This is a genomic window from Ewingella americana, assembly GCF_006438725.1.
In the GTDB taxonomy this organism is placed as follows: Bacteria; Pseudomonadota; Gammaproteobacteria; order Enterobacterales; family Enterobacteriaceae; genus Ewingella; species Ewingella americana_A.
The window spans coordinates 57,672-114,424 of sequence record NZ_RCZD01000005.1 but is presented as its reverse complement, the minus strand read 5'-3'; the positions used below and the strand labels follow the sequence as shown (position 1 = coordinate 114,424).

The following is a 56,753-nucleotide window of genomic DNA, read 5'->3' as shown; positions in this document are numbered from 1 at the left end:
GACCTTCAACAATTAACACCATTTCACCACGTTTGCGGGTTTCATCCTCCAGCACCCAGGCCAGTAATGCGCCCACGGCGTCACCCCGAATATTTTCCCAGGTTTTGGTCAGTTCACGCGCCAGCACAACGTAACGATTTGGCCCCCAAACTTCGACCATATCCTGCAAACTGTCGAGCAGGCGATGGGTCGATTCGTAGAAAATCAGCGTACGCGGCTCTTCGATCAGCGCCTGCAGGGTGTCTTTTCGCGATTTAGTTTTGGCGGGCAGAAAACCTTCGTAGCAGAAGCGATCCGACGGCAAACCGGCGGCAGACAAGGCCGTGATGGCCGCGCAAGCACCTGGCAGCGGTACCACACGAATACCGGCTTCACGACAGCGACGGACCAGATGGTAGCCGGGGTCATTGATCAGCGGCGTTCCTGCATCCGATACCAGCGCAATGCTTTGACCTTCCTGGAGTTTCGACAGTAAATGCTCTGCTTTTTGCTGTTCGTTATGGTCATGTAACGGGTACATTTTGGCGCTGATGCCAAAGTGGTGCAGCAGTAATCCGGTATGGCGGGTATCCTCCGCCGCAATCAAATCGACGCTGTTCAGCACGGCCAACGCACGTTGGGTAATGTCCCCTAAATTGCCGATCGGAGTCGGTACGATGTAGAGCGTTGATGCAGAAATATCTGCTTGATCGTGTTGATTCATTGTTTCATCCGGATTGCCGATTTAATATTGAGCATCTTGAAAAAAACATCACTGGAAACTGAATGCCTTCCTCAACTACTTTTCGTACCCGCACGGGACGTTTAATCCCTGCCGTTATCGTGGCGATGCTTCTCGCCAGTTGTTCGAGCCAGGCTCCGCAGACGCCGACTGAAACCGTTCAGGCCAAGGCGACTGGCAGCTCAGACTATTATCTGCAACAGGCACAGCAAAACGGTGATGATACCAAGGCTGACTGGCAATTACTTGCAGTTCGTGCCTTGTTGCGCGAAGGCAAAGCGCCACAGGCTGCTGATCAATTAGCACAATTGCCACAAAAACTGAGCGCAGCACAGGCTCAGGAACAGCAACTGGTCAGCGCTGAAGTTCAGGTTGCCCAGCAGAATTATCCGGCGGCGGCAACAACGCTCAGCAAGCTTGATCCGGCCAATTTAAATGATGCACAGAAAGCCCGTTTCTATCAGGCGCAAATCGACGCCAGCCAAGGCCACACCAGCCTGGGCCTGCTGCGCGCTTATATTGCTCAGGAACCTCTGCTGCAAGGCAAACCGCATCAGGACAATATCGACGCGACCTGGAGTGCGCTGACGCAAATGACGCCGCAGGATGTCAGCAGTATCACCATCAATGCCAATGAAAATACGTTGCAAGGCTGGTTGGATCTGCTCAGCGTCTGGCTGAGTAATAAGCAAGATCCCGATCTGCTGAAAGCCGGTATCAAAGACTGGCAGCGCCGTTATCCGGTTAACCCGGCAGCAACAACCTTGCCGACCCAGTTGAACAGCGTGCTCAGCTTCCAGCCCTCTTCTACCGAAAAAATCGCCCTGTTCCTGCCGATGAGCGGCGCAGCGCAGGTTTACGGGAATGCGATTCAGCAAGGCTTCAATGCCGCCATAAACGGCTTACCAAGCCAGCCAGCGCCACAGCAGGCCCCGGCGGATCCTAACGCCGCCGTGCCACAAACCGATCCAAATGCGGCCGTCAGCCCGTCGGCGGCCGAGACCACGGCAGCCAACCCGCAACCCGCAACGTCTGCGGCGCCGGCCATCAGTGCAGCCCCGGTAAATCCGCGTGCGCAGGTGAAAGTTTATGACACCAGCACTCAGCCACTGGCCGTACTGCTGGCTCAGGCACAGCAAGATGGTGCAAGCATCGTGGTGGGCCCGCTGTTAAAAGATAAAGTGACAGAACTGGGCTCTACTCAGACGTCATTGAACGTTCTGGCGCTAAATCAGCCAGAAACTGAGAAAAACAGTCCGAATATCTGTTACTTTGCGCTCTCGCCGGAAGACGAAGCGCAGGATGCGGCACGCCATATGTGGGCGCAGCATCGTCAGATGCCACTGCTGTTGGTACCTCGTGGCAGCTTCGGTGACCGTATCGCGCAGGCCTTTGCCACTGAATGGCAAAAACAGGGCGGCCAGACTGTACTGAAGCAGGATCTGGGCTCCTATTCTGAACTGAAATCGACGATTCGCAGCGGTATTCGCCTGACCGGTACACCGGTGTTGAGCACATCTAAAGCGGCAGCTCCGGCCCAGCAGGGTGTGACCATCGGCGGGATCACCATCCCGGCTCCACCAAGCGATGATCAAATCACTCAGGCCACCAGCGGCGGCATTTCCGGGAATGTGGATTCGGTGTATATCGTCGCGACACAAGATGAGCTGACCCTCATCAAGCCGATGATCGACCTGGCCGTCAGTGGCCGTAATAAGCCGGCGGTTTATGCCAGCTCACGCAGCTATCAGGCCGGTGCAGGCCCGGATTATCGTCTGGAAATGGAAGGCGTGCAGTTCAGCGATATCCCTCTGCTGGCGGGTAACAATCCGGCGTTAATGCAGCAGGCAGCCAGCCAGTTCAAAAACGACTATTCGCTGGTGCGTCTCTACGCCATGGGTATCGATGCATGGGATCTGGCCAATCATTTCTCCCAGATGCGTCAAATCCCTGGCTTCCAGGTTTCCGGTACCACCGGTCAACTGAGCGCCAACGAGAACTGCGTGATCCACCGCAAACTGCCATGGCTGCAATACCGCCAGGGCGCGCTGGTGCCGGTTTCTTCGTAAAACGGTTTTAGCTTACCCAAGGCATTTCATACTGCAGGGTAGTGGTACAAGGATGTACTGATGTTTAAAAAATTGCAGACCACCCGCGAGCGTGGCGCAGACTATGAAGTCTTCGCCCGTCGCTATCTCGAAAATGCGGGGTTAATTTTCGTCGCCGCCAACGTGGCGTGCCGGCTGGGTGAAATTGACCTGATCATGCGCGATCAACATACCTGGGTGTTTGTTGAAGTTCGCTACCGTCGTAACGCCTTGTTTGGGGGTGCGGCGGCCAGCGTAACGCATCAAAAACAGAAGCGGTTATTACAGGCCGCCTCTTTCTGGCTTGCAGGAAGAAATGCAAGCTTTGACACATCATCTTGCCGTTTTGATGTTTTAGCCATCACAGGCAGCCAGATAGAATGGCTGACGGATGCTTTCAATGCGGATTGAGATTGTTTTGAGACTGACGGCCTGCCCGACCGCGCAGCCGACATTTTACTGACTGGACTAAATCACGTGCTGGATAGAATCAAAGCCTGCTTTACTGAAAGTATTCAAACCCAGATTGCTGCGGCAGAAGCGCTGCCTGATGCGATTTCCCGCGCCGCGATGACACTGGTGCAATCGCTGCTGAACGGCAACAAAATCCTGTGCTGCGGTAACGGTACCTCAGCAGCCAATGCCCAGCATTTTTCAGCCAGTCTGATTAACCGTTTTGAGACCGAACGCCCAAGCCTGCCTGCTATCTCCCTGTGTGCGGATAACATTGTGCTGACGGCCATTGCTAATGACCGCCTGCACGAAGAGATTTATGCCAAGCAGGTGCGCGCACTGGGCCAGGCCGGTGACGTTTTACTGGCTATTTCCACCCGGGGTAACAGCCGTGATATCGTCAAAGCGGTGGAAGCCGCCGTGACCCGCGATATGACTATCGTTGCTCTTACGGGGTATGACGGCGGTGAACTGGCTGGTTTGCTGGGCCCTCACGATGTTGAGATCCGAATTCCGTCCCACCGCAGCGCACGTATTCAGGAAATGCACATGCTCACCGTCAACTGTCTCTGTGACCTGATTGATAACACGCTGTTCCCTCACCAGGACGATTAAGGAGTTCCAATGAAGGCAAGTCCTCTTTTTGCACTATTGTTAAGCGCCCTGCTGTTACAGGGGTGCGTGGCCGCCGCTGTTGTTGGCGTCGCCGGTGTCGCGACCAAAACCACCACCGATCCGCGTTCCGTGGGCACGCAGGTGGATGACGGTACGCTGGAAGCGCGGGTAAGCAACGCGATCAGCAAAGACAAACAACTTAAGGACGAAGCCCGTATTGTGGCCACCGCTTATCAGGGCAAAGTTCTGTTAACCGGCCAGGCCCCAACACCAGATATGGCCGCCCGCGCTAAACAGATCACCATGGGGGTCGAGGGAGCGAACGAAGTGTATAACGAGATCCGCACCGGTAAACCGGTCAGCATGGGTACCGCTTCTATGGATACCTGGATCACCACCAAAGTGCGTTCGCAGATCCTGACCAGCGACTCAGTGAAATCTTCCAACGTGAAAGTCACCACCGAAAACGGTGAAGTGTTCCTGCTCGGTCTGGTCACTCAGGAAGAAGGCAAGTCAGCGGCGAGCATTGCCGCCGGCGTCAGCGGCGTGAAACATGTCACCACGGCGTTTACTTACGTGAAGTGACAGGTATTGCAGAAAGTGAGTAAAAAGGGCTCAGCATCGCATGCTGGGCCCTTTTTTATACTCACAGGCAGGAAGAACTAACGCAGTTTGTGCTCGCTGAGGAAACTGTCACCGCCAAGCTGGCTCATCTGGCGCAGGATCCACTGCTGGCGACGCAGCACATAAGCCGAAGGGGCATTCACTTTAAACAGGTGCGGGTTGGGAAGTACCGCCGCCAGCAGTGCGGCCTGAGAGGCTGTCAGCTTGCTCGCCGGTTTATGAAAGAAGTGCTGCGCGGCTTCTTCCACACCGAAAATACCGTCCCCAAATTCCACAATGTTCAGGTACACCGTCAGAATACGGCGCTTACTCCACACCGTTTCAATGCCGACGGTTAGCCCCGCTTCCAGCCCTTTGCGCAGCCAACTGCGGCCATCCCACAGGAACAGATTTTTGGCGGTTTGCTGAGAAAGTGTCGAAGCGCCGCGAATTCGACCCTCATCTTTGTCACTTTTTTCCAGCACAGACTGAATGGCGTCAACATCAAAACCCCAATGTTCGGGGAATTTTTGATCTTCCGCGGCCATGACTGCTAGCGCCATCGGCGAGGATATTTCACTCATTGGTACCCAGTCAGAATGGGAAACATAGCCGAAATCGCCGGTCAACCAGGCTGAAATTTGCCGCTCAACCATCACGGCGGAGAAAGGCACCGGCAAAAAGGAAAACAGGAAAATTCCCGCGACCCATAAGCCAACGAACAGTATTAGAAGGCGCTTGAGCCACCTTATTGGTGCCGTGAAGAGGGCTATACCTGACGATTTACTCATTCAATCCATTCCGTAACACATCTGACCAGCTTATCAATCCCCAGAGCCGCTTCACCTTCGGATTGTTCCGACAGCAGGCCCGGAGTGCTAACAATCTTCATTTCCAGATTGATGACAATATCATCAGCCGGACACAGAACCGGTTCGGCCCCAATCGCATCAAGGAGTTCCGCGCGATCAATATCAGTGCCTAGCGTGACCCGCACTTCGGCTCCCGCCAGTTTTGGTGCCAATATTGCGGCCTGACTGATGAACCCCAATGATTTACTCTGCTTATGTATTTCCTGCATTAATGTGAACAGTTCCTCATCGATTGTGTAATCGCTTCCATCTGTCTCAAGGGTAGTTAAACGACGAATTAGACCAAAGCCACCAGGGAAAATGAGCCCACTCAGGTTCTCAGGAATCGATTCCTTAAGTGAAATAATTTCACTTAAGGATAAAAGTGAGGATTCTGTTGCCGTAACAAAATCTTCTTTTTCTTTTTTATAAAAAAATTCCTTTATTACATCAAGTTGTATATCACAAGCAGTGATGCACAGGCTTTTTACACCCTGTTTTTTAAGGGCAGAAAGGACTAAAAAGGCCTCCTGAAACCCTGTTCTACCGGAAAAATCATCACAGCAGAGCACAACGCCAACAGGCTTCATTTGTATTCTCCAAAATTTCCTGCGATAAAGGCTTGAAGTTTTGTATAGACAAAGACTAATCTACATCACAGTTTTTAATGAATCTTGTAACAGTTAAGCTTATATTTGTTATGTTGATTCCTACAGAATGTATTAGACTTTACGGCAGAATTACCAAAACTTGCGAAACCAAAACCCTTAAAACTATCGCGGGTTAACGATTTCCCTGGTGTTGGCGCAGTATTCGCGCACCCCGGCTTCGGCTGGGGTTATTTTTTTCCAGCGTTTGCCGTCCATTCACGTAACGTTTTAATATCGTTACGCCACTCCAGCTTCAACTCATCAATCCATTCCTGAACATTGTCCCACCACGCAGGTAGCGTTGGTGTCTGAATTTGTTGCGCCAGTTGTTGCAAATGCTTCAATCCTACCGAACCCGCCGCCCCTTTGATCTTATGACCCTCTTCAGCAATACCCACCTGATCGCGGGCGATCAGGTTTGAATCAAGCACGGCAAGGTAGTCTGGCATCATTTTTTCAAACATATCGGCGCTCTGGTAAATCAGGCCCGGCCCGACCAGTTCGATGTATTGCTCCAGCATGGCGGTATCCAGCAATGATTCTTGCGTCTGGGTGGTCACAGAAGGCTCCTCAGTAGAAACAGAGTCTGGCTGATGATCCCAAAATTGCTGGATCATGGCGGTCAGCGCAGAGACGGACAGCGGTTTGCTGAGCACATCATCCATGCCAGCGTCGAGATACTCTTTCTTATCTTTCAGCACGTTGGCGGTGAGTGCCACCAGCGGCGGCAGGTGGCGCCCGGCGTAGTCCTGACGTAATTTGCGGGCAATATCCAGACCGGTCATGTCCGGCAACTGAATATCGAGCAGCACCAGGTCAAACTCATCCGGGTCAAACATCGCTAGCGCGTCATGGCCATTCATGGCCACTTCCACGCTGTTACCCAGCTTTTCCAACACTGAGCGCGCGACGATCACGTTAAGTTCGATATCTTCCACCAGCAGCACATTCAGCGCCGGTAGTGGCAGGTCGTCCTCTTCTTCCGTCCCGCTGACGGGTTCATCCAGCGTCGGTGCGCTGACCGTCAGGGTGAAGCACGATCCTTTGCCCTGTTCGCTGCACACGGTGATGTCACCCCCCATACTCTGCGCCAGCCGTTTGGACACAGCCAGACCGATACCGGTACCGGTCGCCGGTTTGCCACCGTTCTGATCTTTCACCTGGTAATACATGGCGAAGATTTTGTCCTGCTCATCCTGCGGGATACCCATGCCCGAATCCTGTACCTCAAAGCGCAGCAGCTCGCCGCCGTCATGATGCACACGCACTACGATTTCACCGTCGTGGGTGAATTTCACCGCGTTACCGATCAAATTCCATAAAATCTGCCGCAGGCGGGTACCGTCAGTAATGATGTTATGCGGCAGCGGTAAATCCGGCTGCATGACAAACTTCAGCCCTTTTGGTTGCACCAGTAAGCCGGAGAGATTTTCCAGATCGGAGAGAAAACCGGTGAAATCAACCGACTGGTTGTCGAGCTGCACTTTGCGGCGCTCAAGTTTATCCATCTCAATAATGTCGTTAAAAATATTGCCCAGTGTGATCGCGCTGACGTGAATGGTTTTCAGGTAATTATGCTGCTCAGCGTTCAGGTGGGTGTCGAGCAAAATGCGGCTGAGGCCGACGATGCCGTTAAGCGGTGTACGCAGCTCATGGCTGATCGTTGAGATAAAGGTAGTCTTCTCTCTGCTGGCGTTTTCCAGTGCGTCCTGGTAGCGCTTACGTTCCGTAATATCGCGTCCGAAGCCCATCAACCCGTGCCGTTTACCAATGCGGTCATAAAACGGCACTTTGCGCAGTTCAAAACAGGCTTTGCGCCCATCGGGATACACCAGCCACTGCTCATACGTCAGCGAAACATTGTGGCGGAATACTTTCTCATCGGTCTCCACCACTTTTTCGGCGATATCCGGGCTATAGACGTCATTGGGCGTCAATCCAACCAGTTGCTTCTCGCTCTTGCCGGTCAGCAGTTCCATCGCGCGGTTACAGCCAGAAAATTCTTTGTCTTCATTGCGGTAGTAAACCAAATCCGGCGAGGCATCAAGGAAAGAGCGCAACAGGGCTGATTGTTGACTCAATTCAATCTGTGCCTGTTCGCGGTGATGCATTTCCAGTTTAAGCTTATCCACCACGGCCAGGCGCGCTTCTTCGGCTTTCACACGGTCGGCTATTTCCTGGTTCAACTGGGTAATATTGTCTTGCATCTGCTGGTTCAGCTCGAGGTCGCGATGGCGCATCTCTTCAAGCTTATCGACCAGCCGTGACAAACGCTGGCGCGACTCTTCAAGCTGCTCCACCACCACCGACAGGAAATAGACTGCCCAGGGGGTTATCAGCAAACCGAAGAAAATCGAGCGCACCACGTCGATGCTGTCGACCTGACCGCGCAGCAACATGGTGACGGCCATCTGGACAATCATCGCCAGCACCACCAGCGCAGAGGCCAGCAGCAGAGAAAAACGCACCAATCCTAACTTGACCATCAGATCAACGTAATACTGGGCTAATACCCGGATTTGCTTCATAACGATTCCCTAAAGACGAAGACGTTCAAATGATACCGCATTTACCCGCGCATATAAGCCCGAGATCAGTCTGCGGGTCGCGTGGCGTCTCAAGACGGTTATAGACTACTGGCCTGCACCGTTGAGGGGCTTACCGTGGTGCATCAGGACATCATGGCGCGCAGATATTGACTAACCACCAACGTGATATTATCAATATAGCCCGGCTATAATTAGCCAGGTCCCCACTCATTTCAGGCTTTACGCCCATCCCCGAAAAAAGAGCCTTTAATCTCCAGCCTCCTTTAAAGAATAACTATTCACTATTACTGCAAATAAAGTCATTCGCCGTGGTATGAATAATTCTTATTATCGCGGCCCTTTTAGTACATTATTACCGGCTGGTTAAAAATAGTCACAAAGCACACCTGCTGACGATTTTGCAGTATAAAACACTGCTATTGTCACCACTTCCAGCAGGGTGCACAGTTGACGGCCCTTAAGGACAGTGAGACAGCTCACACTTCGGGGTACAAACCTTAATGAAGTCAGGGGTTAAAAAATGGCAATAAATCATTAAAAATCATGCTACTACCATCAATTATAGGCTTTTTGTTATCACTTAAATCCGTATTTGACCTGCCTGTGCTTTCTCGCTAAGTTGGAAGTCCGCTGGAAGCAATCTCGACGGGTGTACCACTCGTCATATTTATGCAGTAATTGAAGACTCCCTCATAAAAACAAGTCAACCACCACTTGTGAGAACCGTCACGAGGGGCCTTTGACCGGGAAACTCAGGCATTCAACGCACCGCAAGAGTGCGCGAAAATGTGAGCCTTCCCCGTCTAAAAGCCCCCTCGCAACAGGTGTGAGAGTCTCGCAGAGCCTGGGGAGGTTCACGAATATGTTGTACGATAAATCCCTTGAGAGGGACAACTGTGGTTTCGGCCTGATCGCCCACATAGAAGGCGAACCTAGCCATAAGGTCGTGCGTACAGCCATTCACGCACTGGCCCGTATGCAACACCGTGGTGCTATTCTTGCTGATGGCAAGACTGGTGACGGTTGTGGCCTGCTGTTACAAAAACCCGATCGCTTCTTCCGCATGGTTGCCGAAGAGCGTGGCTGGCGTCTGGCTAAAAATTACGCCGTTGGCATGATATTCCTCAGCAAAGATGAAGAAGAAGCTGCCGCGAGCCGCCGCATTGTTGAGGAAGAGCTGCAAAACGAAACGCTGTCCGTGGTCGGCTGGCGCGATGTGCCGACGAACCCTGATGTTCTCGGTGAAATTGCCCTCTCCTCCCTGCCCCGCATCGAGCAAATTTTTGTTAACGCGCCTGCCGGTTGGCGTCCGCGTGATATGGAACGCCGCCTCTATATGGCGCGTCGCCGTATTGAAAAACGCATTGCCGATAAAGATTTTTACGTCTGTAGCTTCTCCAACGTGGTCACGATCTATAAAGGCTTGTGTATGCCAGCCGATCTGCCGCGTTTCTATTTAGACCTGGCAGACCTGCGTCTTGAATCGGCCATTTGCCTGTTCCACCAGCGCTTCTCAACCAACACCGTACCGCGCTGGCCGCTGGCTCAACCGTTCCGCTATCTGGCACATAACGGTGAAATCAATACCATTGCCGGTAACCGTCAGTGGGCGCGCGCGCGTGGTTATAAATTCAAAACGCCATTGATCCCCGATCTGCAAGACGCAGCACCTTTTGTCAATGAAACCGGTTCAGACTCCAGCTCGCTGGATAACATGCTGGAACTGTTCCTGAGCGGCGGTATGGACCTGCTGCGCGCCATGCGTTTACTGGTGCCGCCAGCCTGGCAACAGAACCCGGACATGGACGACGATCTGCGCGCCTTCTTCGACTTTAACTCCATGCACATGGAACCCTGGGATGGCCCGGCCGGTATCGTGATGTCAGATGGCCGCTACGCCGCCTGTAACCTCGATCGTAACGGCCTGCGCCCGGCGCGCTATGTCATCACGAAAGACAAGCTGATCACCTGCGCGTCAGAAGTCGGTATCTGGGATTACCAGCCGGATGAAGTGGTCGAGAAAGGCCGCGTCGGCCCCGGCGAATTGATGGTTATCGACACCCGCAGCGGTAAAATTCACCACTCGGCAGAGACCGATAACGACCTGAAAGGCCGTCATCCTTATAAAGAGTGGATGGAGAAGAACGTTCAGCGTCTGGTGCCGTTCGAAGATCTCCCTGACGATCAGGTCGGCAGCCGTGAGCTCGATGACACTCAGCTCGAAACCTTCCAGAAGCAGTTTGGTTACAGCAGCGAAGAGCTGGACCAGATCCTGCGAGTTCTGGGTGAAAACGGTCAGGAAGCGGTCGGTTCTATGGGCGACGATACCCCATTCGCCGTGCTCTCCAGCCGCCCGCGCATTATCTATGACTATTTCCGTCAGCAGTTTGCGCAGGTTACCAACCCGCCTATCGACCCGTTGCGTGAAGCACACGTGATGTCTCTGGCGACCAGCATTGGTCGCGAGATGAACGTGTTCTGCGAAGCCGAAGGTCAGGCACACCGCCTGAGCTTTAAATCGCCAATCCTGCTGTGGTCTGACTTTAAACAGCTGACCCAGCTTGACAGCAAATACTATCGTGCTGACACCCTGGATCTGACTTACGATCCGGCCGAACAGGACATGGAAGCGTTCGTTGCCAAACTGTGCGACGAAGGCGAACAAAAAGTCCGCGATGGTGCTGTATTGCTGGTGCTTTCTGACCGCAACATCGCGCCAAACCGTTTGCCGCTGCCTGCGCCAATGGCGGTCGGTGCGCTGCAACGCCGTCTGGTTGAAAAGAACCTGCGCTGCGACGCCAATATTATTGTCGAAACCGCCAGCGCCCGTGACCCACACCACTTCGCCGTGCTGCTCGGGTTCGGTGCAACTGCCGTTTACCCGTATCTGGCTTACGAAACGCTGGCCAAGCTGGTCGACACGCAGGTTATCGACAAAAAATACCGTGAAGTGATGCTGAATTACCGTAACGGCATCAACAAAGGTCTGTACAAAATCATGTCCAAAATGGGCATTTCGACCGTGGCCTCTTACCGTTGTTCACAGCTGTTTGAAGCGGTGGGTCTGCATAAAGAACTGTGCAATACCTGCTTCCAGGGTGTGGTCAGCCGGATCGGGGGCGCAAGCTACAATGATTTCGAACAGGATCTGCAAAACCTCTCCAAACGTGCCTGGCTCAAACGCAAGACATTGGATCAGGGCGGCCTGCTGAAATACGTCTACGGGGGCGAGTATCACGCTTATAACCCGGACGTGGTGAACACGCTGCAAGCTGCGGTCAAAAGCGGCGAATACAGTGATTACCAGCAATATGCCAAGTTGGTGAACGAACGTCCGGTTGCGGCATTGCGCGATCTGCTGCAGATCACCCCGAAAGGTCAGCCGATCCCGGTTGATCAAGTTGAACCTGCCGAAGGCCTGTTCACCCGCTTCGATACGGCGGCGATGTCTATCGGTGCACTCAGCCCTGAAGCCCATGAATCACTGGCTGAAGCGATGAACAGCATCGGCGGGCGCTCCAACTCCGGCGAAGGCGGCGAAGATCCGGCGCGTTATGGCACCAATAAAGTGTCGCGCATTAAGCAGGTAGCCTCCGGCCGTTTCGGCGTAACCCCGGCTTATCTGGTCAATGCTGACGTTATACAGATCAAAGTGGCACAAGGGGCAAAACCAGGCGAAGGCGGTCAGTTGCCGGGCGATAAAGTGACGCCATACATCGCGAAACTGCGTTACTCCGTGCCTGGCGTGACATTGATTTCCCCACCACCGCATCATGATATTTATTCCATCGAAGATCTGGCGCAGCTGATTTTTGACCTGAAACAGGTCAATCCGAAAGCCATGATCTCGGTGAAACTGGTTTCTGAGCCTGGCGTTGGCACCATTGCCACTGGCGTGGCAAAAGCTTATGCCGATTTGATCACTATCGCCGGTTACGACGGCGGCACCGGCGCCAGCCCGCTCTCTTCCGTCAAATATGCCGGTTGTCCGTGGGAACTGGGTCTGGTCGAAACACAACAAGCGTTGGTCGCTAACGGCCTGCGTCATAAAATTCGTCTGCAAGTCGATGGCGGCCTGAAAACCGGTACTGATATCATCAAGGCGGCGATTTTAGGGGCGGAAAGTTTCGGTTTTGGTACCGGCCCAATGGTCGCGCTGGGATGTAAATACCTGCGTATTTGCCACCTGAACAACTGCGCTACCGGCGTAGCAACTCAAGATGAAAAACTTCGCCGCAACCATTATCACGGCCTGCCTGAACGTGTGACCAACTACTTCAAGTTCATCGCACAGGAAACCCGTGAAATCATGGCCGAGCTGGGTGTGAGCCAACTGGTTGATCTGATTGGCCGTACTGACCTGTTGCTGGAACTCGATGGCTTCACCGCCAAGCAAAACAAACTGGATCTGTCTGCGCTGCTGGCTACCGCCACGCCGCATCCGGGTAAAGCAGTGTATTGCACCGAGAACAACCCACCGTTCGACAAAGGTCAGTTGAATAAAGAGATTCTGGATCAGGCCGCACCACATATTGAATCGAAACAGAGCAAATCGTTCTTCTTCGATATCCGTAACACAGACCGCTCTGTAGGCGCCCTGTTGTCTGGTGCTATTGCTGAAAAGCATGGCGATCAGGGCATGGCCGCTGATCCGGTCCGCATCAACTTCAACGGGACTGCAGGCCAGAGTTTCGGGGTCTGGAACGCCGGTGGTGTAGACCTGATGCTGACCGGCGACGCCAACGACTACGTAGGTAAAGGCATGGCCGGTGGCCGCATTGCGATTCGCCCGCCAATCGGTTCAGCGTTCCGCAGTCATGAAGCCAGCATCATCGGCAACACCTGTCTGTATGGTGCCACCGGCGGCAAGCTGTTCGCAGCAGGTCGCGCTGGCGAGCGTTTCGCGGTGCGTAACTCCGGTGCTATCACCGTGGTAGAAGGCATCGGCGACAACGGTTGTGAATACATGACCGGGGGTATCGTCTGCGTGCTGGGTCGGACCGGCGTTAACTTCGGTGCAGGTATGACCGGGGGCTTCGCCTACGTTCTCGACGAAGACGGCGAATTCCGCAAACGTGTTAACCCGGAACTGGTTGAAGTGCTTGGCGTTGAAGAGCTGGCCATTCATGAGGAACATCTGCGTGGTTTGATCACCGAACACGTACAGTTGACCGCCTCGACCCGTGGTGAAGAAATTTTGGCGAACTGGCCGGAATGGGCACCGAAGTTTGCCCTGGTAAAACCGAAGTCCAGTGATGTCAAAGCATTGTTGGGTCACCGTAGTCGTTCCGCAGCTGAGCTGCGGGTACAAGCGCAGTAAGAGGTCAAGATGAGTCAAAACGTTTATCAATTTATCGACTTACAGCGCGTTGATCCGCCGAAGAAGCCGCTTAAGATCCGTAAAATTGAGTTTATTGAAATTTACGAGCCGTTCTCAGCCACGCAGGCGGCATCACAGGCAGATCGCTGTATCTCCTGCGGTAATCCGTATTGCGAATGGAAATGTCCGGTCCATAACTACATCCCGAATTGGCTGAAACTGGCTAACGAAGGCCGGATTATGGAAGCGGCCGATCTTGCGCATCAGACCAACAGTTTGCCGGAAGTCTGCGGCCGCGTTTGCCCACAAGATCGCCTGTGTGAAGGCTCGTGCACGCTGAATGATGAGTTCGGCGCGGTGACTATCGGTAACATTGAACGCTACATTAACGATAAAGCCATCGAGATGGGCTGGCGTCCTGATATGTCCCACGTACAGCCTACAGGCAAGCGTGTGGCGATCATTGGCGCAGGCCCGGCAGGTCTGGCCTGTGCCGACGTGCTGACCCGTAACGGTGTCAAAGCGGTGGTTTATGACCGTCATCCAGAGATCGGTGGTTTACTGACCTTTGGTATTCCGGCCTTCAAGCTGGAAAAATCGGTCATGACCAAGCGTCGCGAGATCTTCAGCGACATGGGGATCGAATTCCAGCTCAATACTGAAGTGGGTAAAGACATCACCATCGACGCATTGCTGGCGGAATACGACGCGGTGTTCCTCGGCGTGGGCACTTATCAGTCCATGCGTGGCGGCCTGGAGAATGAAGATGCGCCGGGCGTTTACGATGCTCTGCCGTTCCTGATTGCCAATACTAAACAGCTGATGGGCTACCAAGACAGCCCGGAAGAGCCTTACACCACGATGGAGAAAAAACGCGTCGTGGTGCTCGGTGGTGGTGATACTGCGATGGACTGTGTTCGTACCTCGATCCGTCAGGGGGCAACGCACGTCACTTGTGCCTATCGTCGCGATGAAGAAAACATGCCGGGTTCACGCCGTGAAGTGAAGAATGCCCGTGAAGAAGGGGTGGAATTCAAATTCAATCTGCAGCCGCTGAGCATCGAGCTGAACAGCTCTGGCCGTGTGAGTGGCATCCGAATGGCCCGTACCGAACTGGGCGCGCCGGATGCACAGGGACGCCGTCGGGCTGAAATCGTTGCCGGTTCCGAGCACGTGATGGAAGCCGATGCCGTGGTGATGGCGTTTGGTTTCCGCCCGCACAAGATGGAGTGGCTGGCTGCCCACGACGTGGAGCTGGATACTCAGGGCCGCATCGTGGCACCGGAAGGCAGCGATAACGCTTTCCAGACCAGCAACCCGAAAATCTTCGCCGGTGGCGATGCAGTGCGCGGTTCAGATCTGGTGGTTACTGCTATCGCCGAGGGCCGCAAAGCCGCAGAAGGCATCATGGGCTACCTTGAAGTCTAATCGGCACGTGATATGAAAAAGGCCGCGCAAGCGGCCTTTTTCATTACTCATTTATATATAATTTAAATAATAAATAATAATACATACAAAAAAACTTGGGTTATATTTTTGCATGTATAAATATAAAATCACATCTATATCTTTAATATCAAATACTCCATAATTCCATCCAATTTTTAAACAGGGATGAATAAAATGGCGCGAAGTGTATTTATACTTAACTTTATTTTAGGTGGTGGTGGTGATCATGCACTTGGAAATAAAATAAAAGATCTGGTTATTAACATGGGTGCCAATGGCATGCTCATGACTTGCCAGGGCAACGTGAGGTGTTTGAAGGTTATAGGGAAAGTTAAATTCGGCCAAAAACCCATAGACTATGCGAACCCAATTTTAATTGTAGCACCTTATAGCCTTATCTCCTCTGAAGACTTGCCATCTATCATTCGTCAGTTTAATAACGTATATGAATTCACATCAGACACGATCATTATGATTGATGAAATGGATAGTTCTCGTGATATAAATGACTATGATATAAATTATAAAACAGCAATTTTACCTTTAAAATTTAAGTCGATTGTCATGCATTCCCTTGGATTTTTACAAAAATCTATCGGATACTTTCCCATGCCTGATAGTGAAGTGATCAGAATAACCCAGAACTCAAAGACAGAAATAATAAAGTGTCTGGATAGCTATAACTTATCCCTGCCCTATAGTTGCGATTTGTACCTCGCTTATCTGAGTTCCTCGAGCGTGATAACCAGTGCTTATACTTTTATTATCAATACATTGATTGAAGATCGTGACAGGAAGAATAATTCCGTCTATCTATTGGTGGTACGAGAGGATAATCAAATCCCCGCTTTCATTAATAGATTAAAATATTTACTTCCTGATAAAAAGTACATCAATTTATTTTCCAGGTGCGATTTTTCCACACTTCATGATAGTGAGCATCTTAATATCCGTGGCTCAACCTCTGGAAAAGGGGAAAAAACAATTCATATCTGCATGACAAAAAGCATGCCTATCAATATGTTTAAAAACTTTACCCACCGTTGCCACAAAGGGATGATGTCTGGTGATCAAAGCTTGTCAGATTATATATCATTAAAACACCACCTTCCCTACTACGATAAACAACCGTGGAAAGACCCACTGGCTAAAGGTTTATTTGAGCAAGCAAAAAAACAAGGAGGACCTACATTATTAGAGAAAATAGAATCATTAATCGTAGGCCGGAATGGACAGGATACGGAGGTTATGGCCAGAATATTAGACCCAGGATATGTGCAAACTCAGAGCCAAAAAAATGACCTTAAAGAGTTTAATCATACAGTCTATTCAAAGCAGGCCGATCAAAAAATCAAAGAAATACTGCTTAAATATCTATAATGAGACAATAAAAAACCCCGCACCGGAGTGCAGGGTTTATATCGTTTTAGCCGTGAAAGAACATTACTTCACGACGCGCAACGATGGTCGTCCACCACGAGGCGGAGTGGGAGGTTCATCATTCGGGCCTTCTTCAGCGACATCAGGCAGATCACCATCAATGACCGACATCGTCGGTGCTGATATGGGATCTTTGTTGTCGTCGTCGTTATGCCCTTCAAATGCCCCTTCTGACTCATAGGCAGCTTCAGGTTCGAACATCGTTCCGGCACCATTCTCACGGGCATAAATGGCCAGTACCGCAGCGATAGGCACAAAAACGTTACGCGGAACGCCACCAAAACGGGCGTTAAAGCGAACGTCGTCGTTGCCCAGTTCGAGATTACCGACTGCACGCGGCGCAACGTTCAGAACTATCTGACCATCACGGGCGAATTCCATCGGCACCATTACGCCAGGCATTGTCACATCAACGACCAGATGCGGCGTTAACTGGTTATCGAGCAACCATTCATAAAACGCACGCAGCAGGTACGGACGGCGCGGAGACATGTCGGTCATCTCCATGCCTTAACCTCGGGTGTGCAAACGCATTTCGCGCTCGGGTTCGGTCAGAGAAGCCAGGAAAGCATCACGTTCGAACACGCGGGTCATGTAGCCTTTCAGCTCTTTAGAACCGGTACCCGACAACTCAATGCCCAACTCAGGCAAACGCCACAACAGCGGCGCCAGGTAGCAGTCAACCAAACTGAACTCTTCACTTTTGAAGTAAGGCATGTAGGAGAAGATTGGCGCAATCGCCAGCAGCTCTTCACGAAGTTGCTTACGCGCAGCGTCAGCTTCCTGAGCAGAACCCTGCTCAATTTGACGCAGCAGTGAGTACCAGTCGTTTTCGATGCGGTGCATCATCAGACGGCTTTCACCACGGGCAACCGGATAAACCGGCATGAGTGGAGGATGCGGGAAACGCTCATCAAGGTATTCCATGATGATACGTGACTCAAACAGCGTCAGCTCGCGATCGACCAGCGTTGGAACGGTGCGATACGGGTTGAGGTCAATAAGATCCTGTGGCAGGTGATCCATCTCAACCTGCTCAATCTCAACACTGACACCTTTTTCCGCCAGTACGATACGTACTTGATGGCTAAATATGTCGGTCGAGCCAGAAAACAGCGTCATTACCGAACGTTTGTTGGCAGCGACAGCCATGAAAACCTCCAAGTTTATCTAGAATAAAACAGCGAATAATCGCCAGCCTGCAGTTATGTTCCGTGGTTTCATAGACAAGCATCGGCAAGGCGAACCTAGCCAGGAAGCGCGGCAACGTCAACTGCTCGGCGAATAGGCACAAAAGTGTGTGATAGTGTACCAGATTTTACGCGTGCTGTGGTGGGTGGTAAGACGATTTGATGGTGAATTGTGTATCAGGCGATCATTTAGCCCTGGGATAGCTTAAGAGCAGGCATAAAAAAACCCGGTGTAGCACCGGGTTTTTGACGTTGATTTTCGTGCCGAAGCACTGCGCTGCATAAGCAGCAGCAAATTAACGCTTGGAGAACTGAGGACGACGACGTGCTTTACGCAGGCCGACTTTCTTACGTTCAACTTTACGAGCATCACGAGTAACGAAACCTGCTTTACGCAGTTCGCCACGCAGACTTTCGTCATATTCCATCAGTGCACGAGTAATCCCGTGACGGATAGCACCAGCTTGACCGGAGATACCACCACCTTTAACAGTGATGTACAGGTCAAATTTAGAAACCATGTCGACCAGTTCCAGAGGTTGACGAACTACCATGCGGGCAGTTTCACGACCAAAGTACTGTTCCAGGCTACGCTGGTTAATTACGATGTTACCACTGCCCGGCTTGATAAAAACGCGAGCGGCGGAGCTTTTGCGGCGACCAGTGCCGTAGTATTGATTTTCAGCCATTGCCTATAATCCCGATTAAATGTCAAGAACTTGCGGTTGCTGTGCCGCATGAGTGTGCTCGTTACCCGCGTAAACTTTAAGTTTACGGTACATTGCACGACCCAGCGGGCCCTTCGGCAGCATGCCTTTAACCGCGAGCTCGATGACACGCTCTGGACGGCGAGCAATCATCTCTTCAAAGGTCGCTTGTTTGATACCACCGATGTGGCCAGTGTGATGGTAATAAATCTTGTCATTACGCTTGTTGCCGGTTACAGCAACTTTTTCTGCGTTCAGAACGATGATGTAATCACCAGTATCAACGTGCGGAGTGTATTCCGCTTTATGCTTGCCACGCAGACGGCTAGCCAGTTCAGTGGCCAGGCGACCTAAGGTCTTACCCGTTGCGTCAACTACGAACCAGTCACGTTGTACGGTTTCCGGCTTAGCTGTAAAAGTTTTCATTAAAAGCTTACCCAATTAAAGTTACACGTTGGCGAACTCCCAAACGCTTACTTGTTTATAAAATAAGTATTGGAGGTTCACACGACCATCAGTCCAGCAAACCTACCCCTTCGAATAGCCATTGCCGGCACTATGAAGTTTCGGGAAAAAAACTTCGTTGTAACGTGGGGTCGCAGGATTATAGAGAAGTCATCCGCAAAGATCGAACCCTTTTTGACTAAAATGCAGATTTCGCTTCATTCAGTTTCATCTTCAGATGATAAATCGCCTGGCGGCTTTCACCGCAGCGCAGATCGAGGGTCACGGCAGATGCGGCAGCCTGAGATACTCCTCACTTTGCATCTCCTGCAGGCGCGACAAACAGCGCTGATACTCAAACTTCAGTCGCTCACCCTGATAAATTTCATACATCGACTTTTCGGCGGAAATCACCAGTTTCACGTGGCGTTCGTAAAATTCATCCACCAGCGCCAGGAAACGGCGTGCGGCGTTTTCATCCTTCAGCCCCATCACCGGCACATTATGTAGTATGACGCTGTGGTAAATCTTCGACAGCGCAATGTAGTCCAGCTGGCTGCGGGCCTCTTCACATAAAGTATGGAATTCGACCGCCAAAACGCCATCACCGGAAGCAATAGCCTGCAAAGGGCGATGGTTCACCTGCAGTAGCGGTCTGGCCTCGCCTTCGTGCCCGGCCAGTTTGTCGAACATGTGTTGCATGCCGGCGGCCGTTTCATGCCGCAAAGGCGTCAACCACAGATTAGCCTGCGTGAGCGTACGCAAGCGGTAATCGATGCCCGCATCAACGTTCATCACGTCGCAATACGCTTTGATCAAATCGATAGCGGGTAGGAAGCGCGCACGTTGCAACCCGTTACGGTAGAGATTGTCAGGTGGAATATTCGAAGTGGCAATCAGTGTAATACCGCGCGCAAACAGCGCCTGCAACAGCGTTGCCAGTAGCATGGCATCTGTGATGTCAGAGACAAAAAACTCGTCGAAACAGAGCACATCCGTTTCTGCTTTGAAACTGTCCGCGATAATTTCCAGCGGATCTTCCTGCCCCTGCAACTCAGTAAGTTGCTGATGTACGCGCAACATGAACCGATGGAAATGCAGCCGCAGTTTGCGCTCGCCAGGCAGCGTCTGGAAAAAAAGGTCCATCAGCCATGTTTTGCCCCGACCCACGCCGCCCCACATATACAATCCCTGCACGGGACGCTGTGGGGTTTTGGCGTTACTTTTACCGAACAGGCGGCCTAAGAGACCGGCTGGAGGGGCGATTTTCACGGCAGGTATGGTATTTAGTGCATGGTAGATGGCCTCAAGCCGGGTTACGGCCTGCAGCTGAATCTCATCTGCCTGGAACTCTCCGGCTTCTAATGCACTCTTATATAACGTCAGTGGTGTTGTTTCTTGCATGTTAATCAACGTCCCTGAGAAAATATTTTTCAGTCTTTCGCGGCGGTTATCTGCAAATTTACGCACTGTTCGCCGCTTTTAACGCCTGTCTGTGTAGGAATAAACCGCATTGCTGTGGTGAATGTCAGCTCAGGATTCCACTCAGACGAGGTTAGCGGTTATAGTGGACCTATAAAGGTCGAAAACGTATGTGGCATTAACGTTAAAACCATTACGTGAAAAAGTTAAGTCATAAAAGTTACGTGAAAAAGCCCTGCGGAACAACGAAGTCAAAATAGGAGTCATTATGACCTGGGAGTATGCACTCATTGGATTAGTGGTCGGTATCGCCGTTGGTGCGGTAGGGATGCGCTTTGGAAATCGTAAATTACGCGATCAGCAAGTGATGCAAAACGAGCTGGCCAGAAGCAAAGCAGAACTGGACGAGTATCGTCAGGAGCTGACGGGGCACTTTGCCCGTAGTGCTGAGCTACTGGACAATATGGCGACCGACTACCGCCAGCTCTATCAACATATGGCAAAAAGCTCCAACAATCTGCTGCCTGATATGCCAGCACAGGATAACCCGTTCAATTACCGTTTGACCGGTTCTGAGGCTGACAACGATCAGGCACCGGTAGAAATGCCACGCGACTATTCAGATGGCGCGTCGGGCCTGCTGCGTGGCGAACGCAGGAGTCGTAAATAAACGATGGGAATTGCCCGTGATGATGCTCATTGTCACGGGTCAGCTTACGGCGCACCGGTTCAGGTGACGCCGCTCCTCCTAAGCAACGACGCTTCCCAAATTCCCAACATAGACTATTGTTCATAGTCCATAACAGACAGCGAGAGTGTTATCCTGATGAATAAAAAGTCTTTTTTGCTCAGCGTATTAGCTATTAGTCTTGGATTAACCTTCGCTTCTGTTCCTGCGGCGAATGCAGGTATTCCTCTCGCCGTTGAAGGGCAGCCGCTGCCGAGCCTGGCACCTATGCTGGAGAAGGTGCTACCCGCCGTGGTCAGTGTGCAAGTTTCCGGTACACAACCCGCAAGCAACGATGTGCCACCTGAATTCAAATTCTTCTTCGGTCCTCAGGCCCCTTCTGAAGATCAGGGCGGCCAGGCCTTTGAGGGGCTGGGTTCCGGCGTGATCATCGATGCCGCCAAAGGCTATGTGCTGACTAACAATCACGTGGTCAATAATGCCGATAAAATTACAGTACAGATTAACGATGGCCGCGAGTACAGCGCCAAACTGATTGGTAAAGATGACCAGTCGGATATCGCCTTAATCCAAATCATTGATGGCAAAAACCTAAAACAAATTGCGATGGCAGATTCCGATACCCTGCGGGTGGGAGACTTCGCCGTTGCGGTGGGTAACCCGTTCGGCCTCGGCCAAACGGCAACCTCTGGCATCATCTCGGCACTGGGTCGCAGCGGCCTAAACCTTGAAGGGCTGGAAAACTTTATCCAGACTGACGCTTCGATTAACCGCGGTAATTCTGGCGGTGCGCTGTTGAACCTGAAAGGTGAACTGATTGGCATCAACACTGCGATCCTCTCGTCTCAGGGCGGCAGCATCGGGATTGGCTTCGCCATTCCGGTGAATATGGCGAAAAACCTCAGTGAACAGTTAATCAAGTTTGGCGAAGTTAAGCGCGGCCTGCTCGGTATTCGCGGCACAGAAATGACGCCAGAGTTGGCCAAAGCCTTCAAACTCGACAACCAGCGCGGGGCGTTTGTTAACGAAGTTCTGCCCGATTCAGCAGCCTCGAAAGCTGGCATCAAGTCAGGTGATATTCTGACCACGCTGCAAGACAAGCCGTTGAGCAGTTTCGCTGAGCTACGGGCTAAGGTGGGCACTGCCGGTCCCGGTGTAACCATGAAGATTGGTTTATTACGCGAAGGCAAACCGATGATTGTAAATGTCACGCTGGATAAAAGCCCGACGGTTGAGACCACTATCGACAAGCTTAATCCGGCACTGTTGGGTATCACCCTGAGCGATCTTGACCCGAAAACCGCCAAAGGTGTCCGTGTTGATGATGTGAAAAAAGACTCCCCTGCCGATCAGATTGGCTTGCAGAAAGATGATGTGATCGTCGGCGTCAACCGCGAGCCGGTCGATAATCTGGCGGCATTCCGTAAAATCCTTGAAACCAAACCTGACCTGATCGCCCTGAGCGTTCAGCGTAAAGGTCAAAATATCTATCTGTTAATGCCGTAAACCTCTGAAAATCGGACGTAGCCCGTGCTGCGTCCGATCAACTCATGCTATCCTTCTGGCATATTCCAACCACCATTTCAGACACCCATGCTTGTAAAGTTATTGCGATCCGCCGTTATTGGACTGATTGTCGCCGGTATTTTACTGGCCGCAATACCTATGCTGCGCAAAAATATTGCCCAACCATTGTTCGAACATAACTTCAGCGAAAACAGTGAACAGCCCGTCAGCTTTAACGAAGGCGTGCGTCATGCCGCCCCGGCAGTAGTGAACGTCTACAACCGGAATATGGGCGCCAATTCGCAGAGTGAATTACAAATACGCACGCTAGGTTCCGGCGTGATCATGAACGACAAAGGCTACATCCTTACCAACAAGCACGTGATCAACAATGCCGACCAGGTGATTGTCGCGCTGCAGGACGGAAGGGTATTTGAAGCGCTTTTAGTCGGTTCAGACACCCTGACCGATCTGGCCGTGTTGAAAATCGACTCCGGCAACTTGCCCGTCATCCCAATTAACGCCAAACGCGTCCCCCGCGTCGGCGATCTGGTGATGGCGATTGGTAATCCATATAACCTCGGCCAGACGGTGACCCAGGGCATTATCAGCGCCACCGGCCGCATCGGCCTGAGCCCCTCGGGTCGTCAGAACTTCCTGCAAACCGACGCCTCAATCAATCAGGGCAACTCCGGTGGTGCGCTGGTAAACAGCCTCGGCGAACTGGTGGGCATCAACACCCTCTCCTTTGACCAAAGTAACGATGGCGCTACGCCGGAAGGCATCGGCTTTGCGATACCCACCGCCCTCGCCACGAAAGTGATGGGAAAATTAATCCGTGACGGGCGGGTGATCCGCGGTTATATCGGCATTGGTGGACGCGAAGTCTCACCGCTGCACGGCCCGAATACTGGCCTGGACAGAATGCAGGGCATAATTGTTAATGAAGTGACACCCAATGGCCCGGCCGCCAATGCAGGTATCGTCGTCACCGATGTGATTGTCAGCGTCAATGGCAAACCGGCGGTGTCTGCCATTGAGACAATGGATCAGGTGGCAGAAATCCGACCAGGTACCGTGATTCCAGTTGAGATCATGCGTAACGGAAAAAAACTCGCGCTACAGGTCACCATTCAGGAATACCCATCGCACTGACCGTTTAGGTGGGGTACAAACGTAAAAAAGCCGGAAAGGTTACCCCTTCCGGCTTTTTGCATTCTGATACCCTGCTTAAAGGGCGATCACTCGCCTTTGAAGCGCTCGATTTTAGCACCCAGCTGACGCAGTTTATCTTCGATGCGCTCATAGCCACGATCGATGTGATAAATGCGGTCTACGATGGTCACACCTTCAGCGATACAACCGGCCAGAACCAGGCTGGCAGAGGCGCGTAAATCGGTCGCCATGACTTGCGCGCCGGAAAGCTTCTCAACACCATGGCAAATCAGAGTACTGCCTTCAATCTCGGCGTGAGCGCCCATACGGATAAGTTCAGGGATGTGCATGAAGCGGTTTTCGAAGATGGTCTCGGTGATAACACCTGTGCCTTCTGCCACCAGATTCAGCAAGCTGAACTGTGCCTGCATGTCGGTCGGGAAACCAGGATGCGGCGCGGTACGGAAGGTGACGGCTTTCGCACGTTTTCCATGCATATCGAGGCTGATCCAGTCTTCGCCAACTTCAATATCCGCACCCGCTTCGCGCAGTTTTGCCAGCACGGCATCCAGCGTATCCGGGCGGGTGTCACGGCAGATAACTTTACCACCGGAGATGGCCGCGGCTACCAGGAAAGTCCCGGTTTCGATGCGGTCAGGCACCACACGATAGACACCACCACCAAGACGTTTTACACCTTCGATGGTGATTCTATCGGTGCCTGCGCCGGTGATTTTCGCACCCAGCGTATTGAGGAAACCGGCGGTATCGGTGATTTCCGGCTCACGCGCGGCATTCTCAATGATCGTGGTACCTTCAGCCAGGGTAGCGGCACACATGATGGTAACCGTCGCGCCAACGCTGACCTTATCCATCACAATATGTGCGCCCTGCAAACGTCCATCGACGGAAGCTTTCACGTAACCTTCTTCCAGCACGATTTTCGCGCCCAACTGCTCAAGGCCAGAAATGTGCAGGTCAACCGGACGTGCGCCGATAGCACAACCGCCCGGCAGTGAAACTTGTCCCTGACCAAAGCGTGCAACTAACGGACCCAGCGCCCAAATGGAAGCACGCATGGTTTTCACTAAATCGTAAGGTGCGCAAAATTCATTAACGTCGCTGGCATCGACAAAGACGGAACCATTACGTTCAACTTTAGTTCCCAACTGGCCCAGTAATTTAAGGGTGGTATCAATATCTTTCAGATGCGGAACGTTCTGAAGCTCAACCGGCTCTTCAGCGAGCAGCGCAGCAAACAAAATTGGAAGTGCGGCGTTCTTTGCACCCGAGATAGACACTTCGCCACTCAGACGAGTGCCACCCTGTACACGAAATTTATCCATTATGACGGCTCTCTTAATTTCAAATACTTAATTCAAAAACGTGTTGCTGACGGAGGGGACCGACAGCCTTAAAAACCATTCAGTTTGCGGTCACGCTGCCACTCTTCAGGGGTATAAGCCTTGATTGAGAGTGCATGAATGCGATTATCTGCGATGTATTCCATCAAAGGGGCATACACGGTTTGTTGTTTTTTCACCCGGCTCATGCCGTCGAATAATGCGCCCACTACGATAGCCTGAAAGTGACTGCCGTCACCTGTGACGTGAGCTTCATCCAATGCCAATGTATTCATCAGCACGTCTTTAATTTCGTTAGTGTCCATAGGAATCGATTCTTCTGAAGAGATCATAACAGCCGAACATCTTATAGGGATCCGGGCAACTCTTAAACCACGAAAAAGCCCCTGTGCGTGAGTTTTGCACAGGGGCTTGTGTGTCTTGCATCGGCTATCGCAGAAACGCTCGCTAACTTACGGTTACTGCTGCCTTATTTAGTGAACCACTTTTTGTGCTCTCAATTAACCGGAATAATTTCCTGCAAATTGTAGAGTGCGATAAGAGTGCTCAGACGATCGGTAATGCCGGAGAGGGCCAGTGTCACGCCTTCCTGCTCAGCCTGCGCGCGCAGGTGCACCAACATCGCCAGACCGGCGGAGTCAACGCGCTGCAGACCGGCGACGTCAAGCGTCTTCACCTGATTCATCAGCGTGCGGCGCTGATTCCACAGCGGCAGCAACGTTTCGCGATCCAGATCACCGCGCAAAATCAGGCGCGGCGGCTGATGCTCCCAGCTCAATGCGCCTTTCATCATTTTTTATCCAGAGTGATGGGCTGTGCTGCAGCTTGTTTCAGACGCTCAGTCAGACCATCGATGCCTTTCTGACGCAGAATGTCTGCCCATTCATTTTGCTTGGTGGAGATCATGCTGACGCCTTCGGCGATCATGTCATAAGCCTGCCATTCACCGGTTTTGGTGTTTTTACGCCATTGGAAATCAAGGCGAACTGGCGGGCGGCCGTTCGGATCAACGATGGTGACACGGATAGCAATGATGTCCTGACCAGCATATGGCTGCTCGGGTTGCACGTTATAAGTCTGGTTGTTATACAACGCCAGTGCCTGACCATAAGCCTGTTGCAGGTAGTCACCGAAAGCACTGAAGTACGCTTCGCGCTGCGCAGGTGTCGCATCTTTGTAGTAACGGCCCAGCACCAGCGCGCCAGCGTATTTGATCTGCACAAACGGCAGCAGCTCTTCACGCACGATCACACGCAAGTAGTTGGGATCCTGCTTGATTTTCGGCTGCTCGGTTTTCAGACGGGTAAAAGTGTTCTTCGCCGCTTCATTCATCAGGCTGTATGGATTGGTCTTGTCTACCGCGGCATGCGCCAGCGGGGCCATGACCACCAGCAGGGTGGCTAAAATGATACGTTTAAACATGCATTATTCCTCTCGTAAACGGTACTCGTAAAAAGTGCTTAATGACTGGCTGCGGCAGGCTGTGGAGCGGCCACTGCATCGGGTGCCGCTTGAGCATCACCCGCATTAGCGTCGGTTTTATCTTTATCACCGCCACTCTTGTACAGGAACTGACCGATCAGATCTTCCAGCACCAGCGCTGATTTGGTGTCCTGAATCGAGCCGCCATCTTTAAGGATAGTCGTTCCCATATCCGGGTCTTCAAAACCGATATTCAGTGCCAGGAATTGCTCACCCAACAAGCCGGACGTGCGGATAGCCAGCGTACTGGTGCTTGGGATCTGGTTATATTTCTTCTCAATATCCATTTCCACTTTCGGCGAGTAATTCTTGTCCAATGTAATGGCACTCACGCGCCCTACCACCACACCACCGACTTTAACCGGGGAACCGGCTTTCAGGCCGCCGATGTTGTCGAAGGTGGCAGAAATACGGTAAGTCGGTTCAGAACCGATCGAACGGATATCCGCCACTTTAAGGCAGAGAAATAACACGGCACACAAGGCGATGATTAAAAATGCACCAACCCAGATCTCACTTTTCTTCGTTTGCATTGATTAATTCCCAAACATCAGTGCTGTAAGCACAAAATCTAATCCCAGCACCGCCAGAGACGAATGCACCACAGTACGGGTCGTTGCCCGGCTGATCCCTTCAGAAGTCGGGATAGCGTCATAACCGTTGAACAGAGCAATCCAGGTCACGGTGATGGCAAAAACTATGCTTTTTATCAGACAGTTAAGTAAATCATGACGCCACTCTACCGCATTTTGCATGGCTGACCAGAAGAATCCGCTGTCGATTCCTTTCCAGTCCACCCCCACCAGCGATCCGCCCCAGATACCCACAGCGACAAAGATCGCAGTCAGCAACGGCATGGAAATCAGCCCGGCCCAGAAACGGGGAGCGACGACGCGACGCAGTGGGTCAATGGCCATCATCTCCAGACTGGAGATCTGCTCAGTGGCTTTCATCAACCCAATTTCAGCGGTCAATGCAGAACCGGCGCGCCCCGCGAACAGTAATGCGGTCACCACCGGCCCCAGTTCACGCAGCAAGGAGAGAGCCACCATCATGCCGAGGCTGGCTTCTGCACTGTACGTCGTCAAAACGATGTACCCCTGCAAGCCAAGCACCATGCCGATGAACAAACCTGAAACCAGAATGATCAACAGCGACAGCACACCGACACTGTAAAGTTGCTTGAGCAACAACGGCCACTGTTTGGCAAACTGCGGCTTGCCGACCAGTGCCCGGAATAACATCAGTCCGGCGCGGCCAAACGAGGTACATGTTTGAATACCGCGGCGGCCTGTAGAGGCTAATGCCTTAATTAACATTGATATACAACTCCATCATCCAAGCAGCTCGGTTTTGTAATCGCCGGCCGGGAAACGGAAAGGTACCGGCCCATCGGCGATACCGTCGAGAAACTGGCGAACGCGGGGATCAGGATTATTTTGCAGCGCCTCAGGCGTTCCTTCAGCAATAACATGCTGGGCCGCCACGATATAAGCATAATCAGCGATGCTCAGAACTTCAGGCACATCATGCGACACCACAATACAGGTGACGCCCAGAGCATGATTAAGCTCATCAATCAGCTTCACCAGAACACCCATCGTGATCGGGTCCTGACCCACGAAAGGCTCATCAAACATAATCAGTTCAGGATCGAGTGCAATAGCACGGGCCAGCGCCACACGACGGGCCATGCCGCCTGACAGTTCTGCGGGCATCAACTCACCGGCACCACGCAGGCCAACCGCTTCGAGTTTCATCGTCACGGTGCTGCGCAGCAGCTCTTCTGGCAACTTGCTGTGTTCACGCAGCGGAAAGGCGACATTCTCGAACACATTCAGATCGGTAAACAATGCACCAGACTGAAACAACATGCTCATTTTCTTGCGCGACTCGTACAGCTTGCTCCGTGACAGCGCGGGAATATTTTCCCCGTCAAACCAGATTTCACCGCTGTCCGGCGCGAGCTGACCACCGATAAGACGCAACAAGGTCGTTTTGCCGATCCCTGACGGCCCCATGATAGCGGTGACTTTGCCGCGAGGCACCGTCATATTTATCTCTTCGAAAATGGGACGATCGCCGCGCGTGAAGCTCATGCCTTTGATCTCAACCAAATTCGATTGGTTCTGACTCATTCAGTTTATCCCTTCGGATTGTTTCAGCTTACGTTACCCCTGATTTTAGGGGCACCAGCGAGTAACTCTGGTATTTTTACAAAAACTTACCGCGATTACGTCACCAAAATTGCCATTGATTTACTTTTCTGCCCCAGGCGGTCAAAATCAGTGAACTACAGTATTAAAAGAAACGCAGGATTCGTCTAACATACAGCAGATTTGACTGGCTGTTTTAAGACACAATGCAGCCCTTGATCTTTTTTGATTACGCTTTGGTCGGCTGTTCAGGCAACGAACCTCGCATTATACCTAATTAAAGGATTTTTCATGCTTCTCGCTATCGTACTCATGGTTGTCGGCTTATTGCTCTTAGTTTATGCCGCCGATCGATTAGTGTACGGAGCAGCCGTTCTTGCCCGCTCAATGGGCATTCCCCCGCTTATTATCGGCATGACCGTCGTGGGGGTCGGTATTTCTCTCCCGGAGCTGGTGGTATCGACCACTGCCGCCATCAATGATCAGATGGATTTGGCTGTCGGCAACGCCATTGGTTCAAATATCATTAATATTCTTCTGATTTTGGGCGGCGCGGCCCTGATTCATCCACTTTCCGTGGGTTCTGATATCCTGCGGCGAGAACTCCCTTTATTGTTATTGGTCACCGTATTATGTGGTTTTCTGCTCAGAGACGGTGAACTCAGTCGCCTTGACGGCGTTTTATTGCTGACCAGCGCCGCGATTTTCGTCATATGGATGATTAAGATTGCCAGGGCAGCAGAAAAACAGGGGCTGGATACGCTGACCTACGAACAGATGGCGGAGCTTCCGCAGGACAGCAGTAGTACCGTCGCTTTTCTGTGGCTGGCGCTGGCATTCATTATTATGCCGCTGGCGTCGAGTATGATCGTCGATAACACCACGGTCATCGCCCGCTACTTTGGCGTCAGTGAATTGATTATCGGTTTAACCGTTGTGGCCATCGGTACCAGCTTGCCGGAACTGGCGACCTTTATTGCGGGTTCAGCCAAAGGTGAAGATGATATTGCACTGGGCAATATTATCGGTGCCAACATTTTTAATACCTGCCTGGTACTGGGGTTACCCGCACTGGTCGCCCCTGGGTCGTTCAGCCCGGAAGCGTTTCACCGCGACTACTGGGTCATGCTTGCCGTGAGCGTCGTGCTGACCGGACTGTGCCTGATGCGTAAACACCGTATAGGCCACCTTGCCGGTGCCTTATTATTATGTGGATTTATCGCTTATCTGGCGCTGCTGTACTTTGTACCCGGCAGCGTCGAATTTTAAAACCCATCAGGAAGATGATCATGGGAAATTTCGAGCCAGAAGGAAGATTTGATTTCCAGTCCGCCGGAAAAGCCGTACTAAAAACCGAACGTGAAGGGCTGGACCAACTCGACCAGTACATTAACGACGACTTTACCCGCGCATGTGAAAAGATGTTCGCTTGCGTCGGTAAAATAGTGGTGATGGGCATGGGGAAATCGGGTCATGTCGGTCGCAAAATGGCGGCTACCTTTGCCAGCACCGGCACTCCGGCGTTCTTCGTTCATCCGGGCGAAGCCAGTCATGGCGATTTGGGTATGGTCTCCAAACAGGACATCGTGATCCTCATCTCCAACTCCGGTGAATCGCATGAGATATTGGCACTGATCCCGGTGCTGAAAAGGCTGGCGATCACCATGATTTGCCTGACCGCCAATCCGGAAAGCTCGATGGGGAAAGCGGCCGACGTGCATGTTTGCGTCCGCGTTCCTCAGGAAGCCTGCCCGCTCGGGCTGGCCCCCACCACCAGTACGACCGCCGCGATGGTCATGGGTGACGCGATGGCCGTGGCACTTTTGCAGGCACGTGGTTTTACTGCCGAAGATTTTGCCATGTCGCACCCTGGCGGAGCACTGGGTCGCAAGCTTCTGCTGCGGGTCAGCGATATCATGCACAGCGGTGCCGAAATCCCACACGTCAGCCGCGACGCGTCACTGCGCGATGCATTGCTGGAGATCACCCGCAAAAACATGGGGATGACGGTTATCTGCAATGATCTGATGAAGATCGAAGGCATCTTTACCGACGGTGATTTGCGCCGCATCTTCGACATGGGTGTCAATATCAACGAAGCGTCCATTGCTGATGTTATGACCACTGGCGGAATTCGCGTCCGTCCGACACTGCTGGCCGTTGATGCCCTGAATCTGATGCAGGATCGCCACATCACCTGCGTCATGGTTGCCGATGGCGACCAATTATTGGGCGTGGTACATATGCACGACATGCTGCGCGCTGGCGTAGTTTAATTGAGGAATGTCCTGAATGAGTAATAGCGCAGCCACGGTGGATACCTGCTATGGTCCGGTCAGTGCAGAAGTACTGGAACGGGCAAAGGCCATCCGCCTGCTGATTTGTGACGTTGACGGCGTCATGTCTGATGGCCTGATTTACATGGGAAATCAGGGCGAAGAGCTGAAAAGCTTCAACGTCCGCGATGGTTACGGCATTCGCTGTTTGCTGACCTCTGATATCGAAGTGGCCATCATTACCGGCAGAAACGCAAAATTGCTGGAAGACCGTGCGAATACGCTGGGCATCCGCCATCTGTATCAGGGGCAATCGGATAAGCTTTTGGCCTTCCGCGAACTGTTAGATACACTGTCTTTAAACGCCAGTCAGGTCGCCTACATCGGTGATGACCTGATTGACTGGCCAGTCATGGCCGAAGTTGGCCTGTCAGTTGCTGTGCAGGATGCGCATCCGATACTGCTACCCAAAGCGCATTATGTGACGCACATCCCCGGCGGACGCGGCGCAGTACGCGAACTATGTGACCTGATTCTGCTGGCGCAGGGCAAGCTGGAGGACGCCAAGGGGCTGTCGATATGAACAAAACAAAGCTTTGGGTAACGCTCGCACTGGCCCTGGTGGCGCTGGCACTGATTGGCTGGTCTCTCTCTGACTCCGACAACACGGCACCGTCAGCGACCAACAACCAGGACCCAACCTATCAGAGCCAGCACACGGTCACAGTAGTGTATAACCCTCTTGGCGGCCTGAATTACAAGCTAGTTTCCGAGGAAGTCAAATATTACACTACCGACCAACTGACCTGGTTTACCAAGCCCGTGATGACCATGTACGACAAAGACAAAATTCCTGTCTGGACCGTACGCTCGGATCGCGCCAAGATGACCAATGACAAAATGCTCTATTTGTACGGGCACGTTCAGGTGGACAGCCTGACGCCGGATACGTCGCAGTTACAACGCATCATAACGGACAATGCTTCAGTTAACCTGGTCACACAGGACGTGGCTTCGGATGACGAAGTGACGCTTTACGGCACAGGCTTTACATCTAACGGCATGAAAATGCGTGGAAATCTGCGTAACAAAACCGCAGAGCTGATCGAAAAGGTAAATACCACTTATGAAATCCCAAGCAAAAAATAGAATCCGTAATTTCCTGATCACCAGCTCTCTGCTTGCCGTCAGCATTCCGGCGTTTGCTCTGAAAGATGACACCACCAAGCCGATCACCATCACCTCGGTCAATCAGGCGCTGGACGTCAACACCAATACCGCGACCTTCACCGGTAACGTGATTGTGAACCAGGGTACGATTCAGGTAAAAGCCGATAAAGTCGTGGTTATCCGACCAAAAGGCGAGTCAGGTAAAGAAGTGGTCGAGGGTTACGGTAATCCGGTAACGTTCTACCAAATGCAGGACAACGGCAAACCTATCAACGGCCACGCCTTGAAAGTGCGTTATGAAGTGGCAACTGACTTAGTCACCCTGACCGGCAACGCTTACCTTCAACAGCAAGACAGTAATGTGAAAGGCGACCGAATTACCTATCTGGTGCAAAAACAGCAGATGGAAGCCTTCAGCGACAATAAAGGCGGCCGTGTGACCACCGTTCTGGTCCCTGCCCAATTGCAGGACAAAAACGCGCCGGCCGCTGTCCCCGCGCCCCAGACGAAAAAGAGTAAGTGATAATTTATGGCAACGTTAATCGCAGAAAATCTGGCTAAGGCTTACAAAGGCCGTAAAGTGGTTGAAGATGTCAGCCTGGCCGTCAACTCTGGCGAAATTGTCGGGTTGTTGGGTCCCAACGGTGCGGGTAAAACCACCACCTTTTATATGGTCGTGGGTATCGTTCAGCGCGATGCAGGCCGCATTATCGTTGACGACGAAGACATCAGTCTGTTGCCGCTGCACACACGTGCGCGTCGTGGCATTGGCTATCTGCCGCAGGAAGCCTCGATCTTCCGCCGCCTCAGCGTGTTCAATAACCTGATGGCCGTGCTTGAGATCCGCGAAGATCTGAATAAAGAGCAACGTAACGACCGCGCTAACGAACTGATGGAAGAGTTCCATATCTCCCATCTGCGCGACAGCCTCGGGCAATCGCTGTCCGGTGGTGAACGCCGCCGCGTGGAGATCGCTCGTGCGCTGGCCGCCAACCCGAAATTCATTCTTCTGGATGAACCTTTTGCCGGTGTTGACCCGATTTCAGTTATCGATATCAAAAAGATCATTGAGCATCTGCGAGACAGCGGCCTCGGCGTACTGATCACCGACCACAACGTGCGTGAAACGCTCGATGTGTGTGAACGCGCTTATATCGTCAGTCAGGGAAAACTCATCGCCCACGGCACACCGACTGAGATTCTGGCAGATGAACAAGTGAAACGTGTTTATCTCGGTGAAGAGTTCCGTCTGTAAATCACGCACTATACCCAAAATCATTCGAGTTGCAGGAAGGCGGCAAACGAACGCATCCCGATGAGCGGACATTAGTCAGTGATTCGGGTAAGAGAGAGCAGCCAACGCATCTGCAGCTTGAAGGATGACGGGTACATCAGTTCAGGACGTAAAGCCAAGTATGAAGCAAGGTTTGCAGCTCAGATTCAGCCAGCAATTGGCCATGACCCCTCAGTTACAGCAGGCTATCCGTCTGTTGCAACTGTCGACGCTTGAACTCCAGCAGGAGATCCAACTGGCGCTGGAAAGCAATCCGCTGTTAGAGCAAACCGACCTGCATGAAGAGATCGACGCCGTAGAAACCCCGGACAGCGAAGCTCTCGATACGCGCGAAGCCCTCGAGCAAAAAGATATGCCCGAAGAGCTACCGCTGGACGCCACCTGGGACGAAATTTACACCGCCGGAACGCCGTCCGGTACCGGCAACGATTACAGCGACGACGAGCTACCTATCTACCAGGGTGAAACCACCCAGACCCTTCAGGATTACCTGATGTGGCAGGTAGAATTAACGCCCTTTACTGATACCGATGCCGCGATAGCCACCTCGATTGTCGATGCCGTTGATGACACCGGTTACCTCACCGTGTCGCTGGAAGATATTTTGGAAAGCATGGGCGACGATGACGTCACCATGGAAGAAGTGGAAGCCGTACTCAAACGCGTTCAGCGCTTTGACCCGGTGGGCGTGGCGGCAAAAGACCTGCGCGATTGCCTGCTGATCCAACTCTCTCAATATGTGCCTGAAACGGCTTTCCTGGTCGAAGCCAAGCTGATTGTCAGCCAACATCTGGATCTGCTGGCTAACCATGATTTCCGCGCACTGATGCGATCAACCCGGCTAAAAGAAGATACACTCAAAGGAGCGATGCAGTTGATCCAATCCTTGGATCCGCGCCCTGGGCAGTCGATCAACACTGGTGAATCTGAATATGTGATCCCGGACGTGCTGGTGCGTAAAGTGTCAGGTCTCTGGACGGTGGAGCTCAACTCCGACAGCATCCCGCGTTTGAAGATTAACCAGCAATATGCCGCGATGGGCAGTTCGGCACGTAGCGACAGCGACGGCCAGTTTATTCGCAGCAATTTGCAGGAAGCAAAATGGCTGATCAAGAGTCTGGAAAGCCGTAATGAAACCCTGCTCAAAGTGACCCGTTGCATCGTCGAACAGCAGCAGGCTTTCTTTGATTCAGGCGAAGAATTTATGAAACCGATGGTGCTGGCTGATATCGCCAGCGCGGTCGAAATGCACGAATCGACCATTTCACGCGTGACCACGCAGAAGTTCCTGCACAGTCCGCGTGGCATTTTCGAGCTGAAATATTTCTTTTCCAGCCATGTTAGTACTGACAGCGGCGGCGAGGCATCGTCGACCGCTATCCGGGCGCTGGTGAGGAAATTGATCGCGGCGGAAAACCCCGTCAAACCGTTAAGCGACAGCAAGTTAGCTACCCTGCTTTCCGATCAGGGGATCATGGTGGCCCGTCGTACAGTCGCCAAATACCGAGAGTCTTTGTCCATCCCGCCCTCAAACCAACGTAAACAGTTAGTTTGACCTCAACTGAGAAGGAAGACATTATGCAGCTCAACATTACCGGACATCACGTCGAAATCACGGACGCCATGAGAGAATTTGTTTCGTCGAAGTTTGCTAAACTTGAGCAATACTTCGATCGAATTAATCAGGTATACGTGGTGCTAAGCGTTGAAAAAGTGCAGAGAGTGGCTGAAGCCACACTGCATGTGAATGGAGGCGAGTTGCACGCCACCTCGGAACATCAGGATATGTATGCGGCCATCGACGGCCTGGTTGATAAACTGGCCCGCCAGCTCAATAAGCATAAAGATAAACTGAAACAGCACTGACACTCACGTAGCCTCGCGCTACGGACCTTGAGAGCATCGGCTCGTGGCCTTCGGGAAACGAGCCGAACTGTCATTAGGGTGAAAGAGCGCTAAAGTGAAGAAGACATGATCAACGATACAGCTATGCAGTTAACGTCAGTCCTTAATGCCGAATGCACCAAAAGCGGCGTTCACTGCGCCAGTAAAAAACGCGCGCTGGAAATCATCAGCGAACTTGCCGCCAAGCAGCTTAATCTGCCGCCACAGGTCGTTTTTGACGCGATCCTCACCCGCGAAAGAATGGGCAGCACCGGCATTGGTGCGGGGATTGCCATTCCACACGGAAAACTGGAAGAAGACACGCTGCGCGCTGTCGGGGTATTCATTCAACTGGACCAACCCATCGCCTTCGATGCCATCGACAATCAGCCAGTCGACCTGCTGTTTGCCTTACTGGTGCCTGCCGATCAATGCAAAACCCACTTACACACCCTGTCTTTAGTTGCTAAAAAACTGGCTGACAAAACGGTGTGCCGTCGTTTGCGCAGTGCGCAAAGCGACGAAGAATTGTTCCATATCATGACTGAAAGCGAAGAATAACGAGAGACCGACCAATACTGTTCAGCCGGTGGTTTTCACCGGCACGATTTTGCCAATGATGGTTCCCGGATAGTTTCTTACCGGGCAAGTGAATTCTGAACATGAATGCAGGGGAGTGACAACATGGTGCTGATGATTGTCAGCGGCCGTTCCGGTTCCGGGAAGTCGGTTGCCTTGCGGGCACTGGAAGACATGGGTTTTTACTGTGTGGACAACTTGCCGGTGGTCTTACTGCCTCAGCTTGCCCAAACCCTTGCCGAACGCAACATATCTGCAGCGGTCAGTATCGACGTGCGCAATATGCCGGAAAACCCGGAAATTTTCGAACACGCTATGGCCCAGCTACCGGCGAGCTTTTCGCCTCAATTGCTGTTTCTTGATGCCGATCGCAATACGCTGATCCGTCGTTACAGCGACACCCGTCGCCTGCATCCTCTTTCCAGTAAAAATCTCTCGCTCGAAAGCGCTATCGATGAAGAAGCTGACTTGCTGGAACCTTTGCGTTCAGCGGCGGATCTGATCATCGACACCTCAGAAATGTCAGTGCATGAACTGGCTGAAATGCTGCGTACCCGCCTGCTGGGTAAACGTGAGCGCGAGCTGACTATCGTATTCGAGTCGTTCGGCTATAAACACGGTATCCCGATTGATGCCGATTACGTCTTTGATGTACGTTTCCTGCCGAACCCGCACTGGGATCCCAAACTGCGTCCGATGACCGGCCTGGACAAACCCGTCGCGGCGTTCCTTGACCGCCACACCGAAGTGCACAATTTCATTTACCAGACCCGCAGCTATCTCGAACAGTGGCTGCCGATGCTGGAAACCAATAACCGCAGTTATCTGACCGTCGCCATCGGTTGTACCGGCGGTAAACACCGCTCGGTGTACATTGCTGAACAATTGGCCGACTACTTCCGTTCCCGCGGGAAGAACGTGCAATCCCGCCATCGCACGCTGGAAAAACGCAAATCATGACGGTAAAGCAAACGGTAGAAATCAAAAATCGGCTGGGCATGCATGCGCGCCCGGCCATGAAATTGTTTGAGCTGGTACAGAGCTTTGAGTCAGAAGTGATGCTGCGCAACGACGCAGGCATTGAAGCAGAAGCCAGCAGCGTGATCGCGCTGCTGATGCTCGATTCCCCGAAAGGTCAGAAAATCGAAATCGAAGCCAGCGGCCCAGATGAAGCCGAGGCGCTAACTGCGGTAGTGAATTTGATCAATTCCGGTTTCGACGAAGACTGATCTTAATGCACTCACTGAAAATATCCCCTAAATCATTCAAGTTGCATCAAGGCGGCAACTGAGTGAATCCCCGTGAGCTTACACCAGTAAGTGACCGGGGTGAGTGAAGGCAGCCAACGCAGAGGCAGCTTGAAGGATGACGGGGATGGTTAGATTCTGCTGAGGCAATCGATCGCAATGGCCTTGAAACTCGCGAAGTTCTCACTGCTCAGCAAACGGCTCATTGACCGCTCTCGCACAAACGTCACGAACAAATCGTAAATCGCCATCGCCTCTTCGTAATCCACTTTACTGATCGCCAGCAGGAAAATCACGTGCGCCGTTTCACCTTCGCCCCACGCGATACCCTGTGGGGAAAGCAGCGTGATCACCACCGTTTTCTTCGCCAGCAACCCGAGCGAATGCGGCAGTGCGATGCCCTCACCCAGCATGGTGGAGACAATCTCCTCGCGCTCTACCACCGACGGATAAAACTCGGCATCAACGTAGCCCTCCTCCTCCAGTTGGGTACAGACTTTGTGAAATAACTGCGCCTGCGTCATCGGTTCCCTGATGATCATGAAGTGTTTTTCGTCGAAGAATTTCTCCAGCATGTAGGGGCGCGTGCGATCGACTAACACCAGTTTTCCCAACTGCTCCATTTGGTATTCCGTCGGGAAAGGCGACAGCACAACCACCTGCTTATTTTTTTCACTGAGGCGCGCATTAGAGATAATGAAATCTTCGTCGATGTGTTCGAGTTTTTCGTAATCACGCAACGACACTACCTGCGTCACTACCAACTGCGGATATTTACGGCTAATTTGTGCCTGAATCATACGAATCGTCGAGTTGCCGGTATCGCACACCAACATGACCTGCGGATGGCGCTGGTAACCGATATTATAATGACGTTCCAGCCCCACACCGATGTGCAACACCAGAAAACCTATTTCGTTTTCGCTGAGCGAGTACGGGGTATATTTCCCCCAGCTGGAGACGGCCGCCAGTGTCACGTCATAGGCCATCGGGTAGTGCTGTTTGATATTACTCAGCAGCGGATTGGGAATGTTGATCTGGTATTTCACCCGGGTGATCATGGTTTTGATATGCGTCAGCAGATCGGCACGCAGCTGCTTATCACCCTGTAAATCATAGTTATAGTGCGCATTAATGTACGAGAGAATGTAATCCACCAGGGATTCATCGTCGTCGGCATTAATGTCGGTCGGCAAAATATTCTGTACCCGCCGCGCCGCAATATTGACCCGTAAATAGGCCTCTTCCGCCGCCGGGATCTCTTTACCCACCAGAGACTTCAGCTCAGCCGCCAGGCGAACTGATACCTGCCGCACCGCCGGATCCCCCTCTTCTGCATCAAAATCCGTCAGCGGATAACCACCGGCAATGCGCTTGATCGCCACCGCGCAGTAAAGGATCAGGTACTGTTCGCCTTCGTCCGTCAACTGGATCGATGACTGGGCCAGCAACTGATGCATAAAATCAGTCAGTGGCGCCAGCGCTTCACGCTCCAGACTTTCAGTTTTCAACAGTGGATTGGTCTGCTCTTCGCCATCGAGCTGGAACAATAAATCCGTCAGGCAGGCGCGAATGGCCAGCTCAGCGCCGAACAGCTTCATGCCGTAACGCGGCTTGGTTTCAATGCTCAGGTGATAGCGTGCCAGATGCTCTCTGACCTCAGCCATATCATTTTGCAGGGTTCCCCGGCTGACAAACCATTCATCGGCCAGGTCTTCCAGCTTGAGTGAAAAAGCTGAGGTCAAAAAACGGATTAGCAGATAACTGACCCGCTCTGGGGCGGTACGCGGCGTCGGGCTGATACGACGGTTAGCCCCCTGTTGCAGGACGGAAAACAGCGTTGCATCGTCAATTTTTAGCTGATACCCGCTGCCACGGTTGTGCACGAACGACGCGCCGTACTGCTCCATGATTTCGTTCAGCGCCGTGATATCAGCCCGCACCGTGCGCGTCGAGACGTCCAGGCGCTTTGCCAGCTCGTCCTGCGGCAATGTCTCAGCCTGAAGCGCATCAAATAAATGGGCCAGTCGTTGATAGGGAAATCTCACCATTGCTCTCTCATTTTATTTCCACTTTTCCCCTCCCCTGAAACCGGGTGTGGTTTAAGGAGAAGGGAATGGGGTACTCATACTTTATCGATCAGGGAACAATGACCATCTGCGACGGGCTGCCAACAGCCGTGTAATCATCCACGAAGGTCAATTTACCGCTCCCCGCGGAAATCTTGAATCTGGTGATGTTATCGCTTCGTTGATTCATCGCGTAAATGTATTTTCCATCCGGCGAGAAGTTGATCGTCCGTGGGTAGTCGCCACGGGTCCAGGTCTCTTCGCCAAAGGTCATCGCGCCCTCGCCGGTCACGTTGATCTGCGCAATGCTGTTGTGCAGACGGTTAGCGACATACAGATGTTTGCCGTCTTTGCTCAGCACGATGCCTGCGGCAAAGTTGGTGCCTTTAAAGTTAGCCGGTAACGACGACAGCACATGCAGTTGGGTCAGCGTGCCCCTGGCGCTGTCAAAGCGATAGCTGGTCAGCGTCGAGGCCTCTTCGTTGATCAGGAACACCACTTTACCGTTCGGATGGAACACGAAATGACGTGGACCGGCACCCGGTGAAGATGCGCTAATGAACGGCGGCTGGTTGGCGGTCAGCTTGCCGTCATCCAGCGTCCACTGGTAAATACGGTCCAGACCAAGATCGGTGGAGAAGGCAAATTTGCCACTCGGATCGGTGGCAATCATGTGGGCGTGCGGGCCGTTGTGATCACTGACAGCAAAACTGCCTTCGGCGGCGGCCTCAGGTTTAGCGGCTCCGGCCGGACCGGAATCCTGCTGATGATCGCTGGCTTCGCCCAACATCCCACTGGCATCCACCGGGAAAGTCGCCACCACGCCGCTGATGTAATTCGCCACCAGCAGGTGGTCGCCCTTCGGCGTCAGCGACAGATAAACCGGGCCTGCGCCCTGCGAATCTACCTGATTAATCAACGTCAGGCTGCCGTCCTGCGGATTGATTTTATAGGCCGCAATCGCGCCATTTTTGCCGCCGTTGTAGTGATCGATTTCACTGCCGATAAACAGCGTTTTGCCGTCGTGGCTGGCGACCATCTGGGCCTGGTTTGGCAACTGGCTGGCCAGCACGCGATCGGTCAGCGCACCGGTTTTACTGTCAACTTTAAAACGGTAAACACCTTCACCATTCGGATTATAAGTGCCGACATACGCGTAATGAGAAGTTTGCGTCATGGTTTTTTCTGCTGCGTAAAGCGGTGCGGCGGACATCGCCAGCATCGCGGATGTTAAACCTGAAATCAGTAACCAGTTTCTCATACATTTCCTCAATTTAAAGGGATTGCCAGACAAACGCGGGAGTCCTGCGCCGCCCGTAACAGGGACGGACGCAGGGTGTTTAACAGCGCAGACAGCTCACAGCGCGGAAGGGAATGTTGCTTCTCTCAGCCAATCAGCTTTTTAACGCTGGCCAGCAGGGTTCTGACATCGTCAGGGCGGGTGTTGCCGCTGGCGCTGTCAATAATAGAGCTATAGATATGGGGGATGATTTTACTGACGCCCGCTTCCAGCGCGATTTCCATAATCGGCTCGAAGTTTTCCAGATCGATTCCGCCGGTCGGTTCCAGCCAGAAATCATGCTCCGCACAGGCGCGGGCCACGGCGGCGAATTCATCGCGGGTTTTGAGGCCGCCCATCGGGAAATATTTGACCGAGCTGCCGCCCATATCTTTGAGCAACGCAATAGCGGTTTCCACCGGCACAATGGCGTCAGCGGCGGTGGAACTCAGCGGCCCGGTATTGATTTTCACCCAGCCGATTTTGCCAGTGGGTGAAATCAGGCCGTTGACCACGCTGTCGTTCTGGCCAAGCAACGCACGGCTGGTGCCCACGCCGGTAAAGACCTGATTCACATGCTGCGGTTGAACCTGCTGAGAAATCTGGCTGACCATCAGCGACTGGCGCGGGTCACCGGCCCCCAGGCCGACGGACAACGCGTTTTCAATCAGCGCGGCGTACTCTTTCATGTCCGCCACGGCGCTCGGCACATCGGCGTAATTTTTTGACAATACGCCGACCAGTACGTGGCCTTCAGCGGCCTCGTAAATATCGCGGGCATTGTCTTTGGAACCGGCCAGCACATTCAGGCACACGCGGTCACGGTAGAAATTCGGGGTCAGCTTCATGCTTTTTCTCCGCTGAAAAGTTGTTTAAAACGCGCGGCGACAATGGCGAGCTGCGGCGGCGTCACGCTGCGCACGTCGACTTCAATCTTGCCTTCGTTGGCACGATAGCCGCGGAAGTAGATGGCGATATCGCCATTTTTCATCGCATCAACAATGGCTTTGGTTTTCCAGCCCAAAACGGCTTCGTCGAAAGTGATTTCTGTGCGCGCAATATCGCGCCCGGCGCTGTCCCACACCACGCGGCCAGTGACGCCGTTGATTTGATTCAGGCTCTCAATGAATGGTGTCATTTTGTCGACCATCTCCTGACCGGTGGTTTTCGGCAAAGTCATGTAGCTTTCAATCGCCTGCGTCAGGCCGAGAATCCCCTCTTTACCGACTTTCATGGCACGGCCAATGCCGCCTGACTGCAATTTCACCCATTCGACATACTGCTGTTTACCGACCACCAGGCCGCTGGTCGGCCCTTCGATGGCTTTCGCGCCGCTGTAGATCACCAGATCTGCGCCCATGTGGTAATAACAAGTCAGGTCCTCCTCGGCGGCGGCATCGACAATCAGCGGCACGTTGTGTTCACGCGCCACGGCGGCAGCCTCTTCGACAGACAGAATGCTTTTCTGCACCGAGTGGTGCGATTTGATGTACAGAATGGCGGCCGTGCGTGGCGTAATGCAGGCGGCAAGCTGTGCTGGCGAACATTCGTTGGCATACCCGGCTTCAACCACTTTTCCGCCGCCCAGCATCACCATGGTGCCTACCGGCGCGCCAAAGTTAACGTTGTGGCCTTTTGGCAGCACGATGTCGTGAGGCACTTCCAGCGGCGCGGCGTGCAGGTTTTCCAGCAACCAGGCGTTATCTTTGACAATCACGGCGGCGATCGACTGCGCCATGCCAGAGGACGCGCAGGAGACCACCACCGCATTCTCCACGCCCAGCAATTTCGCAATATAAGCACCGGTTTTGTTGACCACCTCTTTCATCTCGAAGAAGTGATTCAGGCCGGTATTAACGACATCGGCTACTTCAGGGCGCGGGGTTGAAACCCCCAAAATGGTCATGCGGCCGGAGGCGTTAATCACCTGCTTAAGACCGTATTTTTCGTAGAGAGACTGCTCAGCGTTCGAAGACATGATTTGATTTTCCTTCATCAGTGAATAAGGTAACGCCCGCTACCACGGCGGCCAGTGGCACCAGGAGCTGCTCACCGGTGACTGACTGACCTTCAGAGTCGAGGAACACCTTCGGCGCATGTTGGATTTCAAACAGCGTCAGATCGGCGTCAGCACCAACCTCAAGGCGTCCTTTAGACGGCAGGCGGAGCGCGTCGGCGACGTTACAGGTGACGCATTCGATCACCTGTTCAAGCGAAAGGCCGACGGTAAAGAATTTGGACATCACGGTCGCCAGACTATGGACCGGCCCGGTGGCGCGGTTGCGGCAATAGATGTCAGAACTGATGGTGTGCGGCACGATGCCCTGTGCGATTGCCAGTCTGGCCACTTCAAAGCTGAAGCTGGCGCTGCCGTGGCCGACGTCGAGTAAAACGCCACGGCTGAGCGCGCGTTTGACTGAGTCACGCAGTACGCCTTCCGGCGACAAAATGCGGTTCGGTTTACCGTTGTAGCAGTGGGTGATGATGTCGCCCGAAGTCAGTAAATCGGTAATTTCATCCAGATCCGGCGGATTATTGCCAATGTGTACCATCAGCGGCAGATCGTTATTTTCCTGCTGGATCTCTTTGGCACGCACCAGCGGTTTAATGCCGTTTTTACCCACCACACTGCTGCTCATCCGCGCTTTGATGCCGATGATGAAATCAGGGTTACGGGCGATGGCGTCGCGCACGCTGGCTTTGTCGATCTGCTCCATATCGGCCAGTTCGTTTTGCGTAACGATGCCGGTGCGGGCGATATTCAAAAAGGCCAGGACGTTGGTTTTGGCCTCGCGGGTCAATTGGTAGAAATCATCGACATCGTTGGCACCGGTGCTGCCCGCATCCACCACGGTGGTGACGCCGCTCGCGACGCCGATAAGATCGGGCTCGTCGTGATAAATCGGCGATTTGATGTAGCAGTGAACGTGGGAGTCAATCCACCCGGCGCTGGCGTAAACCTTACCGTGCAGGTCGAGAATTTGTGTGGCGGTTGTACCGCTGTCGAGCTGGCCGGTGGCGGCAATTTTACCGTCGCGGATGGCAATATCGGTCAGGCTGCCGTCGGGGCATTTCGCCTGGCGGATGATCAGATCATACATACGTTTTTCTCCGTACTCTTTTCTCAGTGGCACCAGACGCCAGAAAGCGTTCCTGACGTCTGATTTAACTGCTTATTGACTGCTGTTCTTACAGGGCTACCGGGTAAATCGCACCGAGGATCATGGCACCCAGAATGGCACCGCCGGTGATCGGTTTCTGCCAGAGATAGAACCCCAGCGCACCGAGCAGCGAACCCAAACCGATTGGAATGGAGGCCGCCATTGCAGACAGGATAATCAATGGACCGAGGAAGCGGCCTGAGGCGTTACCGGCCCCCATCATCACGTCTGCACCATAGGTGGAATTACTCTGGTTGATGGTAAATTTACGCGCCAGAATAATGATGTAACCCACTGCCAGTCCCAGAATCAGACCGGTCACCAGTGATGCCGCAAAGTTCGCCACCGGGAAGATGATCCCGGCACCCAGCAGCATAGCGGGAACGCCAAGGCCAATGCCGGTCTGGATTGCGCCACCGATGTCGAGAATACCGACCAGTGAACCTTCGATAATACGGGCAAACAGGAAGCTGGCACCGAAGGCGGCGACCGCGCCGTAGACGCCGGTATCCATGCCTGCACGCAGCATCGCGACAAACGCCACTTCGTTAAAAGCACCGATGCCATACAGGTAATACATGTGTGTCCCGGCAAACACCCCGGAGGAGAGTAATCCAACAAAAATCGGGAACGACCACTCGGCGTACCAGAAATTACTTTTGGCTTGTTCTTCCATTGTCATAAGCTCCAGTTCTATTTATTCGCGAAGTTACTTGCCGCTGAGAGAGTTGTGAATGCCGTTCAGCCATGTTGGGACGTCCAGCATGAAAGATTGCAGCAGTTTCACATCGAAGCCGCGGAAGAACCCGCTGAGCACGAACAGCGCGATAATGGCCGCCATCATCACTTTAGTGACGTGGTTCCAGCCGCCCTCTTCGACGCCCTTACCGATCAGGATACCCAGTACCAGACCCGGTACAGCGTTACCCATGATCATCTGCGCCAGACCGCCAAAAATAGTGGCCCAGAAACCGGAGCGACGTCCTGCGTCAATCGCCGCCAGCCAGAAAATCACGGGCATGACAGTGTTAACCAACAGGTTGGCAGCCGGTACCAACACTTTCACCGCAGTCACTTGCAGCGATGCGGGGACAGCGGAGGCGGTGGTATTGAGGAAAGCGACGACAATCATGCCGATAACAGCACCGGCAATGGCCATCTTGCGTGGGTCATGCAGGGTTTGTGCAACGTTACGGTTTTTAAACATTAACGCAGCGGCGGCCCAGTGAGGAATGATGCGGTGGTCTACGTCTTGTGTGAACGAGCCTGCTGCGACGGAAGACGCCCAGGCGTTGAAGAAGAAGCCCAGACCAAACGAGAAATGCGAAGCCGGATCGCCTTCACAGGAATTTAATTCCCCAAGAGTACGAAAAGCCCCCATCCCTTGCACGTTCGGTGCGTGGAACATACGTGCAGCACCTGCACCAACGCCCACACCCACCAATCCGCCGATAATAAGCGACTTAAATAAAATAATTAAAAACATCAGTTATCCTTGTCATTATATAGCTAACATTTTTATACCCTTCATACTTCAAGCTGCAGATGCGTTGGCTGCTCTCACTCACCCGAATCACTTACCTGAGTAAGCTCATCGGGGTTCGCTCGTTTGCCGCCTTCCTACAGCTCGAATTATTTTGGGTATAGAGCCATTAATCAGGAAAATATACTTGAGACTGTTGTCTCTTATTTTGTGACAAAAACGACCTGGTCAGTATTTATTGCCGTCAAATTGACGGTAATGTCTAACGCCACGTAATAACTTTTTCTTTCCCTGGCCAGAAAAAAGAACAGGAATTTTTCCCTTTTTACCGTTTCTTCCGCCGTAATTACCTTGACGTCCTGCGGTTCGATGCGCAGCAAGATATTTTGCGTCGACTTAAGAACAGTTCGCTGAACCTGACTGAGTGCAGAAGAAAAGGCAGCAGCTTTACTTTCGCCTTTCCCTTCAACCCGCACCGTGGTGGTTAATTGTTGTTTCATTACGGTTGGCCGAATTTCTTGATATAGGCTTCAACCAATCTTTGACCTAGCTCTTCTTTATCCATAAATCCGAAACCTAATACATTGCAGCCTTCATTAATGGCGGTGACGCCTTCATCCACAGAGCGCATACCGTATTTGGCTTTATATCCATATTTTGTTTGCGCGGTAATTGCGCCCGCGCCGCCACTGCCACAGAAGGAGATGCCAAAGGTGGCATTTTCTGCTTTCATCACGTCGCCTAGTTTCATGTCAGCTGCAACGCCCGGTACCACAACGGCACGGCCGCCTGCAGCTTCAACACCGGCTGCAACTTTCTGGCCTTTACCTAAACGGTCGCCGATAACAACAGTAATTTGTCCCATGATTTAATCTCCTGATAAATAATTATGAATTGTTGTCTTTCGCGACTTCGAAATGCACCGAGAGTAAATAGGCCTCCTCAATCGGTAAATTTCCGAACAGGTCAACCACCTGTTCTGCCATTCGCATAGAATCAGCCGATATTTCGTCAAACAGCTCTTTTTCCACGTCAGGTAATGCCTCGCCGGTAATTGAACGTAATACCATCGCCTTAACATGAGAGGTCAACATCTGCTGCTGGACATCATTGGTATAGATATTTTCAGCATTTAACATCGTCTGAATATCTTTCAACACTTTCTCGGTGGTTGCTGGTGCATCTTCCAGACTAATTTGTCTCGTCGTATTCACAGATGCGATTGCATTATTCACTCGCGATTACCTCTCTCCTTGTCGTGCAATACCTAATTTCGTCTGTCTTTACCCTAACCGTAAGAGGATTTCCTGTGTAGCCGGTTTTTTTCCAGTTCGAACTGGAAATGTCATGACCTAAGCAGATCACATTCTCAAAACTGAGATTAATCTGGGGATACCGCTGCCGCGATAGCATCCGCTCAGGGTATTTGACTGGTAATAGGAATTTTCACAGCATTGAATGAATAGAGTGAGGCTTCCCTTTTCGGCTATCTCCGCCTAGTATCAATGTATAGAAGACAAAACACTGACACCCCTGCGCAAATGCGCGGGGGTGTTGCTTTTTGAAAACCGGCAACACTGCCAATCCCTACGCCATCCATGCGGCTGACGAGACAAAAGGAAATAGGAAAAATGCTATGAGCAAACCGACCCTGACCATCAATGAGCTTGATGCAGAACGTTTAGATAATCTCCTGGCGCAGGCGGCTTACGCCAACAACCCAGTTGCAGAGGCATTGAACGAGGAACTGGATCGCGCTGAAATCCTGCCGCCGCAGGACATGCCTGCCGACGTCGTGACGATGAACAGTAAGGTGCGCTTCACGCAGGGCAAAGAAGGCGAAGAACATATCCGCACGCTGGTCTATCCGGCGGCGCTGAAAGACACCGACGAGCAATTATCGGTGATGGCACCGCTCGGTGCTGCACTGCTTGGCCTGCGCGTTGGCAGCAGCATCACCTGGACGATGCCCAACGGCAAAGAGAGCCGGATTGATGTGCTGGAATTGCTATACCAGCCAGAGGCAAGCGGCGAGTTACGCCGTTAACAAAATTGATAAGGGCTCAGCATGCTGAGCCCTTACGATTAAAACTATCAAAAATCGTTACTTAAACTTCTTATGGTTCTCGTTACGCGTCGCTTTAAACCCTTCGGCTTCCTTCTTCGCTTCATCCAGTTTGCCCGCTTTTACCAGTTCTGACGCTTTATCAATCTGGCCGATTAGGGTGTCGAGGCCTTTGTGATAGTCCTGCATTTGCGGGCTATTGGCGTCCTGACCTTTCAGTTTCGGCGGCGTGGCTTTTTTGGCATCCTGAGCGGCAGCTTTCATACCGGACAGACCTGCGGTGAAATCATTGGCATTGTCTGCTTTCAAGACCTTGCTGTAATTATCGGAAATGGTGTTCATGTCCGCTTCTAAATCTGCCGCCAGTGCGACCGTGCTGCTGCCTAACATTGCTACCACTGCTAACGCCATCAGATGTTTACGCATATTTATTCTCGCTTGTTTTAAGTCTTATTGGATAAAACGACATTACTTGTAAGGCTTACTAAAAATAGGCTGAGAGAGGAGAAAGTGGCATTACTTTTTTGTAAAGAATTGACGCAGCGACCGGGCAGCCGCTGCGAGGAAGAAAGTGAAAGGCGTTATTCGCCAGCGATTTTCATTTGTGACAACAGCACCGAGCCGCACTGAATGTTGCTGCGGGTTTCGATATCACTACCGATGCTCACCATATTGCGCCACATGTCTTTCAGGTTACCGGCGATGGTTATTTCGCTGACCGGATACTGAATCTCGCCGTTTTCGACCCAGAAACCCGCCGCGCCGCGCGAATAGTCACCGGTGACACCACTGACGCCCTGGCCCATCAACTCCGTCACCACCAGACCTTTGTCCATCTTGCGCAGCATCGCGGCGAAGTCATCGCCCTGACCGGCAATGCGCCAGTTATGGATGCCGCCCGCGTGCCCCGTGGTTTGCAAGCCGAGCTTACGTGCGGAATAACAGGTCATCAGCCAGTTCTGCAACACGCCATCTTTAATGATATCGCGGCGCTCGGTGCGCACCCCTTCGCTGTCGAACGGCGTTGACGCCAGCCCCTGCAACAGATGCGGGTGCTCTTCGATAGTCAGCCATTCCGGCAGAATCTGTTTGCCCAGACTGTCGAGCAGGAAAGAGGATTTGCGGTAAATGCTGCCACCGCTGATCGCACCGACCAAATGACCAAACAGGCCGGTCGCCACTTCAGCGGCGAACAGTACCGGGGCATGCCGGGTGGTCAATTTGCGTGGAGAAAGACGGGACAGCGTACGGCGGGCGCACTCGGCACCGACCCACTCAGGATTGGCCAAATCACTCATACTGCGGGCAATGGTGTAAGCATAATCGCGTTCCATATCGCCGTTATGTTCAGCAATCACCGAGGCAGAAATGGAGTGGCGGGTCGAGCAGTAGCTTTGCAGCATACCGTGGCTGTTGCCGAACACGCGGATACCGTAGTGGCTGTTGAAACTGCCACCTTCGCTGTTGGTGATACGCTTATCTGCCGCCAGGGCTGCCTGCTCTGCGCGCGCGGCCAATTCGATACCGCGATCGGCGTCGAGCTCGGTCGGGTGGAACAAGTCAAGATCCGGCGCTTCGAACGCCAGCATGTCACGATCGGCGACACCGGCAAAGGGATCCGGCGAGGTAAAGCGGGCGATATCCAGCGCGGCCTGCACCGTGCGTGAAATCGCATCGGCGCTGAGATCGGTAGACGACGCGCTGCCTTTACGGTTCTGATGATAGACCGTGATACCGAGTGCACCATCACTGTTGAATTCGACGTTTTCTACGTCGCCAAAACGGGTGCTGATGCCAATACCGGTGGTTTTACTGACCGCCACTTCAGCCGCATCTGAACCTGCTTTCGCCAATTCCAGAGCCTGAGCTACGGCCTGTTCCAGTGTCTTACGCTGTTCTGCAACTTGATTGACTACGTTCATCAGCCTGCCATCACTTATGATAATAAAGGGGTGTTGTTGCCATTGAGTCTAACAGAGAGTCAGGTGAATTTCGCACTCAGACCGGCCAGATACGGCTTAATCTGCAACAGAACGTGGAGGTATTAAACATAACCATGCATAATGCCGCCATGCAATAAAGCACAATCAAGCTGACAGGAATATCCCAACGGCTATTCCCGGGAAAGAGAAAGCGCCCCATGACAAAGAAAATTGACGACTGGTCCGATGACGTTCCTGAAAATGAGAACGAAGAAGATGATGAGATCATCTGGGTCAGTAAAAGTGAAATTAAGCGCGACGCCGAAGTTCTGAAAGATCTGGGCCAGGAGATGGTCGATCTGGGCAAGAACTCGCTCGATAAACTGCCGCTCGACGAAGACCTGCGCGCCGCAATCGATTTGGCGCAGAAGATCAAAAAAGAGGGCCGCCGTCGTCAGATGCAACTGATTGGTAAAATGCTGCGCTCGCGCGACGTTGAGCCGATCACCACAGCACTCGACAAGCTGAAAAACCGCCACAACCAGCAGGTTTCCCTGTTCCACAAACTGGAAGTGCTGCGTGACCGTTTAGTAGAAGAAGGCGATGACGCCGTTCCTGCCGTGCTCGATCTCTACCCGAATGCCGATCGCCAGCAACTGCGCGCGCTGATCCGCAATGCCCAAAAAGAGAAGGCGACCAATAAGCCGCCTAAATCTTATCGTCAGATTTTCCAATATCTGCGCGAACTGGCCGAAGCCAAAGAGATGTAATTGACTCATCTGGGTGCATGAAACCGAGCCACCGCACGACGTTGCGGTGGTTTTTTTTTCAGCTCACTCACGCCTGATGTTTCTGCGCCGTGGGTTTTTCCAACACATTGAAACGCAACCCGCCGTCCAGCTCTTCCTCTGCCTCTTCGAACAGCAAAATCAGCGCACCAAAACGCCGTCTACGGCCAGCAGACAGATTGGTAAAATCAATTTCAACCGGCAATTTTATTCCACCGGTCACTTCATCCCAGAGCGCATCCAGATTGGCACCGAAGCTTTCACTCAGCGCAAACTGACGCGCAAACTCGCCATAAAACGTGGCTAAATCCGGGATGTGATTAAAATCGAAGACCATTTTACTCATCGAATTCACTCCACCCGAACAAATTGTCTGTAGTGATCGCGGCTGACATAAATCAGGCCATCACTGGCGAAAAGTACTCTGTCTGCGCCCCGGCGGCCGCAGCGGTAATTGATATCAGCCTCGCGCCACACCCGTTTGTCGGCACTGGGCAAACGCCCTTCCCGGTTAGAAAAACGGTCACCGCCAATGGCTTTGCCCGGCAGCACTTGACACAAATTCCCGGCGCGGGCATCCCATCCCGCGGCCCGCGCCTGTTTCTTGGTCACGTAGTAATCAGGCAGACGATGATTCTGCCGCAGGTAACCCACCACGGTTTGTTCAGCGGTCAGCGCCACCAGTGTAGCGTCAGATTGTTGCGCTAACGCGACAGCCGGGAACGCCCCAGCCAGCAGCTCTAAACACAATATTAGCCAGAGGCTGCGCCAGCATCGCCATGTCATTCGATTCATCATCATCCTGTCAGTTTGTCGTTCGCCGGGATTTTACAAGTTACCCAGGTGAAGCGTCTTCACCTGCAGATACTCTTCCAGCCCCAGTACCGACCCTTCACGGCCTAAGCCGGACTCTTTCACCCCCCCAAATGGCGCGACTTCCGTCGACAGCGCACATTCGTTGATGCCAATCATGCCGCTTTCAATGGCCTCTGCCACGCGGAACACGCGCTGCAGATTCTGGGTATAGAAATAGGCCGCCAAACCAAACGGCGTGGCGTTAGCGCGCTGGATCACTTCCTCTTCGGTTTTAAAGCGGAAACAGGCCGCCAGTGGGCCAAAGGTCTCTTCCTCAGCGACTTTCATGTCGTCCGTCGCATCGGCAATCACTGTCGGCTGGAAGAAGTTACCGCCGAGCTGATGACGCTGTCCGCCTTCCACCAGACGCCCGCCTTTCTCGAGTGCGTCTTTCACGTGATCCTCGACTTTCTCCAGCCCTTTACTGTCAATCAGCGGGCCAACCACCACGCCTTCATCCATCCCGTTACCAACTTTCAACTTGCGGACTTCTTCGGCAAGCCGCGTGACGAAGCGATCATAGACGCCGTCCTGCACATAGATCCGGTTGATACAGACGCAGACCTGACCGCTGTTGCGGAATTTACAGGTAACGGCACCTTTCACGGCGGCCTCCAGATCGGCATCATCAAACACAATGTAAGGTGCGTTGCCGCCCAATTCCATCGACACTTTCTTCATGGTGTCGGCACTGTTACGGACCAGTGTTTTACCCACTTCGGTTGAGCCGGTGAACGAAATCTTACGTACCGCAGAGCTTGCCATGATCGCATCGCTGATGGCGTGCGTGTCACCGGCAACGCCGTTAATCACGCCATCCGGCACACCCGCCAGACGCGCCAACTCGAGCAGCGCAAAAGCAGAAAGCGGTGTGTTATTGGCCGGTTTAATCAGCCCGGTACAGCCGGCGGCCAGCGCCGGGCCTAATTTGCGGGTCAGCATCGCCAGCGGGAAGTTCCACGGCGTGATAGCCGCAACCACGCCGATGGGTTCACGGGTAGCAAAGATGCGGGAACCGTCTTTTACGGGCGGAATGATCTCACCGTTGGCGCGCTTGGCCTCTTCGCTGAACCATTGCAGGAAGCTGGCGGCATAGTCGACTTCACCCAGCGCTTCCTTCAGCGGTTTGCCCTGTTCCGCCACCATCAGTTCACCGAGGAACTGCTTGTTCTCGATCATCAGCTCATACCAGCGGTGCAAGATTTCCGAACGCGCTTTCGCGGTGGTTTTACGCCACGCCGGGAACGCGTCGCTGGCGGCCTTAATCGCCGCGTCAGTTTCTGCTCTACCGGCTTTCGCCACTTTCGCCACCACGTCGCCGGTCGCCGGGTTCAGCACGTCAAAGGTTTCCTGGGTTTCCTGCCATTTCCCGCCCGCAAAAAAGCCTGTTTTAAATAATTTATGGGAAGAGAGTTTCTGTTGATTGGCTGACATAGGGATCGGGTCTCCTGCAAATAACCGCCGTCTGAAAACAACGACGTAAGAATGTAAGTTTGGATATTCAATCCATTAAGTATAGCGGCTAATACTGGCAGTGATGATGGCACCGCACAGCATGCTTATGATGACAGACACAAAAAAGCCGGCGCTGTTGAAGGCACCGGCGGGTGTGGTGAAGCCGCGACTATCAGGCTAAAAAGGCGTGCTGGTACTTGTGCAGCATTTCGGCCAACCGTTTCACCGGCTCGGTAACTTTCAACGGCGCGTCGTATTCCACCAGTTTTTGCTGATACTCATTCAGTTCCGACAGCAGCCGCTGGTAGTAGTAAGTACGCTTGCCTTCGCGCGAGGTGACCACGTGGTCGGCCGTGTTACGGATTTTTTTGTGAAATGCCGACAGCTCCTCGCTGGCGGGAACTTCCGCCATTTTCATCCGCTGATGGGCGATGATCAACATCAGCGCCAGCCGGTACTTACCAATGTCGTTCGGGAACATGACTAACAGTTGGTTGAGCTGATGATAAAGCGCCGGAAGATGATTTTCGCGGCGGCGATAGGCCTTGGTCGTCAGCGCCGACACCGCGCTGCTCATAAAGCGGTTAAGCAGCGTGCGTCCGGTTTTTTCACGGGACTTATCGCGGATAAGCAACAGTACGACCAGCGCAATCATCGTCCCAATCGCCTGCCCGGTCGCATTATCCAGAAACGCCGCAACGTTGAATTTCATCGGGTTACTCAGCACCAGAACGTTAATGGTCCCGGCCAGTAACCCCAGCATCCCCAAACGGCGTTTCTGCACTTCGATACCAATAAAGAACGTCAGCAAGCCGAGGCATAGACAGAGCAGGAACAAACTTTGCTGAGTCGCGGGCATGATCAGCATGAAGTAGATAGAACCCACCGGGATCGCCAGCAGCATCCCGACCACAAAATCGATCGCCATGGCTTTGGGGTTGGGAGTGCGCATCGCCAGCGACGTCACCACCGCGATGATCACCACGCAGCCGCTGCCGGAGGTCCAGCCGGTCCACAGCCATAACAGGCAACCGGAGGCGGTGGCAACAAAAGTACGCAGGCCGTTAATCATGGCGTGATGGCGTTCGGCTGAGGCCGGTTTTACGACCACTTCGCTGTTAAGAACGTTGCTTTCCACGCTACTGATACTGCTGTTGGTATGAATACCTTTAACCAGCATGAGCGCCCGCGTCCCCGCGCCGATCCAGCTGCTGACAGTCAGCAGAATGTCGTCGCCGCGCGTTGAGGAGATCGCCTGACGCAGCTGTTTCATGCGCTGATGGACCTCAGACGGCGTGACCGCCGGTTCGGCAAATAACGCTTTCACCTCCGGCGTAATGCGGTCCGGTGAGGTTTGCAGGATCAGATAGGTTTCGCATGCCTGAGTGATCATGCTGAGCGACGTGCTGTGCAGGGCTTTCAGTCGCTGATTACAGCGCTGCCAACGCGAGGATTCCATCATCAGACTGCTGCGCATACCGTTTAGCGCCGTGGTGCTCTTAATCAGGTTGCTCCATGATTTATCGATATCTTCCTTTTCCCCCTGATTAACACAAATACGCATCAACGCGAACTGGTCGAGCAGCAACTGGCTAACCGCCCGGTCAATGTCGGTTTTTATCGACCGTGGAGAAAACAGCAGATCGGCGACGATGGCGCAGCAAATACCCAGCACAATTTCGCTGCAACGCTCAACGGCAAACTGCGGTGTTTGCAGCGGTGAAGCCGCAGAGGTAACGACGATAATCAGCGCGGTATAGCCTGCCAGACCGAGCGCATAGGAGTTTTCAACCCGAACCAGCGAAGACCACCAGGTACAGACACCAGCCCAGATACAGCATAAAAGCAGCATCACGACCGGGGCACGAGCCGTGGAAATAACAATCACCACCGCAGCGATACACCCCAAAAACGTGCCGATAACGCGCAGAAAACCACGATGGCGGATAGCCCCCGCAAAAGGCTCGCCACCGGCGGCCATTGCCGGACCGGATGCCACAATGGCGGCAGTCATGGCTGACCAGCGCGGTGTCTCCAACTGCAGATAGAAGCCGAGAACCAGCGCACCGAGGATCGCAAACGTTAGCTTGAAAGCAAATCTGACGCGCGGAATGAATTGGCTGTTCATCGTCTCTTCTTAGCCGAATTCGCGCAGACGGTGCAGCAATTTGGCAAACGGTGACTGAGTCTCACGTTGTCTGTCCTGATCACCGGTGATCACCACTGTGGCGGTGGTCCCCGCCGGGTATGGATGCTGTTGGTCAGCGTCATCAAGAACAATTTTTACCGGAACACGCTGCGCCAGACGCACCCATTCGAGGTTACTGTCAATGGTGGCCAGACCGTTGGTGGCCGCTGAAGAAGAACTGTTGGTCACCGCGGCGGCCACACTGTCTACCGTGCCGTGCATGATGCGGTTGCTGCCGAGCGGCGTGATTTCAGCGCGGTCACCCTTTTTCAGGCCCGACAGTTTGGTTTCTTCCAGATAGGCCAGAATATAGAAGGTGTTCTTTTTCACCAGGGCAACGGCGGTCGAACCGCGATTGATATAGTTGCCGGGGTGCACGTTGAGGTTGGTGACCCAGCCGTCAGCAGGGGCCGTCACCACGGTTCGCTGCAGATCCAGCACCGCCAGATCGCGCGCAGCCTGAGACTTCGCCAGCTGATGCAGTACGGTTTGCAGCACGTTAGTGGACTGATCAATCTCTTCCTGTGACATGGCCTGCACGCCCAGTTTCACACGGCGTCCCGCTTCACGTTTTTTCTCCGCAGCCAGTGCCTGGAAGTAAGCAACGTCAGCATTGGCTTCATCCAGCGCCTGCTGGTAACGCGGCTGGTCAATTTTAAACAGTATCTGGCCCTTTTTAACCAGTTGGTTATCCACGACCGGCACATCGGTGACCAGCCCGGTGACGTCGGGCGCGATGGAGACCACGTCAGCGGTGAATTTGGCGTCGCGGGTCCATGGCGATTCGGTATAGAACGCCCATGCCTGGAAAACAGCGATGGCAGCAAGAACAACAAGGAGTAACGTTATTGCGTAACGTATTATTCTTATAGAAAAGTTTTTCACGACACCCTCAGATGAAGAAGCAGGAAATCAGGTAGAACAGACAGCAATACAGTGCTGTGTTAAATAACGCCGGATGCCAGACAAAATCATAAATCCCGGTGGGTTGTAACAGACGTCGCAGCAGGAAAAAGATCACCAGCGCCAGCAGGATTTCAAAAAAAACCGGCGGAAATGACAATCCGAAAATCACCATAACCGGAAGCAAACTCATTCATAATTCCTTAATGTAGCGTAGCGGGGAATCGCCCCTCGTCACGTCCGCGCATTATTCGTTATTTTAGACAATACCGTCTCATTCTGAGAGCCAGAATTGGGTAAAAGAGACCATGGATTTGCCAGGGAAGTGTGCGAAGGTAAGCAGCGATACCGCCAGTCAATGCCGAAACTGGGGTTTGTCACCCAGAACGGTATATTAGCGTGCTTATTATCAAGTTATCAACATTCTGTGATCACAATCACTTTTAAGCCAGAGTTAACAATGGACCGATTAAAACGCATGTCGATTTACGCTCAGGTAGTGGAAAGCGGCTCTTTTACCGCTGCCGCACGTCGCCTCGATATGAGCGTCTCTGCCATTAGCCAGACCGTATCAAAGTTAGAAAATGACTTACAAGTCAAGCTGTTAAATAGAAGCACCCGCAGTCTGGGTTTGACTGAAGCGGGTAAGATTTATTATCAGGGCTGTATGAAGATGCTGCAGGATGTACGCGAAGTGCATGAGCAATTATATGCCTTCAACAACACGCCCACCGGCACATTACGCATCGGCAGCTCATCAACAATGGCACAAAACGTATTAGCCGCGATGACCGCCGAAATGCTGGTGGAGTATCCGGGGCTGAAAGTTAACCTGGTCACCGGCATTCCGGCACCGGATCTGATCGCCGATGGCCTCGACGTGGTGATCCGTGTCGGCGCGCTTCAGGACTCCAGTTTGTTCTCCACACGGCTCGGCTCGATGCCGATGGTGGTCTGCGCGGCACGCAGCTATCTGAGCCAGCACGGCACGCCGGAGAAACCCGCCGATATGGTCAACTTCTCGTGGCTGGAATACAGTGTCCGCCCCGACAGCGATTTTGAGTTGATTGCGCCCGAAGGCATTACCACGCGCATTTCGCCGCAGGGACGTTTCGTCACCAACGATTCACAAACCATGATCCGCTGGCTGAAGGCGGGCGTGGGCATCGCCTATGTACCGCTGATGTGGATCATCGATGAAATTAACGCCGGTGACGTGGAGATTCTGTTCAGCAACTATCAGTCAGACCCGCGCCCTGTCTACGCGCTGTATACCGAAAAAG

The 56,753-nt window shown here is 52.8% G+C and carries 58 protein-coding genes (2 of these 58 cut by a window edge); 24 read left to right on the top strand and 34 right to left on the bottom strand.

Annotation, left to right across the window (positions count from 1 at the left end; all coding sequences use genetic code 11):
• Positions 1-703 carry the 5' portion of a 16S rRNA (cytidine(1402)-2'-O)-methyltransferase gene (gene rsmI, locus EAH77_RS10620; protein WP_140472443.1) on the bottom strand. The gene continues 167 nt to the left of window position 1, outside the view, so 703 of the gene's 870 nt are visible here — the first part of the coding sequence; the start codon lies at positions 701-703; the stop codon falls past the left edge of the window.
• A gap of 62 nt (positions 704-765) precedes the next feature.
• On the opposite strand from rsmI, the gene EAH77_RS10615 reads away from it, so the two are divergent.
• The 4 genes from EAH77_RS10615 (at position 766) to dolP (ending at position 4,461) form a co-directional block, all read left to right on the top strand.
• A complete protein-coding gene (locus tag EAH77_RS10615) occupies positions 766-2,790 on the top strand; it encodes a penicillin-binding protein activator (RefSeq protein ID WP_140472441.1) in 2,025 nt (674 codons plus the stop codon).
• 60 nt (positions 2,791-2,850) lie between these two features.
• Entirely contained in the window at positions 2,851-3,219 is a 369-nt protein-coding gene (locus EAH77_RS10610) for a YraN family protein (protein WP_140472439.1), read from the top strand.
• Between the two features lie 66 nt (positions 3,220-3,285).
• Positions 3,286-3,876, top strand: coding sequence for a DnaA initiator-associating protein DiaA (gene diaA, locus EAH77_RS10605; protein WP_034786756.1), 591 nt, complete (start codon positions 3,286-3,288; stop codon positions 3,874-3,876).
• Between the two features lie 9 nt (positions 3,877-3,885).
• Positions 3,886-4,461, top strand: coding sequence for a division/outer membrane stress-associated lipid-binding lipoprotein (dolP, locus tag EAH77_RS10600; RefSeq protein ID WP_140472437.1), 576 nt, complete (start codon positions 3,886-3,888; stop codon positions 4,459-4,461).
• Between the two features lie 77 nt (positions 4,462-4,538).
• Here dolP and mtgA read toward each other — a convergent pair whose 3' ends face one another.
• The 3 genes from mtgA to arcB all read right to left on the bottom strand — a co-directional run bounded on the left by mtgA (position 4,539) and on the right by arcB (position 8,508).
• Entirely contained in the window at positions 4,539-5,270 is a 732-nt protein-coding gene (gene mtgA / locus EAH77_RS10595; RefSeq protein ID WP_140472435.1) for a monofunctional biosynthetic peptidoglycan transglycosylase, read from the bottom strand.
• A complete protein-coding gene (locus tag EAH77_RS10590; protein ID WP_140472433.1) occupies positions 5,267-5,920 on the bottom strand; it encodes an isoprenoid biosynthesis protein ElbB in 654 nt (217 codons plus the stop codon). The genes mtgA and EAH77_RS10590 overlap by 4 nt, the downstream gene beginning before the upstream one ends.
• Before the next feature lie 248 nt (positions 5,921-6,168).
• On the bottom strand, positions 6,169-8,508 hold the full coding sequence (arcB, locus tag EAH77_RS10585; protein ID WP_140472431.1) for an aerobic respiration two-component sensor histidine kinase ArcB: 2,340 nt from the start codon (positions 8,506-8,508) through the stop codon (positions 6,169-6,171).
• An 883-nt stretch (positions 8,509-9,391) separates the two neighbouring features.
• Between arcB and gltB the strand changes: the two genes are divergently transcribed.
• From gltB to EAH77_RS10570, 3 genes are all read left to right on the top strand, one after another.
• Entirely contained in the window at positions 9,392-13,849 is a 4,458-nt protein-coding gene (gene gltB, locus EAH77_RS10580) for a glutamate synthase large subunit (RefSeq protein WP_140472429.1), read from the top strand.
• 9 nt (positions 13,850-13,858) lie between these two features.
• A complete protein-coding gene (locus EAH77_RS10575; RefSeq protein WP_140472427.1) occupies positions 13,859-15,277 on the top strand; it encodes a glutamate synthase small subunit in 1,419 nt (472 codons plus the stop codon).
• A gap of 195 nt (positions 15,278-15,472) precedes the next feature.
• Positions 15,473-16,678, top strand: coding sequence for a hypothetical protein (locus EAH77_RS10570; RefSeq protein ID WP_140472425.1), 1,206 nt, complete (start codon positions 15,473-15,475; stop codon positions 16,676-16,678).
• Positions 16,679-16,741: 63 nt separating this feature from the next.
• Here EAH77_RS10570 and sspB read toward each other — a convergent pair whose 3' ends face one another.
• The 5 genes from sspB to zapE all read right to left on the bottom strand — a co-directional run bounded on the left by sspB (position 16,742) and on the right by zapE (position 20,483).
• A complete protein-coding gene (sspB, locus tag EAH77_RS10565) occupies positions 16,742-17,245 on the bottom strand; it encodes a ClpXP protease specificity-enhancing factor (protein ID WP_140472423.1) in 504 nt (167 codons plus the stop codon).
• A gap of 3 nt (positions 17,246-17,248) precedes the next feature.
• Positions 17,249-17,890: a stringent starvation protein SspA gene (sspA, locus tag EAH77_RS10560; protein ID WP_140472421.1), complete on the bottom strand. Its 642-nt coding sequence runs from the start codon at positions 17,888-17,890 to the stop codon at positions 17,249-17,251.
• A 334-nt stretch (positions 17,891-18,224) separates the two neighbouring features.
• A complete protein-coding gene (gene rpsI, locus EAH77_RS10555) occupies positions 18,225-18,617 on the bottom strand; it encodes a 30S ribosomal protein S9 (protein ID WP_140472419.1) in 393 nt (130 codons plus the stop codon).
• A gap of 15 nt (positions 18,618-18,632) precedes the next feature.
• Positions 18,633-19,061 (bottom strand): 50S ribosomal protein L13, encoded by a 429-nt coding sequence (gene rplM / locus EAH77_RS10550; RefSeq protein WP_140472417.1) that lies wholly within the window; start codon positions 19,059-19,061, stop codon positions 18,633-18,635.
• A gap of 300 nt (positions 19,062-19,361) precedes the next feature.
• Positions 19,362-20,483, bottom strand: coding sequence for a cell division protein ZapE (zapE, locus tag EAH77_RS10540; RefSeq protein WP_140472415.1), 1,122 nt, complete (start codon positions 20,481-20,483; stop codon positions 19,362-19,364).
• A 286-nt stretch (positions 20,484-20,769) separates the two neighbouring features.
• Here zapE and zapG point away from each other — a divergent pair, with 286 nt between their 5' ends.
• The 3 genes from zapG to degS all read left to right on the top strand — a co-directional run bounded on the left by zapG (position 20,770) and on the right by degS (position 23,850).
• Complete coding sequence (gene zapG, locus EAH77_RS10535) at positions 20,770-21,171, top strand: Z-ring associated protein ZapG (RefSeq protein ID WP_140472413.1); 402 nt, start codon at positions 20,770-20,772, stop codon at positions 21,169-21,171.
• 156 nt (positions 21,172-21,327) lie between these two features.
• On the top strand, positions 21,328-22,695 hold the full coding sequence (degQ, locus tag EAH77_RS10530; RefSeq protein ID WP_140472411.1) for a serine endoprotease DegQ: 1,368 nt from the start codon (positions 21,328-21,330) through the stop codon (positions 22,693-22,695).
• Positions 22,696-22,782: 87 nt separating this feature from the next.
• Positions 22,783-23,850 carry an outer membrane-stress sensor serine endopeptidase DegS gene (degS, locus tag EAH77_RS10525; protein ID WP_140472409.1) on the top strand — a complete coding sequence of 356 codons (1,068 nt, stop codon included), beginning with the start codon at positions 22,783-22,785 and terminating at the stop codon, positions 23,848-23,850.
• 86 nt (positions 23,851-23,936) lie between these two features.
• Here the strand turns inward: degS and murA are convergent, their stop codons facing one another.
• From murA to mlaF, 7 genes are all read right to left on the bottom strand, one after another.
• On the bottom strand, positions 23,937-25,196 hold the full coding sequence (gene murA, locus EAH77_RS10520) for a UDP-N-acetylglucosamine 1-carboxyvinyltransferase (RefSeq protein ID WP_140472407.1): 1,260 nt from the start codon (positions 25,194-25,196) through the stop codon (positions 23,937-23,939).
• A gap of 68 nt (positions 25,197-25,264) precedes the next feature.
• Positions 25,265-25,519 carry a BolA family iron metabolism protein IbaG gene (gene ibaG / locus EAH77_RS10515; RefSeq protein ID WP_140472405.1) on the bottom strand — a complete coding sequence of 85 codons (255 nt, stop codon included), beginning with the start codon at positions 25,517-25,519 and terminating at the stop codon, positions 25,265-25,267.
• A gap of 191 nt (positions 25,520-25,710) precedes the next feature.
• Positions 25,711-26,004 (bottom strand): lipid asymmetry maintenance protein MlaB, encoded by a 294-nt coding sequence (mlaB, locus tag EAH77_RS10510; protein ID WP_140473050.1) that lies wholly within the window; start codon positions 26,002-26,004, stop codon positions 25,711-25,713.
• Complete coding sequence (gene mlaC / locus EAH77_RS10505; protein WP_140472402.1) at positions 26,004-26,636, bottom strand: phospholipid-binding protein MlaC; 633 nt, start codon at positions 26,634-26,636, stop codon at positions 26,004-26,006. Before mlaC ends, mlaB begins: the two co-directional genes overlap by 1 nt.
• 38 nt (positions 26,637-26,674) lie before the next feature.
• Positions 26,675-27,229 (bottom strand): outer membrane lipid asymmetry maintenance protein MlaD, encoded by a 555-nt coding sequence (gene mlaD, locus EAH77_RS10500; protein ID WP_140472400.1) that lies wholly within the window; start codon positions 27,227-27,229, stop codon positions 26,675-26,677.
• Positions 27,230-27,232: 3 nt separating this feature from the next.
• On the bottom strand, positions 27,233-28,015 hold the full coding sequence (gene mlaE / locus EAH77_RS10495) for a lipid asymmetry maintenance ABC transporter permease subunit MlaE (RefSeq protein ID WP_140472398.1): 783 nt from the start codon (positions 28,013-28,015) through the stop codon (positions 27,233-27,235).
• Between the two features lie 15 nt (positions 28,016-28,030).
• A complete protein-coding gene (mlaF, locus tag EAH77_RS10490; RefSeq protein WP_140472396.1) occupies positions 28,031-28,834 on the bottom strand; it encodes a phospholipid ABC transporter ATP-binding protein MlaF in 804 nt (267 codons plus the stop codon).
• A gap of 309 nt (positions 28,835-29,143) precedes the next feature.
• Between mlaF and EAH77_RS10485 the strand changes: the two genes are divergently transcribed.
• The 11 genes from EAH77_RS10485 (at position 29,144) to npr (ending at position 37,284) form a co-directional block, all read left to right on the top strand.
• A complete protein-coding gene (locus EAH77_RS10485; RefSeq protein ID WP_140472394.1) occupies positions 29,144-30,121 on the top strand; it encodes a calcium/sodium antiporter in 978 nt (325 codons plus the stop codon).
• Between the two features lie 20 nt (positions 30,122-30,141).
• On the top strand, positions 30,142-31,128 hold the full coding sequence (gene kdsD, locus EAH77_RS10480; protein ID WP_140472392.1) for an arabinose-5-phosphate isomerase KdsD: 987 nt from the start codon (positions 30,142-30,144) through the stop codon (positions 31,126-31,128).
• 16 nt (positions 31,129-31,144) lie between these two features.
• Positions 31,145-31,711, top strand: coding sequence for a 3-deoxy-manno-octulosonate-8-phosphatase KdsC (gene kdsC, locus EAH77_RS10475; protein ID WP_140472390.1), 567 nt, complete (start codon positions 31,145-31,147; stop codon positions 31,709-31,711).
• Positions 31,708-32,277 (top strand): LPS export ABC transporter periplasmic protein LptC, encoded by a 570-nt coding sequence (gene lptC, locus EAH77_RS10470; RefSeq protein ID WP_140472389.1) that lies wholly within the window; start codon positions 31,708-31,710, stop codon positions 32,275-32,277. Before kdsC ends, lptC begins: the two co-directional genes overlap by 4 nt.
• Positions 32,255-32,821 (top strand): lipopolysaccharide ABC transporter substrate-binding protein LptA, encoded by a 567-nt coding sequence (gene lptA, locus EAH77_RS10465; protein ID WP_140472387.1) that lies wholly within the window; start codon positions 32,255-32,257, stop codon positions 32,819-32,821. The genes lptC and lptA overlap by 23 nt, the downstream gene beginning before the upstream one ends.
• 6 nt (positions 32,822-32,827) lie before the next feature.
• Positions 32,828-33,553, top strand: coding sequence for an LPS export ABC transporter ATP-binding protein (gene lptB / locus EAH77_RS10460; RefSeq protein WP_140472385.1), 726 nt, complete (start codon positions 32,828-32,830; stop codon positions 33,551-33,553).
• A gap of 160 nt (positions 33,554-33,713) precedes the next feature.
• Entirely contained in the window at positions 33,714-35,147 is a 1,434-nt protein-coding gene (gene rpoN / locus EAH77_RS10455; protein ID WP_140472383.1) for an RNA polymerase factor sigma-54, read from the top strand.
• Between the two features lie 23 nt (positions 35,148-35,170).
• Positions 35,171-35,458: a ribosome hibernation promoting factor gene (hpf, locus tag EAH77_RS10450; RefSeq protein ID WP_140472382.1), complete on the top strand. Its 288-nt coding sequence runs from the start codon at positions 35,171-35,173 to the stop codon at positions 35,456-35,458.
• A 105-nt stretch (positions 35,459-35,563) separates the two neighbouring features.
• Complete coding sequence (gene ptsN / locus EAH77_RS10445) at positions 35,564-36,037, top strand: PTS IIA-like nitrogen regulatory protein PtsN (RefSeq protein WP_140472380.1); 474 nt, start codon at positions 35,564-35,566, stop codon at positions 36,035-36,037.
• Positions 36,038-36,160: 123 nt separating this feature from the next.
• Positions 36,161-37,015, top strand: coding sequence for an RNase adapter RapZ (gene rapZ, locus EAH77_RS10440; protein WP_140472378.1), 855 nt, complete (start codon positions 36,161-36,163; stop codon positions 37,013-37,015).
• Positions 37,012-37,284, top strand: a complete 273-nt coding sequence (gene npr, locus EAH77_RS10435; protein ID WP_140472376.1) for a PTS phosphocarrier protein NPr — start codon at positions 37,012-37,014, stop codon at positions 37,282-37,284. Before rapZ ends, npr begins: the two co-directional genes overlap by 4 nt.
• Positions 37,285-37,433: 149 nt before the next feature.
• Here the strand turns inward: npr and EAH77_RS10430 are convergent, their stop codons facing one another.
• The 10 genes from EAH77_RS10430 to EAH77_RS10385 all read right to left on the bottom strand — a co-directional run bounded on the left by EAH77_RS10430 (position 37,434) and on the right by EAH77_RS10385 (position 46,529).
• The gene (locus tag EAH77_RS10430; protein WP_161985790.1) at positions 37,434-39,353 is read right to left on the bottom strand and encodes a BglG family transcription antiterminator; all 1,920 of its coding nucleotides are present in this window, start codon (positions 39,351-39,353) and stop codon (positions 37,434-37,436) included.
• Positions 39,354-39,441: 88 nt separating this feature from the next.
• Complete coding sequence (locus tag EAH77_RS10425) at positions 39,442-40,632, bottom strand: lactonase family protein (protein ID WP_140472374.1); 1,191 nt, start codon at positions 40,630-40,632, stop codon at positions 39,442-39,444.
• Positions 40,633-40,757: 125 nt separating this feature from the next.
• Positions 40,758-41,498, bottom strand: a complete 741-nt coding sequence (gene dagF / locus EAH77_RS10420) for a 2-dehydro-3-deoxy-phosphogluconate aldolase (protein ID WP_140472372.1) — start codon at positions 41,496-41,498, stop codon at positions 40,758-40,760.
• Positions 41,495-42,628 carry a DgaE family pyridoxal phosphate-dependent ammonia lyase gene (locus tag EAH77_RS10415; protein WP_140472370.1) on the bottom strand — a complete coding sequence of 378 codons (1,134 nt, stop codon included), beginning with the start codon at positions 42,626-42,628 and terminating at the stop codon, positions 41,495-41,497. Before EAH77_RS10415 ends, dagF begins: the two co-directional genes overlap by 4 nt.
• The gene (locus EAH77_RS10410; protein WP_140472368.1) at positions 42,612-43,751 is read right to left on the bottom strand and encodes an amidohydrolase/deacetylase family metallohydrolase; all 1,140 of its coding nucleotides are present in this window, start codon (positions 43,749-43,751) and stop codon (positions 42,612-42,614) included. Before EAH77_RS10410 ends, EAH77_RS10415 begins: the two co-directional genes overlap by 17 nt.
• An 88-nt stretch (positions 43,752-43,839) precedes the next feature.
• Complete coding sequence (locus EAH77_RS10405; RefSeq protein ID WP_140472366.1) at positions 43,840-44,487, bottom strand: DUF4310 family protein; 648 nt, start codon at positions 44,485-44,487, stop codon at positions 43,840-43,842.
• Between the two features lie 33 nt (positions 44,488-44,520).
• Positions 44,521-45,297: a DUF4311 domain-containing protein gene (locus tag EAH77_RS10400; protein ID WP_140472364.1), complete on the bottom strand. Its 777-nt coding sequence runs from the start codon at positions 45,295-45,297 to the stop codon at positions 44,521-44,523.
• A 200-nt stretch (positions 45,298-45,497) separates the two neighbouring features.
• A complete protein-coding gene (locus EAH77_RS10395) occupies positions 45,498-45,794 on the bottom strand; it encodes a DUF4312 family protein (protein WP_140472362.1) in 297 nt (98 codons plus the stop codon).
• Positions 45,794-46,159 carry a glycine-rich SFCGS family protein gene (locus EAH77_RS10390; RefSeq protein WP_140472361.1) on the bottom strand — a complete coding sequence of 122 codons (366 nt, stop codon included), beginning with the start codon at positions 46,157-46,159 and terminating at the stop codon, positions 45,794-45,796. The genes EAH77_RS10395 and EAH77_RS10390 overlap by 1 nt, the downstream gene beginning before the upstream one ends.
• Before the next feature lie 22 nt (positions 46,160-46,181).
• Positions 46,182-46,529, bottom strand: a complete 348-nt coding sequence (locus EAH77_RS10385) for a PRD domain-containing protein (protein WP_140472359.1) — start codon at positions 46,527-46,529, stop codon at positions 46,182-46,184.
• Between the two features lie 401 nt (positions 46,530-46,930).
• Between EAH77_RS10385 and rnk the strand changes: the two genes are divergently transcribed.
• Positions 46,931-47,341, top strand: a complete 411-nt coding sequence (gene rnk, locus EAH77_RS10380; RefSeq protein ID WP_140472357.1) for a nucleoside diphosphate kinase regulator — start codon at positions 46,931-46,933, stop codon at positions 47,339-47,341.
• A gap of 57 nt (positions 47,342-47,398) precedes the next feature.
• Here rnk and cybC read toward each other — a convergent pair whose 3' ends face one another.
• Both cybC and pmbA read right to left on the bottom strand, forming a co-directional pair.
• Positions 47,399-47,785 carry a cytochrome b562 gene (cybC, locus tag EAH77_RS10375; protein ID WP_140472355.1) on the bottom strand — a complete coding sequence of 129 codons (387 nt, stop codon included), beginning with the start codon at positions 47,783-47,785 and terminating at the stop codon, positions 47,399-47,401.
• Between the two features lie 155 nt (positions 47,786-47,940).
• Positions 47,941-49,281 (bottom strand): metalloprotease PmbA, encoded by a 1,341-nt coding sequence (pmbA, locus tag EAH77_RS10370; protein ID WP_140472353.1) that lies wholly within the window; start codon positions 49,279-49,281, stop codon positions 47,941-47,943.
• A gap of 218 nt (positions 49,282-49,499) precedes the next feature.
• Between pmbA and yjgA the strand changes: the two genes are divergently transcribed.
• Complete coding sequence (gene yjgA, locus EAH77_RS10365) at positions 49,500-50,051, top strand: ribosome biogenesis factor YjgA (RefSeq protein WP_140472351.1); 552 nt, start codon at positions 49,500-49,502, stop codon at positions 50,049-50,051.
• Between the two features lie 67 nt (positions 50,052-50,118).
• Here yjgA and EAH77_RS10360 read toward each other — a convergent pair whose 3' ends face one another.
• The 6 genes from EAH77_RS10360 to aaeX all read right to left on the bottom strand — a co-directional run bounded on the left by EAH77_RS10360 (position 50,119) and on the right by aaeX (position 55,663).
• Positions 50,119-50,415, bottom strand: coding sequence for a barstar family protein (locus EAH77_RS10360; RefSeq protein WP_140472349.1), 297 nt, complete (start codon positions 50,413-50,415; stop codon positions 50,119-50,121).
• A gap of 5 nt (positions 50,416-50,420) precedes the next feature.
• On the bottom strand, positions 50,421-50,855 hold the full coding sequence (locus EAH77_RS10355; protein WP_170215673.1) for a ribonuclease domain-containing protein: 435 nt from the start codon (positions 50,853-50,855) through the stop codon (positions 50,421-50,423).
• A gap of 42 nt (positions 50,856-50,897) precedes the next feature.
• Positions 50,898-52,358, bottom strand: a complete 1,461-nt coding sequence (locus tag EAH77_RS10350; protein ID WP_140472347.1) for an NAD-dependent succinate-semialdehyde dehydrogenase — start codon at positions 52,356-52,358, stop codon at positions 50,898-50,900.
• A 193-nt stretch (positions 52,359-52,551) separates the two neighbouring features.
• The gene (aaeB, locus tag EAH77_RS10345) at positions 52,552-54,507 is read right to left on the bottom strand and encodes a p-hydroxybenzoic acid efflux pump subunit AaeB (RefSeq protein ID WP_140472345.1); all 1,956 of its coding nucleotides are present in this window, start codon (positions 54,505-54,507) and stop codon (positions 52,552-52,554) included.
• Between the two features lie 9 nt (positions 54,508-54,516).
• Positions 54,517-55,452: a p-hydroxybenzoic acid efflux pump subunit AaeA gene (aaeA, locus tag EAH77_RS10340; RefSeq protein WP_140472343.1), complete on the bottom strand. Its 936-nt coding sequence runs from the start codon at positions 55,450-55,452 to the stop codon at positions 54,517-54,519.
• A 7-nt stretch (positions 55,453-55,459) separates the two neighbouring features.
• Positions 55,460-55,663, bottom strand: coding sequence for a p-hydroxybenzoic acid efflux pump operon protein AaeX (gene aaeX, locus EAH77_RS10335; protein ID WP_140472341.1), 204 nt, complete (start codon positions 55,661-55,663; stop codon positions 55,460-55,462).
• Between the two features lie 267 nt (positions 55,664-55,930).
• On the opposite strand from aaeX, the gene aaeR reads away from it, so the two are divergent.
• Positions 55,931-56,753 carry the 5' portion of an HTH-type transcriptional activator AaeR gene (gene aaeR, locus EAH77_RS10330; protein WP_140472339.1) on the top strand. It continues 119 nt past the right edge of the window, so the window shows 823 of its 942 coding nt (coding positions 1-823); its start codon is at positions 55,931-55,933; the stop codon falls past the right edge of the window.

What these genes read in the sequence shown, in the direction of transcription:
- rplM (WP_140472417.1), bottom strand. Translation starts at nt 19,061, where the DNA reads ATGAAAACTTTTACAGCTAAGCCGGAAACCGTACAACGTGACTGGTTC.
- npr (WP_140472376.1), top strand. Translation starts at nt 37,012, where the DNA reads ATGACGGTAAAGCAAACGGTAGAAATCAAAAATCGGCTGGGCATGCAT.
- aaeX (WP_140472341.1), bottom strand. Translation starts at nt 55,663, where the DNA reads ATGAGTTTGCTTCCGGTTATGGTGATTTTCGGATTGTCATTTCCGCCG.
- dagF (WP_140472372.1), bottom strand. Translation starts at nt 41,498, where the DNA reads ATGAAGCTGACCCCGAATTTCTACCGTGACCGCGTGTGCCTGAATGTG.
- rapZ (WP_140472378.1), top strand. Translation starts at nt 36,161, where the DNA reads ATGGTGCTGATGATTGTCAGCGGCCGTTCCGGTTCCGGGAAGTCGGTT.
- EAH77_RS10400 (WP_140472364.1), bottom strand. Translation starts at nt 45,297, where the DNA reads ATGTTTTTAATTATTTTATTTAAGTCGCTTATTATCGGCGGATTGGTG.
- dolP (WP_140472437.1), top strand. Translation starts at nt 3,886, where the DNA reads ATGAAGGCAAGTCCTCTTTTTGCACTATTGTTAAGCGCCCTGCTGTTA.
- mlaF (WP_140472396.1), bottom strand. Translation starts at nt 28,834, where the DNA reads ATGAGTCAGAACCAATCGAATTTGGTTGAGATCAAAGGCATGAGCTTC.
- rnk (WP_140472357.1), top strand. Translation starts at nt 46,931, where the DNA reads ATGAGCAAACCGACCCTGACCATCAATGAGCTTGATGCAGAACGTTTA.
- EAH77_RS10355 (WP_170215673.1), bottom strand. Translation starts at nt 50,855, where the DNA reads ATGACATGGCGATGCTGGCGCAGCCTCTGGCTAATATTGTGTTTAGAG.
- sspA (WP_140472421.1), bottom strand. Translation starts at nt 17,890, where the DNA reads ATGGCTGTCGCTGCCAACAAACGTTCGGTAATGACGCTGTTTTCTGGC.
- arcB (WP_140472431.1), bottom strand. Translation starts at nt 8,508, where the DNA reads ATGAAGCAAATCCGGGTATTAGCCCAGTATTACGTTGATCTGATGGTC.
- EAH77_RS10425 (WP_140472374.1), bottom strand. Translation starts at nt 40,632, where the DNA reads ATGAGAAACTGGTTACTGATTTCAGGTTTAACATCCGCGATGCTGGCG.
- zapE (WP_140472415.1), bottom strand. Translation starts at nt 20,483, where the DNA reads ATGCAAGAAACAACACCACTGACGTTATATAAGAGTGCATTAGAAGCC.
- zapG (WP_140472413.1), top strand. Translation starts at nt 20,770, where the DNA reads ATGACCTGGGAGTATGCACTCATTGGATTAGTGGTCGGTATCGCCGTT.
- EAH77_RS10485 (WP_140472394.1), top strand. Translation starts at nt 29,144, where the DNA reads ATGCTTCTCGCTATCGTACTCATGGTTGTCGGCTTATTGCTCTTAGTT.
- EAH77_RS10395 (WP_140472362.1), bottom strand. Translation starts at nt 45,794, where the DNA reads ATGAAACAACAATTAACCACCACGGTGCGGGTTGAAGGGAAAGGCGAA.
- lptC (WP_140472389.1), top strand. Translation starts at nt 31,708, where the DNA reads ATGAACAAAACAAAGCTTTGGGTAACGCTCGCACTGGCCCTGGTGGCG.
- lptA (WP_140472387.1), top strand. Translation starts at nt 32,255, where the DNA reads ATGAAATCCCAAGCAAAAAATAGAATCCGTAATTTCCTGATCACCAGC.
- mlaD (WP_140472400.1), bottom strand. Translation starts at nt 27,229, where the DNA reads ATGCAAACGAAGAAAAGTGAGATCTGGGTTGGTGCATTTTTAATCATC.
- degS (WP_140472409.1), top strand. Translation starts at nt 22,783, where the DNA reads ATGCTTGTAAAGTTATTGCGATCCGCCGTTATTGGACTGATTGTCGCC.
- mtgA (WP_140472435.1), bottom strand. Translation starts at nt 5,270, where the DNA reads ATGAGTAAATCGTCAGGTATAGCCCTCTTCACGGCACCAATAAGGTGG.
- rpsI (WP_140472419.1), bottom strand. Translation starts at nt 18,617, where the DNA reads ATGGCTGAAAATCAATACTACGGCACTGGTCGCCGCAAAAGCTCCGCC.
- EAH77_RS10410 (WP_140472368.1), bottom strand. Translation starts at nt 43,751, where the DNA reads ATGTATGATCTGATCATCCGCCAGGCGAAATGCCCCGACGGCAGCCTG.
- kdsC (WP_140472390.1), top strand. Translation starts at nt 31,145, where the DNA reads ATGAGTAATAGCGCAGCCACGGTGGATACCTGCTATGGTCCGGTCAGT.
- EAH77_RS10610 (WP_140472439.1), top strand. Translation starts at nt 2,851, where the DNA reads ATGTTTAAAAAATTGCAGACCACCCGCGAGCGTGGCGCAGACTATGAA.
- EAH77_RS10615 (WP_140472441.1), top strand. Translation starts at nt 766, where the DNA reads ATGCCTTCCTCAACTACTTTTCGTACCCGCACGGGACGTTTAATCCCT.
- EAH77_RS10590 (WP_140472433.1), bottom strand. Translation starts at nt 5,920, where the DNA reads ATGAAGCCTGTTGGCGTTGTGCTCTGCTGTGATGATTTTTCCGGTAGA.
- cybC (WP_140472355.1), bottom strand. Translation starts at nt 47,785, where the DNA reads ATGCGTAAACATCTGATGGCGTTAGCAGTGGTAGCAATGTTAGGCAGC.
- EAH77_RS10430 (WP_161985790.1), bottom strand. Translation starts at nt 39,353, where the DNA reads ATGGTGAGATTTCCCTATCAACGACTGGCCCATTTATTTGATGCGCTT.
- EAH77_RS10390 (WP_140472361.1), bottom strand. Translation starts at nt 46,159, where the DNA reads ATGGGACAAATTACTGTTGTTATCGGCGACCGTTTAGGTAAAGGCCAG.
- mlaB (WP_140473050.1), bottom strand. Translation starts at nt 26,004, where the DNA reads ATGAAAGGCGCATTGAGCTGGGAGCATCAGCCGCCGCGCCTGATTTTG.
- degQ (WP_140472411.1), top strand. Translation starts at nt 21,328, where the DNA reads ATGAATAAAAAGTCTTTTTTGCTCAGCGTATTAGCTATTAGTCTTGGA.
- pmbA (WP_140472353.1), bottom strand. Translation starts at nt 49,281, where the DNA reads ATGAACGTAGTCAATCAAGTTGCAGAACAGCGTAAGACACTGGAACAG.
- sspB (WP_140472423.1), bottom strand. Translation starts at nt 17,245, where the DNA reads ATGGAGATGACCGACATGTCTCCGCGCCGTCCGTACCTGCTGCGTGCG.
- EAH77_RS10415 (WP_140472370.1), bottom strand. Translation starts at nt 42,628, where the DNA reads ATGTCTTCGAACGCTGAGCAGTCTCTCTACGAAAAATACGGTCTTAAG.
- mlaC (WP_140472402.1), bottom strand. Translation starts at nt 26,636, where the DNA reads ATGTTTAAACGTATCATTTTAGCCACCCTGCTGGTGGTCATGGCCCCG.
- EAH77_RS10575 (WP_140472427.1), top strand. Translation starts at nt 13,859, where the DNA reads ATGAGTCAAAACGTTTATCAATTTATCGACTTACAGCGCGTTGATCCG.
- gltB (WP_140472429.1), top strand. Translation starts at nt 9,392, where the DNA reads ATGTTGTACGATAAATCCCTTGAGAGGGACAACTGTGGTTTCGGCCTG.
- EAH77_RS10570 (WP_140472425.1), top strand. Translation starts at nt 15,473, where the DNA reads ATGGCGCGAAGTGTATTTATACTTAACTTTATTTTAGGTGGTGGTGGT.
- EAH77_RS10405 (WP_140472366.1), bottom strand. Translation starts at nt 44,487, where the DNA reads ATGGAAGAACAAGCCAAAAGTAATTTCTGGTACGCCGAGTGGTCGTTC.
- mlaE (WP_140472398.1), bottom strand. Translation starts at nt 28,015, where the DNA reads ATGTTAATTAAGGCATTAGCCTCTACAGGCCGCCGCGGTATTCAAACA.
- murA (WP_140472407.1), bottom strand. Translation starts at nt 25,196, where the DNA reads ATGGATAAATTTCGTGTACAGGGTGGCACTCGTCTGAGTGGCGAAGTG.
- ptsN (WP_140472380.1), top strand. Translation starts at nt 35,564, where the DNA reads ATGATCAACGATACAGCTATGCAGTTAACGTCAGTCCTTAATGCCGAA.
- rpoN (WP_140472383.1), top strand. Translation starts at nt 33,714, where the DNA reads ATGAAGCAAGGTTTGCAGCTCAGATTCAGCCAGCAATTGGCCATGACC.
- EAH77_RS10350 (WP_140472347.1), bottom strand. Translation starts at nt 52,358, where the DNA reads ATGTCAGCCAATCAACAGAAACTCTCTTCCCATAAATTATTTAAAACA.
- kdsD (WP_140472392.1), top strand. Translation starts at nt 30,142, where the DNA reads ATGGGAAATTTCGAGCCAGAAGGAAGATTTGATTTCCAGTCCGCCGGA.
- aaeB (WP_140472345.1), bottom strand. Translation starts at nt 54,507, where the DNA reads ATGAACAGCCAATTCATTCCGCGCGTCAGATTTGCTTTCAAGCTAACG.
- EAH77_RS10360 (WP_140472349.1), bottom strand. Translation starts at nt 50,415, where the DNA reads ATGAGTAAAATGGTCTTCGATTTTAATCACATCCCGGATTTAGCCACG.
- yjgA (WP_140472351.1), top strand. Translation starts at nt 49,500, where the DNA reads ATGACAAAGAAAATTGACGACTGGTCCGATGACGTTCCTGAAAATGAG.
- lptB (WP_140472385.1), top strand. Translation starts at nt 32,828, where the DNA reads ATGGCAACGTTAATCGCAGAAAATCTGGCTAAGGCTTACAAAGGCCGT.
- ibaG (WP_140472405.1), bottom strand. Translation starts at nt 25,519, where the DNA reads ATGGACACTAACGAAATTAAAGACGTGCTGATGAATACATTGGCATTG.
- hpf (WP_140472382.1), top strand. Translation starts at nt 35,171, where the DNA reads ATGCAGCTCAACATTACCGGACATCACGTCGAAATCACGGACGCCATG.